53 protein-coding genes and 1 other RNA gene (1 of these 54 running past the window's edge) are annotated in these 57,671 nt (G+C 43.8%); 13 read left to right on the forward strand and 41 right to left on the reverse strand.

Features of this window, described 5'->3' with window-relative positions; genetic code table 11:
- Positions 1-338: 338 nt before the first annotated feature.
- The gene (locus CWC03_RS08235) at positions 339-1,226 is read right to left on the reverse strand and encodes a LysR family transcriptional regulator (RefSeq protein ID WP_138581341.1); all 888 of its coding nucleotides are present in this window, start codon (positions 1,224-1,226) and stop codon (positions 339-341) included.
- Between the two features lie 105 nt (positions 1,227-1,331).
- Between CWC03_RS08235 and CWC03_RS08240 the strand changes: the two genes are divergently transcribed.
- The gene (locus CWC03_RS08240) at positions 1,332-2,198 is read left to right on the forward strand and encodes an MBL fold metallo-hydrolase (RefSeq protein ID WP_138581342.1); all 867 of its coding nucleotides are present in this window, start codon (positions 1,332-1,334) and stop codon (positions 2,196-2,198) included.
- Positions 2,192-2,821 carry a DsbA family protein gene (locus CWC03_RS08245; RefSeq protein WP_138581344.1) on the forward strand — a complete coding sequence of 210 codons (630 nt, stop codon included), beginning with the start codon at positions 2,192-2,194 and terminating at the stop codon, positions 2,819-2,821. The genes CWC03_RS08240 and CWC03_RS08245 overlap by 7 nt, the downstream gene beginning before the upstream one ends.
- Positions 2,822-2,954: 133 nt before the next feature.
- Here the strand turns inward: CWC03_RS08245 and CWC03_RS08250 are convergent, their stop codons facing one another.
- Positions 2,955-4,430: a serine hydrolase domain-containing protein gene (locus CWC03_RS08250; protein ID WP_171040225.1), complete on the reverse strand. Its 1,476-nt coding sequence runs from the start codon at positions 4,428-4,430 to the stop codon at positions 2,955-2,957.
- Between the two features lie 163 nt (positions 4,431-4,593).
- Here CWC03_RS08250 and CWC03_RS08255 point away from each other — a divergent pair, with 163 nt between their 5' ends.
- Positions 4,594-4,815 carry a helix-turn-helix domain-containing protein gene (locus CWC03_RS08255; protein ID WP_138581348.1) on the forward strand — a complete coding sequence of 74 codons (222 nt, stop codon included), beginning with the start codon at positions 4,594-4,596 and terminating at the stop codon, positions 4,813-4,815.
- A 149-nt stretch (positions 4,816-4,964) separates the two neighbouring features.
- Here the strand turns inward: CWC03_RS08255 and ffs are convergent.
- Together ffs and CWC03_RS08265 are read right to left on the reverse strand one after the other, a co-directional pair.
- An RNA gene (gene ffs / locus CWC03_RS08260) (signal recognition particle sRNA small type) lies at positions 4,965-5,061 on the reverse strand.
- A gap of 146 nt (positions 5,062-5,207) precedes the next feature.
- Entirely contained in the window at positions 5,208-6,086 is an 879-nt protein-coding gene (locus CWC03_RS08265) for a DUF3014 domain-containing protein (protein WP_138581350.1), read from the reverse strand.
- Between the two features lie 554 nt (positions 6,087-6,640).
- Between CWC03_RS08265 and CWC03_RS08270 the strand changes: the two genes are divergently transcribed.
- Together CWC03_RS08270 and CWC03_RS08275 are read left to right on the forward strand one after the other, a co-directional pair.
- Positions 6,641-7,780 (forward strand): patatin-like phospholipase family protein, encoded by a 1,140-nt coding sequence (locus tag CWC03_RS08270; protein WP_138581352.1) that lies wholly within the window; start codon positions 6,641-6,643, stop codon positions 7,778-7,780.
- A 37-nt stretch (positions 7,781-7,817) separates the two neighbouring features.
- Complete coding sequence (locus tag CWC03_RS08275; RefSeq protein WP_138581353.1) at positions 7,818-8,399, forward strand: GNAT family N-acetyltransferase; 582 nt, start codon at positions 7,818-7,820, stop codon at positions 8,397-8,399.
- Between the two features lie 83 nt (positions 8,400-8,482).
- Here the strand turns inward: CWC03_RS08275 and CWC03_RS08280 are convergent, their stop codons facing one another.
- A complete protein-coding gene (locus tag CWC03_RS08280) occupies positions 8,483-9,694 on the reverse strand; it encodes an alpha/beta hydrolase-fold protein (RefSeq protein WP_138581355.1) in 1,212 nt (403 codons plus the stop codon).
- Between the two features lie 115 nt (positions 9,695-9,809).
- Here CWC03_RS08280 and CWC03_RS08285 point away from each other — a divergent pair, with 115 nt between their 5' ends.
- A complete protein-coding gene (locus CWC03_RS08285) occupies positions 9,810-11,900 on the forward strand; it encodes a winged helix-turn-helix domain-containing protein (RefSeq protein ID WP_138581357.1) in 2,091 nt (696 codons plus the stop codon).
- Between the two features lie 168 nt (positions 11,901-12,068).
- Here CWC03_RS08285 and CWC03_RS08290 read toward each other — a convergent pair whose 3' ends face one another.
- Positions 12,069-14,039 carry a monovalent cation:proton antiporter family protein gene (locus tag CWC03_RS08290; protein ID WP_138581359.1) on the reverse strand — a complete coding sequence of 657 codons (1,971 nt, stop codon included), beginning with the start codon at positions 14,037-14,039 and terminating at the stop codon, positions 12,069-12,071.
- Between the two features lie 152 nt (positions 14,040-14,191).
- Here CWC03_RS08290 and CWC03_RS08295 point away from each other — a divergent pair, with 152 nt between their 5' ends.
- Positions 14,192-15,088, forward strand: coding sequence for a GGDEF domain-containing protein (locus CWC03_RS08295; protein ID WP_138581361.1), 897 nt, complete (start codon positions 14,192-14,194; stop codon positions 15,086-15,088).
- A 33-nt stretch (positions 15,089-15,121) separates the two neighbouring features.
- Here CWC03_RS08295 and CWC03_RS08300 read toward each other — a convergent pair whose 3' ends face one another.
- The 19 genes from CWC03_RS08300 to rpsB all read right to left on the reverse strand — a co-directional run bounded on the left by CWC03_RS08300 (position 15,122) and on the right by rpsB (position 36,270).
- Positions 15,122-15,469 carry a hypothetical protein gene (locus CWC03_RS08300; RefSeq protein WP_138581363.1) on the reverse strand — a complete coding sequence of 116 codons (348 nt, stop codon included), beginning with the start codon at positions 15,467-15,469 and terminating at the stop codon, positions 15,122-15,124.
- The gene (gene tilS / locus CWC03_RS08305; RefSeq protein ID WP_138581365.1) at positions 15,462-16,769 is read right to left on the reverse strand and encodes a tRNA lysidine(34) synthetase TilS; all 1,308 of its coding nucleotides are present in this window, start codon (positions 16,767-16,769) and stop codon (positions 15,462-15,464) included. The genes CWC03_RS08300 and tilS overlap by 8 nt, the downstream gene beginning before the upstream one ends.
- An 85-nt stretch (positions 16,770-16,854) precedes the next feature.
- The gene (gene accA / locus CWC03_RS08310) at positions 16,855-17,811 is read right to left on the reverse strand and encodes an acetyl-CoA carboxylase carboxyl transferase subunit alpha (RefSeq protein ID WP_128726474.1); all 957 of its coding nucleotides are present in this window, start codon (positions 17,809-17,811) and stop codon (positions 16,855-16,857) included.
- Positions 17,812-17,827: 16 nt separating this feature from the next.
- Positions 17,828-21,319: a DNA polymerase III subunit alpha gene (gene dnaE / locus CWC03_RS08315; RefSeq protein WP_138581367.1), complete on the reverse strand. Its 3,492-nt coding sequence runs from the start codon at positions 21,317-21,319 to the stop codon at positions 17,828-17,830.
- 2 nt (positions 21,320-21,321) lie between these two features.
- Positions 21,322-21,915, reverse strand: coding sequence for a ribonuclease HII (gene rnhB / locus CWC03_RS08320; protein ID WP_138581369.1), 594 nt, complete (start codon positions 21,913-21,915; stop codon positions 21,322-21,324).
- Entirely contained in the window at positions 21,905-23,059 is a 1,155-nt protein-coding gene (gene lpxB / locus CWC03_RS08325) for a lipid-A-disaccharide synthase (RefSeq protein WP_138581370.1), read from the reverse strand. Before lpxB ends, rnhB begins: the two co-directional genes overlap by 11 nt.
- A gap of 72 nt (positions 23,060-23,131) precedes the next feature.
- Positions 23,132-23,905 (reverse strand): acyl-ACP--UDP-N-acetylglucosamine O-acyltransferase, encoded by a 774-nt coding sequence (lpxA, locus tag CWC03_RS08330; protein WP_017216085.1) that lies wholly within the window; start codon positions 23,903-23,905, stop codon positions 23,132-23,134.
- Entirely contained in the window at positions 23,905-24,357 is a 453-nt protein-coding gene (gene fabZ / locus CWC03_RS08335; RefSeq protein ID WP_010371351.1) for a 3-hydroxyacyl-ACP dehydratase FabZ, read from the reverse strand. Before fabZ ends, lpxA begins: the two co-directional genes overlap by 1 nt.
- Positions 24,358-24,367: 10 nt before the next feature.
- Positions 24,368-25,411 (reverse strand): UDP-3-O-(3-hydroxymyristoyl)glucosamine N-acyltransferase, encoded by a 1,044-nt coding sequence (lpxD, locus tag CWC03_RS08340; protein WP_138581372.1) that lies wholly within the window; start codon positions 25,409-25,411, stop codon positions 24,368-24,370.
- The gene (locus CWC03_RS08345; protein WP_010371344.1) at positions 25,411-25,929 is read right to left on the reverse strand and encodes an OmpH/Skp family outer membrane protein; all 519 of its coding nucleotides are present in this window, start codon (positions 25,927-25,929) and stop codon (positions 25,411-25,413) included. Before CWC03_RS08345 ends, lpxD begins: the two co-directional genes overlap by 1 nt.
- A gap of 11 nt (positions 25,930-25,940) precedes the next feature.
- On the reverse strand, positions 25,941-28,412 hold the full coding sequence (gene bamA, locus CWC03_RS08350) for an outer membrane protein assembly factor BamA (protein WP_138581374.1): 2,472 nt from the start codon (positions 28,410-28,412) through the stop codon (positions 25,941-25,943).
- Positions 28,413-28,578: 166 nt separating this feature from the next.
- Positions 28,579-29,931 carry a sigma E protease regulator RseP gene (gene rseP, locus CWC03_RS08355; protein ID WP_138581376.1) on the reverse strand — a complete coding sequence of 451 codons (1,353 nt, stop codon included), beginning with the start codon at positions 29,929-29,931 and terminating at the stop codon, positions 28,579-28,581.
- A 2-nt stretch (positions 29,932-29,933) separates the two neighbouring features.
- Positions 29,934-31,124 carry a 1-deoxy-D-xylulose-5-phosphate reductoisomerase gene (gene ispC, locus CWC03_RS08360; protein ID WP_138581377.1) on the reverse strand — a complete coding sequence of 397 codons (1,191 nt, stop codon included), beginning with the start codon at positions 31,122-31,124 and terminating at the stop codon, positions 29,934-29,936.
- Positions 31,121-31,987 carry a phosphatidate cytidylyltransferase gene (locus tag CWC03_RS08365; RefSeq protein WP_017216091.1) on the reverse strand — a complete coding sequence of 289 codons (867 nt, stop codon included), beginning with the start codon at positions 31,985-31,987 and terminating at the stop codon, positions 31,121-31,123. Before CWC03_RS08365 ends, ispC begins: the two co-directional genes overlap by 4 nt.
- A 10-nt stretch (positions 31,988-31,997) precedes the next feature.
- On the reverse strand, positions 31,998-32,771 hold the full coding sequence (gene uppS, locus CWC03_RS08370; RefSeq protein WP_138581379.1) for an undecaprenyl pyrophosphate synthase: 774 nt from the start codon (positions 32,769-32,771) through the stop codon (positions 31,998-32,000).
- Positions 32,772-32,942: 171 nt separating this feature from the next.
- Positions 32,943-33,500: a ribosome recycling factor gene (gene frr, locus CWC03_RS08375; RefSeq protein ID WP_010371327.1), complete on the reverse strand. Its 558-nt coding sequence runs from the start codon at positions 33,498-33,500 to the stop codon at positions 32,943-32,945.
- A 92-nt stretch (positions 33,501-33,592) separates the two neighbouring features.
- Positions 33,593-34,330, reverse strand: a complete 738-nt coding sequence (gene pyrH, locus CWC03_RS08380; protein ID WP_010371324.1) for a UMP kinase — start codon at positions 34,328-34,330, stop codon at positions 33,593-33,595.
- Positions 34,331-34,469: 139 nt separating this feature from the next.
- Positions 34,470-35,321: a translation elongation factor Ts gene (gene tsf / locus CWC03_RS08385; RefSeq protein ID WP_102057110.1), complete on the reverse strand. Its 852-nt coding sequence runs from the start codon at positions 35,319-35,321 to the stop codon at positions 34,470-34,472.
- 220 nt (positions 35,322-35,541) lie between these two features.
- Complete coding sequence (gene rpsB, locus CWC03_RS08390; RefSeq protein ID WP_138581381.1) at positions 35,542-36,270, reverse strand: 30S ribosomal protein S2; 729 nt, start codon at positions 36,268-36,270, stop codon at positions 35,542-35,544.
- A gap of 279 nt (positions 36,271-36,549) precedes the next feature.
- Between rpsB and map the strand changes: the two genes are divergently transcribed.
- Entirely contained in the window at positions 36,550-37,335 is a 786-nt protein-coding gene (map, locus tag CWC03_RS08395; RefSeq protein ID WP_138581383.1) for a type I methionyl aminopeptidase, read from the forward strand.
- A gap of 141 nt (positions 37,336-37,476) precedes the next feature.
- Here the strand turns inward: map and CWC03_RS08400 are convergent, their stop codons facing one another.
- Positions 37,477-37,857 carry a hypothetical protein gene (locus tag CWC03_RS08400; protein WP_138581385.1) on the reverse strand — a complete coding sequence of 127 codons (381 nt, stop codon included), beginning with the start codon at positions 37,855-37,857 and terminating at the stop codon, positions 37,477-37,479.
- A gap of 216 nt (positions 37,858-38,073) precedes the next feature.
- Between CWC03_RS08400 and glnD the strand changes: the two genes are divergently transcribed.
- Both glnD and dapD read left to right on the forward strand, forming a co-directional pair.
- Positions 38,074-40,692: a [protein-PII] uridylyltransferase gene (gene glnD / locus CWC03_RS08405; protein ID WP_138581387.1), complete on the forward strand. Its 2,619-nt coding sequence runs from the start codon at positions 38,074-38,076 to the stop codon at positions 40,690-40,692.
- A 10-nt stretch (positions 40,693-40,702) separates the two neighbouring features.
- A complete protein-coding gene (gene dapD / locus CWC03_RS08410) occupies positions 40,703-41,530 on the forward strand; it encodes a 2,3,4,5-tetrahydropyridine-2,6-dicarboxylate N-succinyltransferase (protein WP_010606766.1) in 828 nt (275 codons plus the stop codon).
- A gap of 49 nt (positions 41,531-41,579) precedes the next feature.
- Here the strand turns inward: dapD and CWC03_RS08415 are convergent, their stop codons facing one another.
- From CWC03_RS08415 to rpoE, 11 genes are all read right to left on the reverse strand, one after another.
- Complete coding sequence (locus CWC03_RS08415) at positions 41,580-43,634, reverse strand: TonB-dependent receptor (RefSeq protein ID WP_138581388.1); 2,055 nt, start codon at positions 43,632-43,634, stop codon at positions 41,580-41,582.
- Positions 43,635-43,715: 81 nt separating this feature from the next.
- Complete coding sequence (gene pdxJ, locus CWC03_RS08420) at positions 43,716-44,450, reverse strand: pyridoxine 5'-phosphate synthase (protein ID WP_138523147.1); 735 nt, start codon at positions 44,448-44,450, stop codon at positions 43,716-43,718.
- An 85-nt stretch (positions 44,451-44,535) separates the two neighbouring features.
- Positions 44,536-45,228 carry a DNA repair protein RecO gene (recO, locus tag CWC03_RS08425; RefSeq protein WP_138581390.1) on the reverse strand — a complete coding sequence of 231 codons (693 nt, stop codon included), beginning with the start codon at positions 45,226-45,228 and terminating at the stop codon, positions 44,536-44,538.
- Positions 45,229-46,128, reverse strand: coding sequence for a GTPase Era (era, locus tag CWC03_RS08430; protein WP_128726446.1), 900 nt, complete (start codon positions 46,126-46,128; stop codon positions 45,229-45,231). It lies immediately after the preceding gene.
- Positions 46,118-46,795, reverse strand: a complete 678-nt coding sequence (rnc, locus tag CWC03_RS08435) for a ribonuclease III (protein WP_010371291.1) — start codon at positions 46,793-46,795, stop codon at positions 46,118-46,120. Before rnc ends, era begins: the two co-directional genes overlap by 11 nt.
- Before the next feature lie 2 nt (positions 46,796-46,797).
- Positions 46,798-47,733: a signal peptidase I gene (gene lepB / locus CWC03_RS08440; protein ID WP_010371286.1), complete on the reverse strand. Its 936-nt coding sequence runs from the start codon at positions 47,731-47,733 to the stop codon at positions 46,798-46,800.
- 12 nt (positions 47,734-47,745) lie between these two features.
- Positions 47,746-49,533, reverse strand: coding sequence for a translation elongation factor 4 (gene lepA, locus CWC03_RS08445; RefSeq protein ID WP_128726445.1), 1,788 nt, complete (start codon positions 49,531-49,533; stop codon positions 47,746-47,748).
- A gap of 59 nt (positions 49,534-49,592) precedes the next feature.
- Positions 49,593-50,051, reverse strand: coding sequence for a SoxR reducing system RseC family protein (locus tag CWC03_RS08450; protein WP_138581392.1), 459 nt, complete (start codon positions 50,049-50,051; stop codon positions 49,593-49,595).
- Complete coding sequence (locus tag CWC03_RS08455; RefSeq protein WP_138581394.1) at positions 50,048-50,998, reverse strand: MucB/RseB C-terminal domain-containing protein; 951 nt, start codon at positions 50,996-50,998, stop codon at positions 50,048-50,050. The genes CWC03_RS08450 and CWC03_RS08455 overlap by 4 nt, the downstream gene beginning before the upstream one ends.
- Complete coding sequence (locus CWC03_RS08460; protein WP_138581396.1) at positions 50,999-51,610, reverse strand: sigma-E factor negative regulatory protein; 612 nt, start codon at positions 51,608-51,610, stop codon at positions 50,999-51,001.
- 1 nt (position 51,611) lies between these two features.
- A complete protein-coding gene (gene rpoE / locus CWC03_RS08465; protein ID WP_010371267.1) occupies positions 51,612-52,193 on the reverse strand; it encodes an RNA polymerase sigma factor RpoE in 582 nt (193 codons plus the stop codon).
- A gap of 296 nt (positions 52,194-52,489) precedes the next feature.
- Between rpoE and nadB the strand changes: the two genes are divergently transcribed.
- Positions 52,490-54,091: an L-aspartate oxidase gene (gene nadB, locus CWC03_RS08470; protein WP_138581398.1), complete on the forward strand. Its 1,602-nt coding sequence runs from the start codon at positions 52,490-52,492 to the stop codon at positions 54,089-54,091.
- Positions 54,092-54,139: 48 nt separating this feature from the next.
- On the opposite strand, the gene CWC03_RS08475 is transcribed toward nadB, so the two are convergent.
- Entirely contained in the window at positions 54,140-54,502 is a 363-nt protein-coding gene (locus tag CWC03_RS08475) for a protein YgfX (protein ID WP_349304208.1), read from the reverse strand.
- 40 nt (positions 54,503-54,542) lie between these two features.
- Positions 54,543-54,794 (reverse strand): FAD assembly factor SdhE, encoded by a 252-nt coding sequence (locus CWC03_RS08480; RefSeq protein WP_128726439.1) that lies wholly within the window; start codon positions 54,792-54,794, stop codon positions 54,543-54,545.
- A gap of 160 nt (positions 54,795-54,954) precedes the next feature.
- Here CWC03_RS08480 and ygfZ point away from each other — a divergent pair, with 160 nt between their 5' ends.
- Both ygfZ and CWC03_RS08490 read left to right on the forward strand, forming a co-directional pair.
- Complete coding sequence (gene ygfZ, locus CWC03_RS08485) at positions 54,955-55,866, forward strand: tRNA-modifying protein YgfZ (protein WP_138581400.1); 912 nt, start codon at positions 54,955-54,957, stop codon at positions 55,864-55,866.
- Between the two features lie 11 nt (positions 55,867-55,877).
- Entirely contained in the window at positions 55,878-56,363 is a 486-nt protein-coding gene (locus tag CWC03_RS08490; protein WP_010606755.1) for an FKBP-type peptidyl-prolyl cis-trans isomerase, read from the forward strand.
- A 32-nt stretch (positions 56,364-56,395) separates the two neighbouring features.
- On the opposite strand, the gene CWC03_RS08495 is transcribed toward CWC03_RS08490, so the two are convergent.
- Together CWC03_RS08495 and CWC03_RS08500 are read right to left on the reverse strand one after the other, a co-directional pair.
- Positions 56,396-56,845, reverse strand: a complete 450-nt coding sequence (locus CWC03_RS08495; protein ID WP_138581402.1) for a hypothetical protein — start codon at positions 56,843-56,845, stop codon at positions 56,396-56,398.
- 12 nt (positions 56,846-56,857) lie between these two features.
- Positions 56,858-57,671 carry the 3' portion of a DUF481 domain-containing protein gene (locus tag CWC03_RS08500; RefSeq protein WP_138581404.1) on the reverse strand. Its footprint extends 14 nt past the window's final position, so the window shows 814 of its 828 coding nt (coding positions 15-828); its start codon lies beyond the right edge, outside the window — the gene reads right to left on this strand; the stop codon is at positions 56,858-56,860.

A 57,671-nucleotide genomic window follows, 5' to 3' on the forward strand; every position in this document is an offset into this window, starting at 1 on the left:
ATTCCAATAGCCAGCTATTGGTGCGTAAATTCGCCTTGCCTCCAGGATGTAGGTACCTCAGCGAGAGCAGGACGCGGAAGCGGTGTTTTCCCTAAAACTCTCTGGCTAGAAAAGGAAAAAACTAAGCGGTTCTTTAGAAACAATGAGTTGGAACATTCCTTATCCAAACCTCAGGTTAAGTATGCCAAGCCCAGCAACTAGCTGGGCTTAGTTTTAAGTAAAAAATAATTGAGAAATATATAACGATTATAAAACACTCGTCGTGTTAGCTACTCTCCTGAACACACGAGCTAGTAACGTAACAAGATTAAGATGTAACTCTTAAGATACTTGCAGTTTCACCATGGCGTGCTGGCAAAATAGTGAGACAAATAGTCTATCAATGCCCTCACGGTTGGAGACATATACTTTCTCGAAGAATAGAGCACGTATATATTCATATCGTTTGGCTTCCAATCAGGTAGTACCTGCTTAAGCTCACCAGATTTGATGTAGCGGTTAACCAAATAAGTGGGTTGAATTGCCAGACCAGCACCACTTAACGCTGCATGCAATAAGGCGGTCGCTTCGTTCGCAGTTAAACGACAGTTCACCGCTACCGACTGCTGTGAGTTACCTTTGCGCAAATGCCAGATATGCTGCTGAAAGTTCTTATACCCAAGGCATAAGTGCTCAGCTAGGTCATCTGGCTTTTTGATTTCACTTGTACTCGTAAGGTACTGCGGCGACGCCACGATAACTGAGCTACATACTGCAATTGATTTACCAATCAAAGATGGGTCCGGTGCAGAGGCAATACGAATAGCAAGATCTATCTGACTCTCAGTGAGATCGGCCATAGAATCTTGCAAATCAATGTCAATATTTACGTCAGGATGTGCTGACATAAACTGTTGAATAGCGGGCACGAGTTGAGAAAAGCCAAAAGACATACTGGTTGCTAGTCGAACCGTACCAGACAGTTTGCCGCTGGTATCCGCCAAGCCGGTTATGGTGTCGGCTTGTCTCAGCCACTGTCTCACTTCTTCCAAGCAGGACTCCCCTGCTGTCGTTAAAGACACTCTTCTCGTGGTGCGGTGCAACAAACGAATGTTTAGCCAGCTTTCCATTGCTTCAATGTACCGAGTTACCATGGGGCGAGACATATCTAGCCTGTCAGCCGTCGCGGTAAAGCTACCTGTGATTGCAATGTCGGCAAATACCTTAGCAGCGATGAGTCTATCCATATATTTGCTCGATTTATGAAACAATGATGTTTAGTTTGGCATGTTTTTCTGAGCCTATCAATTTCATATCATCTGCTCCGTACTAAACCTATTGAGGCAAAAGATATGAAACACCTAACATTGATAGCAGCATCGATTTTATTCGCAAGCAATGCGATGGCAGCAAACACTGCCCCACTTACACTGGATGTTTATAACGCTGACAAAAACAGCTTCCACGTTAACTCAACACTGGTGATTGGCGAGAGTGAAGTAATGGTCGTAGATACGGGTTTTACCAAAGCGGATGCACTACGCATAGCTGCCAAAGTACTCGACAGCGGCAAAAGCTTAAAGACGATTTTTATCAGCCAAGCTGATCCGGATTATTATTTTGGCGCGGAAGTACTACACGCTTTGTTCCCAGAAGCTAAGATCCTAACCACAGCTGCCGTAAAAGCAGTGATTGAAGAAAAGCTTGCGGATAAACTAGCATTTTGGACACCAAAAATGGGGGAAAATGCACCTGTTAAGCCATACATCCCCACAGTTGTAGAGGGAAATACACTCTTTGTAGATGGACACAAAATAGAGATCCACGGCACGCAATCTGAGCTGGCACACCGCCCCTACTTATGGATCCCGTCAAGTAAAGCGGTTCTGGGCAATGTTGCAGTCTACGGTAATGTGCACTTATGGATGGCCGATGCACAATCCCAACGCAGTCAACAAGCGTGGAGTCGCCAATTAAAAGAGTTAAAAGCACTGAAGCCAGAGGTTGTAATACCTGGTCACATGAAAGCAGGCACCAAACTTGATGCAAGTACCATAAGCTACTCGCAGCAGTATTTAAGCAACTTTAGTCAGGTAAAAAGCAGCAGCAAAAATAGCGCTGAGCTGATTGATAGTATGTCTGCACGCTACCCTGATGCAGGATTACCTATGGCGTTGGGTATTGGTGCTAAGGTACATATGGGAGAGATGAAATGGTAAAAGTGCACTACTTCTTTGACCCCATGTGTGGCTGGTGTTACGGTGCGACTTCACTGTTGGATGCGATTGCAGCCAACAGTGACCTCAAGCTTGAATTGCACCCTGGAGGTATGATTGCCAACCAATCTATAGAGAAAGCGTTCCGCAATCACATTCTCACAAGTGATGCGCGTATAGCCAGCGTAACAGGCGCGCAGTTTGGCAAAGGTTACATTCAAAGGGTGAAGAGTAACGATCCGATGATCCTTGACTCATACATCACCGCTCGTGCCATCATAACCGCTGAGCAATTGGACATAGCGCCACTTAACATGCTTAAAACGATTCAGCACGCACACTATGTAGAGGGCAAACAGGTTAACCGAGCTGAGGCTATAGAGGAGCTAGCCGTTGAGCTTGGGCTAGATAAAAAACACTGGCAACGAGCTATGCTGGCAAATCAAGGTACTGAGCAAACAAAAATCGCGCACAGCCGCCTATTAATGCAAAAGCTTCAAGTTACTGGCTTCCCAACCCTTATCCTTGAAAAGCATGATACGTTCGTAAAGCTTCCGCATACTGCCTATTACGATAAGCCCGATGCTTGGCGCAAGCTAATTGATGACTATATAGTATTTCTATGACAAGCTTTGGGGTTGAAATTGGAGCTACTGTTACGCTAATGTGAGCCCCAAAAGGCCATCGGCATATCCGCTACACAACTTTGACGTTGTCACACCAATTTGCATTTAGATTGCAACTAACCTTGCCTCTGAATTATCTAACTTTTTGGAATTGCCAATCCTTTAATTCGATAACGGACATGCTTTTATCAGCGGTTAGTTCGTAGAACTTACCCGGTCTAAGTTCTACTATAAATTCATTATCTGCTTGTCCACTGTAAACCTTGCTCTGTAAATCCCCCCAAGCAAGATGTAAATCGCTGTCTCTCTGTTTAATAGTCAACCGTCCAACTTCCGTGTTTTCGTATACACCTTCAAGTAATGACTTAAGCGAAGGTGATATGCTCCCGCGTTTTGACAAATCTTCTCTTTTAGCGGCAAGTTCTGCCTTTGCTTTCTCGACATAAACAGCAAGATCAGTCATCTCCTCTTGATGGAATTCAATAAGCCTACTCACATCTTGATTAGTTAACATTTTATAAGCGATTTCAGTTATTCTGCCATTTAACTCATTTGCAATGAGCCCACTTTCGTTATGAACAACAACGACACCAAGATTTTTTTCGGGAGCGTAAGATACTTGAACAGAAGCGCCATCAAATCCCCCTGTGTGCATTAACACACTTTCACCAGCGACTTTTGAGTGCATCCATCCCCATCCATAGCCGGAAAAATAGCTATCAATATCACTGACTAGTAGTTGTTGAGACGCTCTTACAACCGACTTGGGAAACGCTGAGCGCTCTACATTTATTGGTAGCAAGTGGGTTATCAACTTACCCCAATCATTTGGTCTGGCAAAGATACCCACTGAATACAAAGTCGCATTGTTTTTATTCATATAAATCTCAGATTGACCACTTCGAAATTTATATGAATATGAGCTTGGAATAGGCCAATTTTGCAATCTCGCTTGGTCAACATCTGCTGTTGAATTTTTCATTCCAGCAGGTGAAAGCACAAGCTCTTTAATCGCATTTGTCCATCCCCCTTCATAGTTCTCATCAAACCATATTGCTAAAAGATTGTACCCAAGGTTTGTGTAACCAAACTCACCTTTTTTAATTTTCGGGTGCGGTTTTAGCGAGGAAACAAAATGAAGTCGTTGTTTTTTGTCATGGTTTCCAGTGTAAGAAAAAGTCCATGTCATCGCGTCATTTGTTAACCCAGAGCGATGAGACAATAAATCTTTGACTGAGTAGTTGTCAGGATTGATAAAAGAAAATTTAACGTTTGGAAATAGCTGCCTCAAGGTAGAGTCCTTAGAAAGCAAACCTTCTTTTTCAGCCTGTAATGTCGCCAGCCCCATTATCGCTTTAGTTGTCGAAGCGAAATAGTAAACCGAATTTGTATCGACAGGGATCTGCTTTTCAACATTCGCCATACCAACGTGAACTTCGTGAGTAATTTGACCATCCTTAATCAATACAACGGATGTGCCTGAAACCGACTTAGTCATGGATTTGGCTTTAACAATAAAGTTGTCTAAAGGCGTATATTCTGACGCTACACTGACCGAGCTGATGAAACAAAGTAAATAAACTAAGCAAACAAAAGTTTTACTAGCCATGTGGTTTCCCTTCCGAATAGATAAGTGCTGCATAGTGCTTTGTAGTACACAATATCACCGAACCACATAACGCACAACATAATGAAAGTTAAACAAAAATCCGTAAGGTTAGACTAAAGGCCATCAGAAAAGAGAGAGCCTCACCCTTGATAAATTGGCCTACATGACAGGTATCTCAAAAGCGATGTTTGAACAAATTGAAAGGTTTGAATCTAGTCCAACAGTTGAATTATTGTGGGAGTTGGCGCAGGGTATTGGCATAGAATACGCATTGTTACTAGATTCGAGCGACCCGCAGAATTCGAATAACTCTATCAACCAATTAACTTGCGCAAGAACTTTGACTAACACGGTAACTAAACCAATTAGTGCTGAAGAGTTTTAGTAGATTAGTATAAGAAGTGCTATTGATCTAATGAACTGAGATTTAGTTTTTAACTTTAAAAAGATAGGAATTAGTATGTTTTAGTATAGTTTTGAATACTATTAATAAGACTTACACTTCAAACAACACAATGGAGGTTTGGGTGGCAGTCTTACCAGCCACATCCCGGCACACAAGTCATACGCTGTGGCTGCTTCGTTCCCGACCTGACCAGATTCACGTACTATTGTTGCGAGAGGACCAATAAGACTACCATTGAGGGCCTTGTTTGGCGCGGGAAGAATTATCTCGAAGATTGCAGGGGGATGCAAGGGAAAAGTCAAAAAGCTTGGCTAACTGAGTGATGTTTAAACAGTTTGCCAAGCTTTTTTGGATTTTATGAGGCTGTGTGCTTATTTGTTCAACGCAATTTTAATTTCTTCTAGGCGCTTTTTCACTTTCTTCATGTTTTCAGGGCCCATTCTTAAAAACTGTTTTTGCGCTGGAGAAAGTTGCTCCCATTCTGCATAAGCATATTTATAGGTTACTGAGTCTTTTACCAAAGGCAATGCGGTGTCTGGAATGGGTGTTGCCAACAACTCGTCGATTGCGTCAGTTAACGTGCCGTTGAATGCATCTCCTTCGTAGCCTATTTCTTCGTATGCTTCTTCAAATAAAGGTTTGTATTGGTCGTATAGTCTAACCACTTGCGCGGTGCTCATGGTGTCGAACATGGCGACATAAGGTGTATAACGCTCGTAGCTGTTAGGATCAGTAATAATAATGTCGTCATCAATTACGCTAAAGCTATCTTGCGGCTTCACCACTGGTGCGTGATTTTCTGCCACTTTACCCTTTGCTAGGTTATCTACATAAACCACCGTACGGCGGATCACATCATCGTCTGCCAGCAATTTTACCGCTTGATTAGAAAGATAGTTCGATACCGCTTCTTTAATTTCTGTATCACTTTGTGAAAGCGGTGGTAGTGTTACTTCAGGTTCAACCGGCTCTACTTGCTCTGGCTCGATTTGCTCTCGTTGCGGTGGCAAGGTTACTTCAGGTTCAACCACTTGCTCAGGTGGTGTTTCTCTTGCGGTATTGACCAGTGGCGTTTCTGTTTGTTCAGGCACAACAATATCTTGTTTGACCTTTTGGTTTTCCGTCGATGGAGTGTCTTTTTGTGCTAGTACAAACACAGCCACAATAATCAACGCTAGTACAACTACCGCGGCAAATAACAACTGGCTGTTAGAAGGTCTTTTATTACCTTCTTGATGATTCTCTGACATGGGGACTCCCTCTTCGTCATTGTTGATACGCGTTAATGTAAAACTATCACCAAATACTTGACTAATAACTTAATGCGCGCTGAAACCCTAAAAAAATGCGTTGTGGTGCAAACTCTGGCTACACCTTGTTCAAACATTTGATCTTAATAAAAATACTTGAGCACCGAACTTAAGTTCAGTACATTGAAGTTAAGCTAAATTGCCATTTTATTAAATACAAAATCGCGCCAATTAGCGACTAAATTAAACCGCTAGTTTGTTAAAATTTGTTTGTGCCACCATAGCGCTTTAGTGCTTAAATTTCAAAATAATAGCCTAATATGTTGCGCGGGTATGTGCACTCAGACAACTTGGGTTTTAGCTAGGTTCAACTAGAATAAATAAAACAACCTATAAGCGGCTTAAGGTCAGAGTGGCACTTTACTACTAAAAATAACGCATTTACTGGAGTTATCAACTCTTTGCACCTAAAGCATTACAACATCAACAAAGATAAATAACGCATAAAAAGACCAAATTTAAATTAAGCAAATTTAACAGCAGGATGGCCTCTTTTGAGAAAGCACAGAACGAGTGATAAAAAAATTGCCTTACTACTGACTGGAGGTGGTGCAAGAGCCGCTTATCAAGTTGGGGTATTAAAGGCGCTTGCGCAAAGTATGCCTCGGACTTCTCCCCTCCCTTTTGAAATCATTACTGGTACCTCTGCCGGTGCAATTAACTCGGCGGGGATTGCCTGTTACGCATCTTGCTTTCACCTAGCGGTGAAAAAAGTGGAATATATTTGGAAGAACTTTAGCACCGACATGGTTTACAAAAGCTCGTTTACTGGTGCATACGGTCATTTATTTGCCAATATGATGCGCAGCTTTCAAGCACAATACCTTAATCAGCCACCAGCCAGCTTGTTAAATAACTCGCCGCTTCGAAAGCTGCTGGCCAATGTGCTTGATTTAAATCGCATCGATCACAATCTACACCGCCATTATCTTGATGCCATCGCGATTACGGTTTCGAGCTATTCTACTGGTAAATCAGTGGCGTTTTATCAGGCGAACAATGCTGAGCCTTGGCAGCGCTCAAAGCGCGAAGGTGTTCCGGGCACGATTTCGCTCGACTTACTCATGGCGAGTTCGGCCATACCTCTGGTGTTTCCAAGCGTGCGCGTTAAGCATCATTACTATGGTGATGGCTCTATCCACCAGCTCTCTCCGCTTAGCCCTGCCATTCATTTAGGTGCAGATAAAATCTTTGTGATTGGTGTTGAGCAGCCTAAACTACCACAGCCGCTCGGTTATGAGCCGCATTTTCCGGGAATGTCTGTGGTCGCTGGCCACTTACTAGACAGTGTGTTTAGCGATACCCTGAATTCAGACATCGAACGGCTCGACCGCGTCAACCGTACGGTAAGTTTGCTACCGGCCAGAGAAAAGCACAAAGAGCTTAGACGAGTAGATCATATGCTCATCAAGCCAACGGTTAATTTTAATGAAGTCGCAGATCATTATTACGAAGATATGCCATTGGCAATCAAGCTGTTGCTCAGAACCATGGGGGTTAAAAAGCATTCTCCGTCGAGTTTAACGAGTTACTTGCTGTTTGAGCGTACTTATACACAAAAACTCATTGAGCTTGGGTTTGAAGACGGCATGAACCGCTTGGACGAAATGAGAGCGTTTTTGGAACTTAAATAAGATTTAAACCATATTCAAAATAAGGAAGTAGTAACGCATGTGGCCAACTGATAAACCACTAATAGGACAGCATGTCACCCTTGAACCATTATCAACAACACATATTAATGCGCTACAACAGGCAGTAAAAGATGGTGAAGCTTGGAAGCTTTGGTATGCCAATGTACCCAACCCAGAGGATATGGAGCGCTATGTTAACACTGCGGTAAGCCAAGCATTTGAAGGCAATCTTGCCTATGCGGTAAGGCTAAATAGCAGCAACGAAATCGTGGGAACCACCCGCTATTACAATGCAGATATAGCCAACCGCCGTGCCATGCTAGGCTATACATGGTACAGCGATAAAGTGCGTCGAACAGCGGTTAACACGGAGTGTAAGTTTTTGCTGTTACAGCAACTTTTTGAAGATTTTGACGCCATTGCCGTAGAGTTTAGAACTCACTTTTTTAATCATGCCTCTCGAAGTGCCATAGAGCGGCTTGGCGCCAAACTCGATGGTATCTTGCGCAGCCACCAGATCGGTAGAAACGGCGAGCTGAGAGACACCGTTGTGTATTCGATTATCGCCTCGGAATGGCCCACCGTTAAGCAGCATTTATTGAGCAAGCTCGACAGGTAGGTAGAAAAAGCATAAAAGATCGTAGGGTGAACCTGCTCCTACTTTGTGTTGTAGGAGACGCTTTACGCGGCGATCTGTATAGCTTACTGCACGATTTTACTTTTTGCTTGAGCTATCATGCTTTCAAAATAATCATATACTGACGGATCGTCGACTTGCTGTGCTTTCGCAAGTTGCAAGGCGTGATTAAAGCTTTTCAGCGCCTTGTTATACACTTTATTCTCTAAATATCCATGTCCTAGGCTTGCATGGGCATAAGACGAGTCGGGATAACGCGTGACAAATGCATTTAAAGTCGCAAGTGCAGCGTCTACACGTTTATGGCTGATTTGCGCGTCAGCAAGTGCTCTGTATATAGACTCTGGCACTAACACATCAAACTCATAACGCTTAGAGAGCTTTAGATAATAATCTTCAATATCAGAAATATGCGCATATTTTCCTGCTTCTTCACTAAGCTCAAAATAAAAATCATCAAAAAGTTCCGTTAATCCTTCATAGAGACTTGGGTAAAACGTAGTTTGATGCGTTTCCAATTCTTTAAGGCTAAATTGCCAATTTACTTCTTTTGATCGAAGTGCTTTTAGGTTTGACGCAACTCGCATACCGTTGGTGTAAAAGTCGCCACCTTCCCCTGCGATGCTAATATACAGATTGCGACGTAAATCATGTGCTGAGTTGCTAAGTGCTTTAAACTGCTGATCGAGCTCTTCCTCACCCCACCAACCTGGCGGACTAATAAGCAGATAATTAGTAAATATCTCTGGCTTATTTAAAAAGGTGTGTAGTCCGTAGATCCCACCATTGGAATACCCTACTAACGTACGATTAGGTTTGAGTGAATATTGCGACTCAATGAAAGGAAATAACTCTTGAGTTAAGAAGGCTGTAAACTCGGTTGTCTTGCCGAATTGAGGGAACTTCTCTTTAATCCAGCGCTGTCTATCACTTTGAGCCTCACCGTTAATTGGCGGTAAGTAGTCTCTTGTTCTCACCGTGGTTTTCAACCCAACAACGATGGTAGCTGGTATTTTTCCAGTGCTAACCAAAGACTCTACAATGCCCACGGTTTGGGTAAAAAAGAATTCTGCATCGAGTAAGTACAACACTTGATATTGTTTCTTAGGGTCATAATCATTTGGCGTATAAACCATGACCTCCCTATTCTCACTTAATATCTTAGATGCAAAAGTTATTTTAGACCCAATCGTGATGGCTTGTTGTTCTAATGTTTGCCCATACACCTTGCCCAATGCTGCAAGTAGCATTAACAATAGCAAAATAATAAAACGCATGACTTTCCTTTTTAGTTTATTTTTATCAGTGTGTTACATTAGAAAAAAACAGGGCGATAAAACAGCAAAGTTTGCTGATTTTTCGCTGATAATTCGCTGAAAAAAGAATTTTAAAATGGAATTAAAGCAGTTTTTGATTGCAGATCACCTTGTGGATGTAAACCGCAATCATATTGTTATCGACCAACAGACATATGCGCTCCCCCCTAAAGCAATAGCGGTGCTTTGTGAATTGGCAAAACAGCCAGGAGAGGTGGTGAGTTTTGAGCAACTACTTAACACCGTTTGGCACGACAGAGTTGTTTCTCCCAATACATTGCAGCGCTGCATTTTCCAAATTCGCCAAGTATTCAAATATGCTGATAGTGAGTTAGAGTTTATAAAAACGCACAGTAAAAAAGGCTATAGTTTAGAGGCATCCGTTACGTCGACAAGCGATAAGCCGAGCGCGCATAAAGCGACTCAAAAATCTCGCCCACGCGCTGCAAAATTTGGGGTAGCGGCACTAGCCGTAGTTATCACGGCTTATCTCTTTACGGTTTTAATTCAACCAAAGGCCAACCCCAGAGTACCTATTCAACCTACTTTTACTCCAATGACCACAAGTGATGCATGGGATGCAAATGCCAGCTACTCACCTGATGGCCAATGGATTGTTTTTCAGCGCTTTAGCGATAATTGCCATAGTCAGCTTTGGGCAAAAAATCTAGCCTCGCACAAAACCTCTCGTTTAACCGCTCGCCAAGGCGTGTACGGTAAACCAAGTTGGTCACACGACGCAAAGCAGCTGACTTTTACCGAGCGGAGTCATTGCAAGGCTCAAGAGACATCTCCCTTTTGCTGGTCTTTAAACACACTAAATGTCGATACTGCAATCAACTCACCACAAAATCCACATGCCGTTATCGCTTGCCAAGAAAAGCCCATATGGCGTGCAAATTGGATGAAAAATGGCGAGATCAGTTACTTATCTCATTTGCGCCCTAAGCAAGTAGTGCCCTACCTTTTTGATTTAAATACAAAAAAAAGCCGCACTACAGAGTATATGCCAAGCTTTGAAAACTACACTCTTGACTATCTTGCAAATCAAAATGTTTTCGCAATGGTAAGCATTGATGAGTTCAACTCTCATCATCTGAATATTTACAATCCTGATAAGACACCAACGATCACGGCAAAGATACTACTACCGCGCGAATTGTCACCATTACAGCCAATTGAAGTCAGTTATCATCCAAGCGGCGAATATTTGCTCGCATCGACGACTAATGGACTTTATAAACTGCAAACCAACGGAAGAATGGTTGCACTTGATACTGGGGGTAGAAAGAATCTGAGAGAGGCTTCTTTTTCAGCTGATGGAAAACAGATTTTAGCGACACAGATAAATGCCGATACCGATATTTTTACCTTAAGTCTTGCTCAAATACGAAGTCACCAAACCGCTGCTACAGCAAAGATTGCCAGAACAACAATGAGAGAAGACAACCCACAGTTTCAGCCTCATGGTGATCATATTGCTTTTACATCTACACGTAACGGCTCAAGGCAAATATGGCTTTACAATGACCAAGGTGTTTCACAGCTTACCGATTCACAGCAAGACAATATCAGCAAACGAATTGTGTGGTCTCCTACGGGTAATGCGATAGCAGGCACAACACAACAAGGACTCATGTTGTGGTCTTTAGATGGTGAGAAAACTCTCATTGCTAATTCGCTTGCCATTGATTCTGTCCTACAGTGGCTAACGCCAACAACGTTATTGGTCACAGCGAGAGAGAATGGCAACGCGGGACTTTACATTATAAATAAAGATACCAAAGAAGCCTCGCTCATTGTTTCTGAAAATGTAATATGGGCCGCGCAAGTAGATAGTGAACATTTTCTTTATCAAGATATGAGACAGCGCTTTTGGCTTGTTAACACAAACACAGCTCCCGTACCGACTGAGATCCATGAATTACGCGCTCAGTTAGCGCAGCCATTTGCTGTTTATAAAGACGGAATATTGTACGGCGTAAACAACGACAACCAACTATGGTCTTATCATCTCAGTACAGGGATATATCAACGTCTTGCAGATGTACCCAATAACAGTCGCTACTTAGCAGATTTTAACGGTGAAACCTTTTTGTTTACTCAAATGCATTTGATGCAAAAGCATATCGTGTCATTTAATACACCTGATGATCAAGGCACATAGATAGAGCAAGAACACAGCTTCTGCTCCGTGTCGTAGAGGCGCTTTATACTTCAAGAAGTGATAACAAACACAACATTCAAGAGCGCAGGGTGAACCTGCTCCTACTCCGTGTTGTAGGAGGCACTATGCGGCGATCTGTTAAAAAAGGCACAGATTAAAGAAACATTATTACGGTAGGCCATCGAGTAAAAACTGCTCTGCACGTTCAACGCGGCGGGGCTTTCCCTTTAATAGCAAAACATCATTAACGCGTAAAACGGTTTGCTCATCTGGTTGTGCAATTTCTTCGCCGTCGCGTCTTAGTGCGCTAATATCAACGCGCTTGACCTTGAGTTCAAGCTCAGCAATTGACTTGTTAACAGCAAACGCATTGTCAGGTAAAGCAATGGCATGCAAATACTCTAATCGCTCGCCAGTGACTTCATGCAGATCACTGCTGTCTCCGGCAAAAAAACCATGTAAATACGGATAACGATTTTCTCGCTCTTTACTGACACGACGAAAAATCCTGCGCATTGGCACGCCAGACATGTACAACACATGAGAAACCAGCATCAAGCTTGCTTCTAAAGTTTCTGGCACAACTTCTGCGACGCCCATGGCTTTTAATTGCTCCATGTAGCTGTCATCTTTCATCCGTACCAAGATCTTCACTTCGTGGGTACGCCGACGAATGGCATCAACAACTACTTGCGTTTGTTCAAAGTCATCAAAGGTAATAATAACCAAGCGCGCTTTATCGATATTTGCTGACTTTAACAGCGTTTTTTGTGCCGCGTGACCAAACAACACGGGCTCACCCGCTATTTGTGCGTCTTGTACAATTTGCGGATTGCGCTCTACCGCAATATAAGGAATAGCCTCTGGACGTAAAAATCGTGCGATAGTTTGACCAACACGCGCGTAGCCAAAAATCACAACATGATTTTTTAAATCAGCCGCGTTATAACCGCTTGGAGCTTCAGGTTGCCAGTCTTTTTCTATTCCCAAAATATTGAGAATATGCGCGGTTTTACTAATAAGATAAGGCGTTAACGCCATAGACAACACGCCAAGCGTGATCAAGAAGGACACCGCATTTTGATCCAACAACTGATGCTTACTGGCAAGCGCGAGTAACACAAAGCCAAATTCCCCCATCTGCCAGATCAAAATACCAGCACCCCAAGCGTCTTTTTTACGCTCTCCCATTAACTGCGCAACGCCAACGATGATCAACACTTTGATCACAAGCACAGCGGCAAGTGCTGCAACAATATAAATAAACTGGTCGAGCACATATGGAATATTTAGCTGCATACCCACGGTGACAAAAAAGAGTCCCATTAAAATATCTCGAAATGGTCTAATTTCTGCCTCAAGCTGATGTCGATATTGGCTTTCCCCTAACATCATGCCCGCTAAAAATGCGCCGAGTGCCATTGAAAGCCCGAATGCATAAGTGAGCGAACCCGCACACAGGGCAACAACTAAGGTAGACAATACAAAGAGCTCGTCTGTTCTCACCAATGCAATTTCGTTAAATATTCTAGGTAGTAACCACTTACCTACTGCCCATAAAACCAGGCACACAACCGCCCCCTTGGCAAACGCAAAAAGTAGCGCTGATGCCAGCTCTGAATTACTCGCAGAGGAAATAAGCGGAAACGCGATGAGCAGCGGCACAACGGCAATATCTTGGAATAACAACATACCAATACCGAGCTGACCATGACGTGTATTGAGCATCCCCAGCTCTTTTAACAGCTTAACCACAACCGCCGTAGAAGAAAGTGCAATGAGGCTCGCAATCACAAATGCACCCACCCAATCATATTGCATAAAACGCAACACCAACATACCGATGATCGTGGTCACAATGACCTGCAAACTCCCTAAACCGAATACCACGTTTCGCATTGCCATTAATTTTGGCACGGAAAACTCAAGCCCTAGACTAAACAGTAAAAACACAATCCCAAGCTCGGCCATAAAGTGAATTTCTTGGCTATCACTCATCCACCCAATACCGTGGCTGCCCGCAATGACTCCAGTAAGCAAATAAGCCAGAATAGGCGGCAAGCCAATCCGCTTAAAGGACCAGACTAAAATCACAGCACATAATAGCAAGGCAAAAACCTGCGCGAAGATACTTTGCAATCTGCCTCCTGAGCGAAAAATTGACGGGGAATAAAGGTGGATTTCTTTTTCTTTCTATTAAATATAGCAAGCGTTTGTTTTTAAGCCAGTTTAAATTTTTGGCATAAAGTTCGCATACTAAACATGTATTGTTGTATTTAAGGGGAAGAAATATGGAAAATGTCCATATTTTGACACAGAGGTTGCCGACCAGAGGCGATTACTTGCCGTTCAGTTCTGAACAGTATAGTACGCAAGGCGGTGAACACTACGCGCGATTAGTCGATAAGCTTCAGACAACGCTCAACATTGATGAGCTGTTGACTATTTACGCGGAGCATGTGGCAAGAATTTCAAAAATTTCGGGACTTCAGTTCCATTGCAACCTTGGCGTCTTTCAAATGAAGGACTGCGATAGCCAATTTCCGGCCAGTACGTTCGATCTTGAGCTCGAAAAAGAACACTTAGGTCAGTTGGTGTATTTCAGTGAGTTTCCATTTAGTGAAGCGCTCAAGGCAAAATTGTCAAAATTACACGCCTGTTTAATTTACCCAATGCGTAATGCCTTGATGTACAACCGTGTATTGCAATTAGCAACTAAGGACTCTCTAACTGGACTTTATAATCGCAGTCAGTTTACTGACAATTTAGAAGAGAAACTCGAGCGCTGCCGTCGTCAACATCGTAATTTTAGCCTAATGCTCTTAGATTTAGACAACTTTAAGCAAGTAAATGATGTTCATGGTCATAAAGCTGGTGATGAAGTGTTGGTTGAATTCGCGCGTATCTTACAAACTTCGACGCGCGCAACTGATTCAGTATTTAGATTCGGTGGTGACGAGTTCGCCATTTTAATTGACGACCCTGCGTTTACCACCAACAAGGTAATTGCAGAAAGAATTATGGAAGCCGTAAGAAAGTCGAGCATGTTGGCTAAATATACGGTGACCACGAGCATTGGCTTTACGCTGGCATCGAGCCATGATACTGCCGACAATATATTTGCTCGTTCGGATAGCGGCTTATACCGCGCCAAAGCAGCCGGACGAAACTGCGCACGCGCAGTATAAAAAACCACTTCCCCTTTTGCTCAGTGTTATACGTTAACGCTGAGCACCTTTTCCTAAGTATAGGTAAGCCATCAGGGCAAGCGCCGCGCCGTTAAAAAATCCATTTATTACCCATGCAAGCGCAAGGAAATCGGGTAACTCTGAAAACATCACCGCAAGCATTGGCGCAAGTAAGCCAAGAATAAAATACATTCCGCCTTTACCATGCCAATACAATAGTAAAAACACGATACTGATAATGCCAGATGCAGAGGCAAATACTTGATTCAGCCACATCACTTCACTCGACATAAAGAGTACGATAAACACCACCACAGTGAACGCTACCGCATAAGGCGCCTTTTGCGCTAACTGTTGGCCAATCTTTTTATTTTCAGTCATCTATTACTACCCAAATGATGCCATTGTCTTCTGCGTGCTCGGCACTCACAAATAGCCCGTTCACCGCAACCGGAGTATCATTGTAATAGACAACCGCAATAGAATCACGCTCCCAGCTCGGAACGTGCAAATCCTTTAGCCAATGTTTCAAGGTATTAGAGCCTGGTTTGCCCTGTGGTTTGATTTTATCTTTAAGTCTGCCGTAGCGAATGCTAACGATTTCGTCCAAGAAAGGTTTACGGATCCCCTTGCCCGTTTGTATAGCAACAGGCGTACTTTGCCTGCTGAGTTCGTTGAGATTAACGGTCTCAATATCATGCTTTTGGCTAGTTTCCGTTACCCAATAAAGTGCATCACGATAACGCCTCACTGCACCTTGCTTAAAACGAATTTCAAGTTGACTGTCTTGGCGTGATGAAAATGCCTGCAGTACGATTTCATCCAACTGTTTTTGACTCGGCATCTCTATGCCCTGCTTTGAAAGCCACAGTCTGATGACATTATCTCTTCTCGCATGCGAAAGTTGCTGTAGTGCCGTAATATTCAACGCAGTCCGACAACAGCATTTTTTTAAGTCTTCTTCACTCACCTCATCAATTATGGCTTGTTGGCGCTGCAATATATCAATGCTGCGTAACGTATTACCTACAAAACCATTGAATCGAGATTTAAGTAAAGGGATCACCTGATTGCGCAAAAAGTTGCGATCAAACGCATCGTCTGCATTGGACTCATCTGTAATATGCTCAAGACCACACTGCTGTGCAAATGCTTCAATATCGCTGCGACTAACGGCAAGCAACGGACGAATACAATCACGCCCAGATGGCAGCTGAGTTGTCGCTCTCATCGCTCCAAGCCCGAGTAATCCAGAGCCGCGCTTTAATCTCAGTAAGAAAGTTTCTACTTGGTCATCGGCATGTTGTCCAAGCACGATAGCAAAACCTGCTTTGGCCGCGTCATCTAACGCTTGATAGCGAGCTTCGCGTGCTTGCGCTTCAAGGCTAGTACGGGTTTTCCGAGTAATCGCAACCTGTTTTGCAATAAAGGGAACATTAAGTGTTTCACAAAGTGATTGGCAAAATTGCTGCCACTGCGTAGCGTGCTGTGACAAGCCATGATTAACATAAACCGCCTGGAGTGCAACATTATGCTTATTTGCATATTCTCGACAAAGATGGAGCAACACAACCGAGTCCACACCGCCAGATAAAGCAATACACAACCCTTTGGCGTCAAGGCTGGAGCTTAATACCGTTAAACTTGACTCTACTTGTTGGTAAATCCGACTATTAATCATTTTTCTACAATCAATAAAAAAAGCCGCTCTATAGCGGCTTTTTAACTTAAATTAGCATTGATATCAATACGAGCAGAAACCCGTATTAACAGTAACCAAATGACATCAGGCGCTTATAACGCTGATCTAACATCTCTTCGGTGCCTAGCGCTTCAAGATCAGCCAAGTCACGTTTAAGTTGAACTTTCAGGTTTTTCGCCATCGCATCGTAGTTACGGTGCGCGCCACCTAGCGGCTCTTCGATGATGTTATTGATAAGGTCTAGCTCTTTTACGCGAGAAGCTGATACGCCCATAGCTTCTGCTGCAAGTGACGCTTTGTCTGCACTCTTCCAAAGAATCGAAGCACACCCTTCAGGTGAAATTACAGAATAGGTGCTGTATTGCAGCATGTTCACCCTGTCACCAACTCCAATAGCTAATGCCCCACCAGAGCCACCTTCACCAATTACGGTACAAATGGTTGGTACTTTGAGCGCTGCCATCACCTTAAGGTTACGTGCAATCGCTTCACTTTGACCACGCTCTTCTGCACCTACACCTGGATAGGCTCCCGGTGTGTCGATAAAGGTGATGATCGGCATCTTAAAGCGTTCAGCCATTTCCATTAAGCGTAATGCTTTACGGTAACCTTCTGGCTTTGGCATACCAAAGTTACGCTTGATTTTTTCAGCCGTATCACGACCTTTTTGCTGACCGATAATCATTACTGGCTTGTCATCAAGTCGTGCAACACCACCAAGAATAGCCGGATCGTTAGCAAAAGTACGGTCACCCGCGAACTCGTCAAACTCGGTAAAAATGCGTTCAATATAATCGCGAGTATATGGACGAAGCGGATGACGCGCTAATTGAGACACTTGCCAAGCGCCCAAATCGTCGAAAATCTTCTTGGTTAGCTCAACATTTTTGTCTTTTAAGCGGCTGATCTCTTCTTCAAGGCTAAGATCTAAATCGCCAGAGCGGCTAACGTTTTGTAATTCTTTGATCTTTGCTTCCAATTCAGCGATTGGAAGTTCAAATTCAAGATAATTGAGGCTCATGCTCTAAACTACCTGTTTAGTTAAATTCTAATTCTAATTCCTGCGCCGCCAACAGTGATAAACGAGTTAAAAGCTCATCACTCGGCGTCACACACCATTGTGTTCCTAATGTTAACTCTGCTAATGCATCAGGACGCTGATATTTAATTTTTACCGGACACGTTCCAAACTTATATGGTTCTAGCACTTTTTTGAAATTATCAAAGAAGTTCGCGTCAATTTGAGCCATATTTAGCGTCATTTTTATTGCACTAATACGCTTTTCTCGCGCCTGAGCAATGGTAGAGATTTCTCTTGCGGTCATTGTAATGCCACCAGAGAAGTTATCAAAGCTGACCTGTCCAGATATTACCAAGATTTGGTTAATTTGCAGCATTTCTTGGTACATTTCAAACTGTTCAGGAAATAAGCGTACATCAATCCGGGCACTTTTGTCATCTAAAGTGATAAGTCCCCAACGTGCTCCCTTTTTGTTTATCAAGGTACGAGCATTGATGACCAGTCCCGCCGCGGTTGCTACCGTATCACGATTACCGGGTTGTAAGTCAACTAACTTGCCAGAGGTATAATATTTTAATTCTTTGCGATATTGATTAATTGGGTGGCCAGTTAGGTAAAGACCTAAGGTTTCTTTTTCCCCATTTAACCATTCTTTATCGCTGAGCGGCGTGGCTTTGATAAAGGCTTGTTCAACCTCCTCGGGCTCAACCGCAAGCAAACCAAATAAGTCACTCTGTCCAAGCGATTCAGCTTTGTGATGCTGCTCTGCCGACTTCATGGCATCCTTTAGGCTTGCCAGTAAAGTCGCACGCCCAGGCTGATCTCCATCAGGGCCAAGCTTATCGAGCGCCCCTGCGTATATTAGCTTTTCAATCACGCGTTTATTTAAGCGCTTTAAATCAACTCGCGCACAGAAGTCGAATAAATCTTTAAATTCTCCTCCCTTAGCTCGCGCTTCCAGGATAGCTTCAACGGGGCCTTCGCCCACGCCTTTTATCGCCCCTATACCATAGACGATCTCACCTTGACGATTTACAGCAAATTTGTAGACACCGGCATTCACATCTGGTGGTAGCAGCGTCAACTTCATGTTTTCGCATTCATCGACCAAGGTTACGATTTTGTCGGTATTATCCATATCCGCTGACATTACCGCCGCCATAAACTCGGCGGGGAAATGGGTCTTCATCCATAGCGTTTGGTAAGACACCAACGCGTAAGCAGCAGAGTGTGATTTGTTAAAGCCGTAACCCGCGAATTTCTCTACCAAGTCGAAGATTTTCATGGCAAGTTCGCCTTCGACGCCATTGTTTTTGGCACCATCTTCGAACGTTGCACGTTGCTTTGCCATTTCTTCTGGCTTTTTCTTACCCATTGCACGACGAAGCAAGTCTGCGCCGCCTAGGCTATAACCTGCAAGCACCTGCGCTATCTGCATTACCTGTTCTTGGTAAAGGATGATCCCGTAGGTTGGCTCCAGTATAGGTTTCAGGCTTTCATGCTGATATTGCGCATCAGGATACGATACTTCCTCGCGACCATGCTTACGGTCGATAAAGTTATCTACCATGCCCGATTGCAGCGGGCCTGGACGGAATAGCGCAACCAGTGCGATCATGTCTTCGAAACAGTCTGGCTTCAAGCGACGGATCAAGTCTTTCATACCACGAGATTCCAACTGGAATACCGCAGTTGTTTGTGCGTCTAGTAACACTTTAAAACTTGCAGGGTCATCCAGTGGGATGGCAGCAATATCAATCGGTTCTCGACTTTCTCTGCCAAGGCGTTCGTTCGCCATGTCGAGCGCCCATTGCAAAATGGTTAGCGTTCTTAGACCGAGGAAGTCAAACTTAACCAGACCTGCAGTTTCTACGTCATTCTTATCAAACTGGGTAACTGGGAATTTACCTTCTTCGTCACAATACAGTGCTGCAAAGTCGGTAATAGTGGTAGGCGAGATAACAACACCACCGGCGTGTTTACCCGCGTTACGTGTACAGCCTTCAAGAATACGACATTTATCGATCAGTTCACGAACTTCTTCGTCACTGTCATAAGCTTCAGGCAAGCGAGGCTCAACATCAAATGCTTTGGCAAGTGTCATACCAGGGTCGCCAGGTACAAGCTTGGAGATCCTATCTACGAAGCCATAAGGGTGACCAAGCACACGACCGACGTCTCGAATTACCGCTTTTGCCGCCATCGTACCAAAAGTGATGATTTGAGATACGGCGTCTCGACCGTAGAGTTTAGCAACGTGGTCAATTACCTCGTCTCGTCTATCCATACAGAAATCGACGTCAAAGTCTGGCATCGAAACCCGCTCTGGGTTAAGGAATCGTTCGAATAGAAGATCGAATTCAAGTGGATCAAGATCTGTGATCTTAAGCGCATATGCCACCAAAGAACCGGCACCGGAACCGCGACCAGGACCTACAGGGATGCCGTTATCCTTACTCCACTGAATGAACTCCATTACGATTAAGAAGTAACCTGGAAATCCCATTTGGTTAATAACGTCAAGCTCAACCTGCAGACGGTCGTCATATTCACCACGCTTTTCTTTGCGGTCATTTTCGTCAGGAAATAAGAACTGCAAACGTTCTTCTAGACCATCTTTCGACACTTTTACCAAGAAATCTTCAATCGCCAGATCACCCGTTGGATAATCTGGTAGGAAATATGTGCCAAGCTGTACCGTCACGTTACATCGTTTGGCGATTTCTACGGTGTTTTCTAAAGCTTCTGGAATGTCACTAAAGAGTTCTTGCATTTGCTCAGAAGTCTTTAAATATTGCTCTTTAGAAAAGCGCTTTGGTCGATTTTTATCTTCTAATGTATAACCGTCATGAATAGCAACGCGAATTTCATGAGCATCAAAGTCTTTTTCATGTAAAAACACCACTTCATTCGTCGCCACAACGGGTATATTACGCGCCGCCGCCACCTCCACAGCACCGTGGAGATATTCTTCTTCTTGTGCACGTGAGGTGCGTTGCAACTCGATATAAAAATGGTCGCTAAAATGCTGTTCGTAAAACGCTAGAGTCTCTTCAATGAGCTTAGGGTTACCTTTTAAGATAGCTTTACCTAAGTCGCCATCTTTCGCGCCGGAAATAAGGATCAGCCCTTCTTTATATTTTGCCAGCCACTCTTTATCAATAACAGGACGATGGAATACATGGCCGCGAAGATAAGCATCGGAGATCAACAAAGTCAGGTTTTTATAACCCTGATTGTTCTTAGCGAGAACGAGAATTCGGCTTGGCTCATCAGGAAATTGATCTGACTTAAGCCAAAAGTCCGCTCCAATTATTGGCTTAATCCCTGCCCCGTGGGCGCCGCTATAGAAGCGCACCAAACCACATAAGTTCATTTGATCGGTGATGGCAAGAGCAGGCATTGCAAGCTCTTCTGCCCTTGCCACAATTGGTTTAGTCTTAGCTAGACCGTCCACCATTGAGAAGTCACTGTGTACACGCAAATGGACAAACTGCGGGGCTGGCATGCTTACTCCTTCTCGGCCAAAATTCGTTGCACAGGCTTAAAGCTTGTACGATGATGCGGAGTAACCCCGTGTGTTTCAAGTGCAGCAAAGTGAGCTTTGGTTGGATAACCCTTGTGGCCTGCAAAACCAAACTCTGGATATTCCGCATCGAGTGCTAACATCTCATTATCTCGAGTGACTTTCGCCAATATGGATGCCGCGCTTATCTCAGCAACTAGGCTATCTCCTTTTACAACTGCAGTTGCCGCAACACTTAGCTTAGGTAAACGATTTCCATCAACAAATACATGATTTGGTTGAATTTCCAACCCTTCAACTGCGCGTGTCATCGCCAACATCGTTGCGTGAAGAATATTCAGATCGTCAATTTCTGCAACTGACGCTCTTGCAATACAGTAACACAATGCTTTTTCTTTTATTTCTTCTGCCAATGCAATACGCTTTTTCTCTGACAGCTTTTTTGAGTCGGTTAAACCAATAATCGGTTTGCTTGGATCTAAAATGACGGCTGCGGTCACAACGTCACCCACCAACGGGCCACGTCCTACCTCGTCAACGCCTGCAATATACTGCACATCAGGACGTTCAATTTGCATCTATCAACTCCATTACAGCCTGAGCCGCTTGTTTGCTGGCATTTAGGCGAATGTTCTCATGTATCTCGTAAAACTTTCTAACAAGCTTACTATTATTGCCTTTTAACATCGGGAAAAGCGCATCAGCAAGTGCGTCAGGATTACACTCTGCCTGTAAAAACTCAGGTACAAGTGGTGCATCGGCCAATAAATTCGGCAAGGCAAAGTATTTGATGTTAAAGGTAAAAAAGGTATTAAAAATCCAATAACTCTTAGGGTTCAGCTTATACCCTACCACCATTGGTTTCTTATATAGCATTGCCTCAAGTGTGGCTGTACCCGAGGCCAGTAAAACGGTATCCGCAGCTTGCATTGCCAGTGCTGATTGGCCATCAAGCATAATCGGGTTCAATTCCGGCGCAACTTCTTTCAGGGCTTCCAAAAACTGCGCTCTGCGTTTTTCGTTTACCAAAGGCACGACGATTTTTAAGTCGGGAATTTTATCGATTAGTTTTTTTGCGGTAGCAAGATAAGTGCGGCTCAATAAACCAACTTCAGAGCCTCGGCTCCCAGGAAGCAGTGCTAAAACCGTATCATCTTGGCTTAAGTTCAGCTGTGCACGCGCACCTGCGGTATCCGGTTCAAGTGGAATTTCATCCGCCAGCGTATGACCCACAAATGTACAAGGCACTTCATGTTTATCATAAAAGGCTTTTTCGAATGGCAGCAAAGACAGCACTAGGTTAGTCGCTTCGGCAATCTTGTGAATACGTTTTTGACGCCACGCCCACACACTTGGACTTACATATTGTATAGTTTTGATTCCAGCTGCTTTCAATGGCTTTTCAACACGCAAATTAAAATCCGGCGCATCAATACCGATGAATACATCAGGTGGATTATCAATAAAGTAGTTCACTAACTGCTTTTTAATTTTTAGCAAGCGAGGCAAGCGACCAAGCACTTCGACTAATCCCATGACAGCCAGTTCATCCATGTCGAACAGGCTTTTACAACCAGCTTGTTGCATTTTAGGACCACCGATCCCGACAAAATTAGCATTGGGGTAATGAAGTTTTAGCGCGTTTATCAGGCCTGCACCGAGTATATCGCCCGATAACTCTCCTGCGACCACGCCAATGGTGATATTTTTTTCGTTAGCCATTGTTATTTTTCAGTATAAAAAAACGCCATACAAAATGTATGGCGTAAGTATAACCTGTATTGCGGTTCAAGTTTAGCGGATCAAACCACGATTAGAAGTCGCAATAAAATCAATCATTTGCTGAACTGCTGCGAACTCAGAAGCATCTTCTTTTAGTGCTTCTAACGCATCCTCTAAACGCAGTCCCTTACGGAACAACGTTTTGTATGCGCGTCTTGTTGCCATAATTTCATCAGACTCAAAGCCGCGACGCTTTAAGCCTTCGGTGTTAATTGCAACGGGTCTTGCTGGCGTGCCAGTCGTTGTAACAAAAGGCGGCACGTCTTGATTCACACCCGAGTACATACCAATAAAGGCATGAGAACCCACTTTACAAAATTGGTGTACACCTGAGTTACCTGCAAGGATAACCCAGTCACCAATATGTACATGTCCGGCTACACTCGCATTGTTAGCGAAAATCACATTGCTGCCAATGACTGCGTCGTGTGCCACATGGGTGTAAGCCATAAATAGGTTGTTGCTACCAATTCGAGTGATCCCTTCGTCTTGAATTGTGCCACGATGGATAGTCGCACACTCACGAATAACGTTGTTATCACCAATAATTAGCTTGGTTGGTTCATCCTTGTACTTTTTATCTTGGCAGGCTTCCCCTACTGACGCGAATTGGAAAATGTGATTGCCTGAACCAATCTCAGATGGGCCTTTGATCACTACATGTGATTCAATCTTACAGTTATCACCAATGACTACGTCATTGCCAATATAACTATAAGGGCCTACAGAAACATTCTCGCCTAGACGCGCGCCTGATTCGATAATTGCGGTAGGATGAATAGCCATTAAAACTCTCTTCTAGCACACATAATTTCAGCTGAACACACAGTTTTGCCTTCTACTTTAGCTTCAGCACTGAATTTCCAGATATTACGGCGTTCTTTTTCGAACTTAACGTGCAAATGCATCGTGTCACCCGGTAGAACAGGTTGTTTGAAACGTGCATTATCAATCGCTGCAAATAAGTATAGTTCATTCTCGCTGCGATTCTCGACCGTTTTAAAACCAAGTAAACCTGTTGCCTGAGCCATCGCTTCTAGGATCAACACACCTGGGAAAATAGGTTGCTCTGGAAAATGACCTGTGAAAATAGGCTCATTAATCGTCACGTTTTTAATCGCGTGAAGATATTCACCAGGCTTAAAATCTACCACTTTGTCAACAAGCAACATTGGGTAGCGGTGCGGAAGAAGTTTTAAAATCTCTTGGATATCAAAGCTGTTTAATTCGTTAGCCAAAATAGCTTCCTTATTCTACATCAGTATCTTTAAGCTGTGCTGTCAGCAGCTCAAGTGCCTTCAGGCGCGACTTAAAGTCAGATAAATTGCGTAAGTGTGCAATAGACTTACGCCACTCTTTATTCGTTTGGTGAGGTAAACCAGAAGAATAGATCCCTGGCTCAGTAATTCCTTTAGTAACCATGCTCATACCAGTAATGACAACCCCATCACAAATTTCGTTGTGACCATTGATTGCTGTCATGCCACCAATTTGGCAGTACTTGCCGATTTTAACACTGCCCGCCAGTACCGTGCAGCCTGCGATGGCTGTACCGTAACCAACTTCAACGTTATGGGCAATTTGGATCTGGTTATCTAAAATGACGTTGCTATGAATAATGGTGTCTTCTAGCGCACCTCTATCAATAGAAGTACTCGCGCCAACTTCGACACGGTCGCCAATAATTACGGTGCCAACTTGAGGGATTTTAACCCACTCGCCTTTCTCGTTGGCGTAGCCAAAACCATCACTTCCTATTACGGCACCAGACTGGAATAGACACTGTTCGCCTATCTGTACTTCATGATAGACGGTTACGTTTGCCCAGAGTTTAGTCTTTGCGCCTATTTTGGCATGTTTTCCAATGAAACAGCCTGGCCCTATCTCAACATCATCACCAATCACAGCGCCATCTTCAATTACAGCGTTCGCACCCACACTGATGTTTGCACCAAGTGTTGCGGTATCAGAGATAACTGCTGTACGATGAACTCCTGATGCTGCGCTAGGTGTTGAGTCTAGCTTCTGTGCAAGTTTTGCATAGGCTACATAAGGATCTGCGATAATGAGTTTATTACCGGCAAAGTAATCCGCGTCTTTTTCACTCAAGATCACGGCGCCAGCAGTCGTACTTTCAAGCTGACCACGGTATTTGCTGTTGGCTAAAAACGCGATTTGGTCGTCTTTTGCCTGTGCGAGAGTGGCGATATTTCGAATTGATTTATCGCCATCACCTTGCAGCTGAGCACCTAGATACTCAGCAAGTTGAGATAAGGTGTGAAGTTTTGTCATTACTTATTGCTAACCGCTTTTACCACTTCTTCAGAAAGGTCGGCTACTTTATCAGGATTGAAGTAAATTGTCGTATCTTTTACTTTAACTTCATCAAACTTACCTTTTTTAGCAACAGACTCAATCGCATCTACGATTAGCTTTTGTACTTTAGCAAGCTCTTGGTTTTGACGAACTTTAATTTCTTGCTCTAGTGGACGACCTTTTTCAGCCAGTGTCTTTTGCATGCCTTGGATCTTTTCACGAAGCGCTTCTTTTTGCTCTTCACTCATCGTTGTCGCTTCGCGCTTAAATTTTTCAGCTTCAAAACGAATGTCACCTTGAATTTTCTCAAGCTCTTGACGACGTTCAGCAAACTCAGCTTGGAGTGTCTGTTCAATTTTTGCCATTTGTGGGATTTGCTTATACACTTCCTGCATGTCTACGATGCCTACTTTGTGTGCAAATGCGCTACCTGAAGCACCCATCATTAGTGCAGCTGTCATGGCTAGTGTTGATGATTTAATAAATTTTTTCACAATAAAACTCCTTAGAATGTATTACTGATATTGAAGCTGATCGTCTTCGTATCGTCTTCTTCTTCTTTTTTGAGTGGGTAAGCGAAACTGATCAGCATAGGTCCCATAGGTGAGATCCACTGAATCGATAAACCCGTTGATACTCTGAACCTTGATGGATCCGAGAAATCAGAAAGTAGATTGTATTGATCTTCTGGCAAGTTGTTATAACGGTCTACATCAAACTCAGTATCCCAAACGTTTGCCGCATCGACGAAGAAGCTGGTTCTTACCGAACTCGTGTTTTCTTCGTCTAGGAATGGCGTTGGTACGATAAGCTCAAGACCTGCTAGCGCTTTTGCGTTACCACCGATACGACCACCTAGATTTAGCGTATCAAATTGCTGATCGCCGCCAATACAGCTACCTGATGAACCATCTGGTTTAGGTGTGCCCGGAATACACTTAGGCGCACGCTGTACCGCTCGAGGTAGAATCGTGTTTCGGTCAAAGCCACGTAGTTCTTGCTCTGAAATACGGAAGAACTCTTGGAATGGCAATACTTGCTCAAAACCATTCGTCTCGCCATAACCGTTACCATAGCCTAAACCCGCTCTCGCTGAGAATACCCAACGATGATCATTGCTGATTGGCCAGTAAAAGCGTGAATCATAATTGATCTTGAAGAAATTAAGATCTGAGTTTGGTGTAGTAATACTTAAGTTCAAGCTTTGACGAGAACCGGCTGTTGGGAACATACCACGGTTAACCGTTACACGTGACCAACCTGCGCTTAACTCATATTTAGTAAAGTCATAATCTGCATTTGGATCGCTTTCGTTTAAGAAGCTCTCACGAAGTACTCGTGTTTGCTCAAAGTCCGAAATTTGCGAAAGGCTTTCTTCAATCCAACGAATACCAAAGTTAACACGGTTAATCGCATTAATTGGGAAACCAAAGTTGGTACCGATGCCGTAGCTCGTCGATTTGTAATCTACAATCCCGAACTCACTAGCATCGAACTTACTGTAGAAGATACTGCTGCCTTGCGACACACCGTCAGGCGTAAAGTAAGGATCGGTATAAGACACACTATAACGCTCCGAACCACGCGAAGTGTTGATATTGAAAGCAACTTGGTTACCAGATCCTAGGAAGTTTGACTCACTGACACCAATGTTAAACTGAAGGCCCGCATAAGAACCATAAGCCACACCTGCTTGGAAACTACCTGCTGGCTGCTCTTTTACTTTAAAGTCAACATCAACCTGATCTTCAACACCAGGAATTGGCTTGACTTCAAACTCTACCGATTCCATATATGGCAAACGTTGAATTTGAAGCTTTGAACGCTCTAAGTTTTGGTTAGACAACCATGCACCTTCAAGCTGCGTCATTTCACGACGTAACACTTCATCCGCTGTATTCTGGTTACCGTTCACTACGATTCGACGCACATACACACGCTTACCAGGGTCTACCGATAGCGTTAGTTGTACTTCTTTGTTTTCGTCATCAATTTCTGGAACGGTTCGCACTTCAGCGTTAGCATATCCAAAGCGTGCCAAATAACTCTTAATAAAATCTTCCGTTGCCGTTACAACTGAGCCGTTGTAAAGCTCACCAGCGCGAAGCGGCACAATACCTTTAATTAAGTCTTCACGACCTAGTAAGTCCCCAATGAAATCAAATCCTTTAACGGTATATTTTTCACCTTCGGTGATGTTCGCCGTAACATAAACTGACTCACGTTCTGGGCTTACTGAAACCTGCGTTGAGTCGATGTTAAAACGTAAATAACCACGGTCTAGGTAAAAACTGCGGATCTTTTCTAAATCGCCTTCAATGGTTTGCTTTTGATAACGGTCATTAGAGAGGAAGCGCCACCAAGGCAAGTCCTGCTGAGATTCAATTAGGCTAAGCAATTCTTCGTCCGAGAACAGCTCATTACCGACAAGGTTAATTTGACGTACGGAAGCAGCATCACCCTCTTCAAACTTCAGCATCAGCTTCACACGGTTACGTGGCAGTTCAACAATGCTGACTTCAACCTTAGCGTTGTATTTACCAATACTGTGGAAGAATTCTGTTAAGCCTTTTTCGATACTATCTAGTACCGTTCTGTCTAACGGCTCACCTTGGCGAATATTTTGCTGCTCTAAACTCTCGTTTAACTGCTCGTCTTTGATGTCTTTGTTACCATCAAATTCTATTGAGCTGATAGTTGGACGTTCTTTAACCTTAAAAATAATCTGATTACCATCACGGAATACCGCAATGTTGTCAAAGTGGCCAGACTTATACAACGCCTTGATTGTGCGTGAAATAGTAAACTGATCGACATTGTCACCAACGTTGATCGGAATATGTGTCAATGCAGCACCTAGTGCAACGCGCTGCAGCCCTTCTACTTTTAAATCTTCTACGATAAAGGAGTTTTGCCCTAAGGCAGCAAAACTAGCGCCCAGTAAACTGGTTACTGCAATGTGTTTTTTTATAGGCATTTTATTATCTTTATCCTTTACAACAATTTTGGCGCGATACGCTAAGGCCCACTACATCACAACATTCAAACGTTACAGCTTTTGTATTATGTTATCCGTTGTATGCTTGAACAAAAATGCAAACATCTAAACTGCATATAATGTGCGCTTTTTAGCACCGCACGGCTTAAAGCCGAGAAACATCATTAAATAGTGCAAAAAACGTTAAGGCAAGAAGAAGCGCTGCTCCAATCTTAAACCCAAACTCTTGTGTCTTTTCAGAGACTGGTTTTCTGCGAATTAGTTCAATTAAGTAATACATTAAATGCCCACCATCTAGGACAGGGAGCGGTAATAAGTTAAAAACTCCTAAATTCACGCTGATAAGCGCTAAGAAGCCTAAAAATGCAACTAACCCGTAACTAACACTATTTCCGGCACTAACCGCGATCCCCACAGGCCCGCTTAAGTTTTTTACCGAGACTTGGCCCGTGATTAAATTGCCGATCATGTCGAAACTTAAGGCAATCAAGTCGTAAGTTTTACGAATGCCAAGCACAATACTATCTAGGATGCCGTATTGTCTAGTTTCAATATAACCATTTGGCCATTTTTCCATCACAGGCACAACGCCCAAATAGCCTTGCACGACACCTTCTGGTGAAGTTTTTGCCTGAGGTGTTACCGTTAGGGTTTGTGGCTGGCCATCGCGCAAAATATCAATGCTTATGGCTTGATTTGCAGATTTTTGAACTCGGCTCACCAGCTGTTGCCACGATGCCAATTTGTCACCATTTATCGCAATCAGCGTATCTTCTACTTGTAAGCCACCTTTGTCGGCAGCTGCACCTTCTTCGATATAACCGAGCTGCAACGTCAGTGGCGGCCTATAAGGCGTAATGCCAACTGAGGTCAGTGGCGCTTCATCTTGCTTTTCCAGTTTCCAATCGCTCAAACGTAGCGTGCGAATCGCCAAGCTACCCTTATCGTCTTGTACTTTGGCAACCAACGATGGCTCACCTAAATGCGCCATTAACTCAAATGTGACGTCCTGCCATGAGTGCACTAACTCATCATTCAACGCAATGATGTGGTCGCCTGATTGAAATCCAGCATCCGCCGCGATACTGGTTGGTGTCACACCACCAACGACGGGTTTTACTGATTGAACCCCTACCATATACATTGCCGCTAACGCGACAATGGCAAACAAAAAGTTTGCAATGGGGCCCGCAGCTACCACAGCGATACGAGAAAGCACTGGTTTATTATTGAAGGCAAGATGACGCTCATGCTCGGGTACATCGTCAACGCGTTCATCGAGCATTTTGACATAGCCGCCAAGTGGAATTGCGGCGATAACGTATTCGGTTTGATGTTTGTCATACCACTTAACTAAAGGCTTACCAAAACCAATAGAAAAACGTAAAACCTTAACTCCTGCTTTTCTGGCAACCCAAAAATGGCCATATTCATGAACGGTAACTAAAATCCCTAAAGCAAGAATAAATGAGCCTAAGTGCCAGAAAAATTCAAACATAGTTACCTCAATGTGGCGATAATTTGCTGCGCTCGGTGGCGTGCCGTTCGATCCGTTTCCATAATAGATTCAACGGATTCTAATACGGTTAGCTCACTGTGCTCAAGCGTTAAGGCATTGACTCGATAGATATCACAAAACCCTATCTTACCCTCTAAAAATGCCGCAACGGCGATCTCATTTGCAGCATTCACTGTTGTTGTTGCGGCCTGACCACTACGACATGCATCAATTGCTAATTTGAGGTTGGGATAACGGCTAAAATCTGGTTTAGTAAAAGTGAAATCGACAATCTGAGAAAAATCTAATGGCTCGACGCCCGCGTCAATTCTTTCAGGATAGGCAAGCCCATACGCAATCGGCGTTCGCATGTCTGGTTGCCCCATTTGTGCCAGCACCGAGCCATCGCGATACTGCACCATAGAGTGGATCATACTTTGTGGGTGGATCACCACTTCAATATCGTCAGCTGAGCAGTTAAATAACCACTTAGCTTCAATAAATTCTAGCCCTTTATTCATCATGGTCGCAGAGTCAACAGAGATTTTTCTGCCCATAGACCAATTTGGATGCGCAACTGCTTCTTCGACCGTGACTGAAGCTAAAGTAGCCAATGAGCGCTGCAAGAAAGGTCCACCAGAACCGGTTAATAAAATCTTACTAACACCGCTGTGACTTAGATTTGAAGATTGTCCCGTTTGTATGGTCGTTGGTAGGCACTGATAAATGGCATTATGTTCACTGTCGATAGGGAGTAAAGTCGCACCATGCGCTTTTACTTTATCCATAAACAGCTGGCCACTCATTACTAACGACTCTTTGTTCGCCAGCAGCACTTTTTTACCCGCTTCGACTGCTGCTAAAGTCGGCAACAATCCAGCTGCACCAACAATTGCAGACATCACGATATCCACATCCACGTGACGAGCCATCTCAGCCATTGCTTCAACACCATGGAGTACTTCCGTAGTGGTGCCCGTCAAACGTTGAGAAAGTTGCTGAGCTGCCTGCTCAGAGCTCATAACCGCGTACTTGGGTCTATGACGTGAACAAAGCTCGGCCATTTTTTCCGCGTTTTGCCCTGCTACTAGGGCAAAAACACGATATTGATCTGTATTGCGGCTGACGACGTCTAGCGTTGATAGTCCAATGGAGCCTGTCGCTCCTAGTACCACCAAGTTTTGCTCGCTCATAGCACAACCGTCCAAGCGTAGCAAAAAGCAAAAATGGGTGCTGCAGCCGTTAAGCTATCAATGCGATCTAGGATACCACCATGCCCCGGTAAACAACGGCCTGAATCTTTGAGACCTACTTCGCGCTTAAACATACTTTCAAGCAAATCACCAACGGCGGAAAATAGCGCGATAATAATGGTCATTGCGGCGTAAATTGGCCACATATTGAGATCAATCGCGGCGAAGTGACAAAATACTAATACAAAGACAACTGCGGTTATTACACCACCAACTAAACCTTCAATCGTTTTATTAGGGCTCACTTTAGGCATGAGCTTATGCTTACCTAAATTCTTGCCAGCGAAGTAAGCGCCAATATCTGCGCTCCACACTATGCCCAATACCACCATAATTAGGACTGAGCCTATGTGTTCGCCATCTTCGTATCCGGCACTACGCATCACGTTTAACGCAAGCCACAGCGGTACCAGCGTCAGTACACCGGCGATGGAGCGCATCATGATCCCTTCGTTCCAAGCACGCGCTGCTCGTGGATATTTAACTACCAAGAAAGTAGCAACCAGCCACCACGCAAAAGCGAGCGTAAATACATAATTAGCATCAGCGACTAAGCGCCCTTGTTGCCATAAATCCTGTATTGGCCAATGAGTGTTAAGCAATAGAATTAACACCGCCATAACGCCAACGAAAGTAAAACGCTGACGCTTTTGACAAAGGCCAGCAAGTGCCGACCACTCCCATGCACCAAGCAAAACGATTAGTGCGGCAATCGTACTAAACATTGCCAGCGGTGTATAAAACACCAAAAGTAGAGCCAGAGGCGCAAGCACCGCTGACGTTAGAATACGTTGTTTTAACAAATTTGAACCCTTAACTTGTTGCGCCTTTCTCTGCGAGGAGCTGCTTTATTTGCTCTCCTGTGCATCCGAAGCGTCGCTCTCTAGACACGTAACAAGCAATGGCTTCAGAGAATGCTTGCTCGTCAAAATCAGGCCAAAGCGTGTCGGTAAAATAGAGTTCGGCATACGCAGCTTGCCATAGCAAGAAGTTACTGATGCGGAAGTCGCCTCCCGTTCTGATCAGCAAGTCGAGATTCGCTTGATCGGCCATCGTCATCTGCTCTGTCAAGGCATCTTCGGTTATATCACTTGGTTGCAATTCACCCGCTGCAACTTGTTTTGCGAGGTGCTGTGCTGCCTGTGTGATATCCCAACGTCCACCGTAATTTGCTGCAATGTTTAAGTTAAGCCCTGTATTGTCCTGGGTCAATGTTTGAGCTTCACGAACACGCTGTTGGAGGCTGTCGGGAAAACGAGAAAGATCGCCAATAATGGTTAGCTTTACGTTGTTCTTATGTAATTTTTTAACTTCTTTAGACAACACATAAATAAATAATTCCATTAATGTGCTGACTTCATCTTCTGGTCTACGCCAGTTTTCACTACTAAAGGCAAATAGCGTCAAAGACTCTATGCCTAACTTGGAACAGAATTGCACAGCACTGCGAACCGAATCTACGCCCTTCTTGTGTCCGAAGGCGCGTGGGCGCCTACGAGCTTGAGCCCAACGACCGTTGCCATCCATTATTATCGCAACATGTTTTGGCAATGATTGCTGCGAAATAACCTCTGCTTTTAAAACCATAATTCCAATTTAAGTGAAAAAAAACGCCGCCTAGTATACCCTAGGCGGCGCTTCAAACCTAATAAATTTGTCATTGTACCTAGCCAAAAAAACGCTAACTGCTCAGAAACAAAGCAGAATTTTCTGCAATACGTAAACAGTGCGTAAACATAAACGCTAGGATATAGACATTTAGATTTCCATCAACTCTGCTTCTTTCGCGCTTAGTTGTGTATCCATTTCCTTGATGAACTTATCAGTCAATTTTTGGATATCATCTTCAGCTTGACGCGCTTCGTCTTCAGAAATTTCTTTGTCTTTTAGTAGTGATTTAATATCACCGTTTGCGTCACGGCGAATGTTACGTACTGCAACACGACCACCTTCAACCTCACCACGTACGATCTTGATTAGATCTTTACGACGCTCTTCAGTTAGTGGAGGAAGTGGAACACGGATCACGGTACCTGCTGACATTGGGTTTAGACCTAAGTCAGAAGACATAATTGCCTTTTCTACCGCTTGTGCAAGCGACTTATCGAATACGCTGATAGCCAGTGTACGAGAGTCTTCCGTCGTTACGTTTGCTACTTGGTTTAGCGGTGTATCTGCACCGTAGTAAGAAACAGAAATACCATCTAGTAGCGCTGGGTGTGCACGACCTGTGCGGATTTTAGAAAGCTGGCTTCCAAGTGCAGCCACACTTTTTTTCATGCGCTCTTGAGCGTCTTTTTTAATATCTTCGATCACAATACTTTCCTAGTCTGTTCTTGTTATGCCAGATTATACTCGCAATTTAGAGATTCGCTACTTAACTGCGAGTTGCTGAAATAGTCGTCAGATTATTCTGCTGCTTGAGAAGAGATAAGGGTACCTTCCTCTTCACCCATGATGACATTTTTCAATGCACCTGGTTTATTCATGTTGAATACGCTAATTGGCATATTGTGGTCACGTGCCAGTGTAAATGCAGCTAAATCCATCACTTTTAATTCTTTATCTATCACTTCGTTATAAGTCAACGTACGGTATAGCGTGGCATCTGGGTTTTTCACCGGATCGTCACTAAATACCCCTTCGACCTTAGTGGCTTTAATCACAGTATCCGCTTCAATCTCGATACCGCGCAAACATGCTGCTGAGTCCGTAGTAAAGAATGGGTTGCCCGTACCTGCAGAGAAGATAACAACACGGCCTGATTTTAACAGGCTAATTGCTTCTGCCCAATTGTACGCATCACACACACCATTTAGCGGGATAGCAGACATCAAACGTGCATTTACAAAAGCACGGTGCAGCGCATCACGCATCGCAAGACCATTCATGACGGTCGCCAGCATTCCCATGTGGTCGCCCACAACTCGGTTCATGCCCGCTTCTGCAAGTGAACCACCACGTAAGAAGTTACCGCCACCGATAACCAAACCCACTTCTACGTCGAGCTCTACTAACTCTTTGATTTCTTGTGCCATACGATCCAATACTTTTGGATCGATACCAAAGCCTTCATCTCCCATTAAAGCTTCACCACTAAGCTTTAAAAGAACGCGTCTAAAAACAGGTTTTTTATTGATAGTCATAATATCCGGGCCAATTAAAAGTGAGGTAAAAAATAACCGCGCTTATGCTAGACATAAATGCGCGGTTATTTTAGAGAATTTTCAGCAATGACGCAAAGCTAATGTCAGCTTTTACGTCATTAGGCATCACAATAAGTGATTACTGGCCTTTTGCTGCAGCGATTTGTGCTGCAACTTCTGCTGCGAAATCTTCTTCTTTCTTCTCGATACCTTCACCTACCTCTAGGCGAACGAATGAAGAAACAGATGCATTCTTCTCTTTAAGGTAGTCACCCACTGATTTCTTAGGTTCCATGATGAAAGCTTGACCAGTAAGAGAGATCTCACCAGTGAACTTCTTCATACGACCAACAACCATTTTCTCAGCGATTTCAGCTGGCTTACCTTCGTTCATTGCGATTTCAACTTGAACCGCTTTTTCTTTTTCAACTACTTCAGCAGGTACGTCTTCTGGGTTTAGGTAGTCTGGCTTAGAAGCAGCAACGTGCATTGCAACGTGCTTAAGTGTTTCTTCGTCAGCATCACCAGCTACAACAACACCGATACGCTCGCCGTGACGGTAAGCAACTAGCTTGTCACCTTGAATGTAAGAAACACGACGGATGTTCATGTTCTCACCGATTTTAGCTACTAGTGCAACACGAGTCTCTTCAAACTTAGCTTGTAAGTCTTCGATAGTTAGTTGCTCAGCTACAGCTGCGTCAGCAATTTCGTTAGCAAATGCAAGGAAGCTTGCATCTTTTGCTACGAAGTCAGTTTGACAGTTAACTTCTACTAGTGCAGCAAAACCTTCGCCTTGCTTGATGATGATTGTACCTTCAGCAGCGATGTTGCCTGCTTTTTTAGCAGCTTTAGCAGCACCACTTTTACGCATGTTTTCGATTGCTTGATCGATATCACCGCCAGTTTCTGTCAGTGCTTTTTTACAATCCATCATACCAGCGCCAGTGCGGTCACGAAGTTCTTTTACTAGGGCAGCAGTTACAGCCATTAGAATATCCTCAAATCTGAATTCAGTTCTTGATAAAACCAACCTTAGGTTGGCTGAATATCAAATCAAGTACAGCTCGCCTCAATTTGATAAAAATCCGTTATCTTTCAAGGTCTGCTTGGCAAACAACGGGATAAGCAGTTAATCGCTTATAAAGAATATCAAGTCTTCATCAATAATTTGATGAAGACTTGATGACAGCTAATACCTAATCAGGTAATTACTCAGCTTCAACGAAGTCGTCGTTTTCTGCTTGAGCAACGATGTTGCTTTCACGACCTTCAGTGATAGCATTCGCTACTGCACCAGTGTATAGCTGGATTGCGCGGATAGCGTCGTCGTTACCTGGGATGATGAAATCAACACCATCTGGGTTAGAGTTAGTATCAACAACAGATACTACTGGGATACCTAGGTTGTTAGCTTCACGGATAGCGATGTGCTCGTGGTCAGCGTCGATAACGAAGATAGCGTCAGGAAGACCGCCCATATCTTTGATACCGCCAAGGCCTTTTTCAAGCTTTTGCATTTCACGAGTAAGCATTAACGCTTCTTTCTTAGTAAGCTTCTCGAAAGTACCGTCTTGGCTTTGAGTCTCAAGCTCTTTAAGACGCTTGATTGATTGACGAACTGTTTTCCAGTTAGTCAACATACCACCTAACCAACGGTGATTTACGTAGAACTGCTCACTTTGGATAGCCGCTTCTTTAACTGCTTCGCTTGCAGCGCGCTTAGTACCTACGAAAAGGATTTTGCCTTTGTTAGATGCTACGTTCTGTAAGAACTTAAGTGCATCGTTGAACATAGGAACAGTTTTTTCTAGGTTGATGATATGAACGCGGTTACGTGCACCGAAGATGAAAGGCTTCATCTTAGGGTTCCAGTAACGTGCTTGGTGACCGAAGTGAACACCAGCTTGAAGCATATCGCGCATTGAAACGTTTGCCATTGTATATTTCCTCTAAAAGTTAGGGTTAGGCCTCCACATATCCCATAGCACCAACACGAAGTTTTTATAACTGCATGCACCCAAGTGTATGTGTCGATATGTGTGTGTGTTAATATTAATAAGTGTGTTGTCTTAACTACAAACATTCATTCTCATTGTGTGAGGAAGAATTATTTGTAAAAAGACGGCGCGCTTTATACCATATATAAAGAATTAACTCAATCTTATGCGTAAAATTTGTGCATAATAAATGTTCATCTAAATTGACTTGGAGTCTAAATGAGTGCAGTGATCAAAACCCCTGAAGAAATCGAAAAAATGCGTGTTGCCGGGCGTTTAGCCGCGGAAGTACTGGAAATGATCGAGCCGTACGTTAAGCCAGGGGTGACCACCGACGAATTAAACACCATTTGTCACAACTACATTGTTGATGAGCAAGGCGCTGTTCCTGCACCGCTAAATTATCACGGCTTTCCGAAGTCTATTTGTACCTCAGTTAACCACGTTATTTGTCACGGAATCCCGAACGATAAACCGCTAAAAGAAGGCGACATTATCAATATCGACATCACTGTGATAAAAGACGGTTACCATGGGGATACGTCAAAAATGTTTTATGTTGGTACACCAACGATCCAAGGTAAGCGCTTAAGCGAAATCACGCAAGAAAGCCTATACCTTGCGATAAAAATGGTAAAACCGGGCGTGCGTTTGGGTGATATTGGCGCTGCAATTCAAAAGTATGCAGAAGGCTTTAACTACTCTATCGTGCGTGAATATTGTGGTCACGGTATCGGTAAAGAGTTCCATGAAGAGCCGCAGGTAATGCACTATGGCAAACCGGGTACTGGCGAAGTGCTCAAAGCTGGCATGTGTTTGACTATCGAGCCTATGGTTAACGCCGGTAAGCGCCAATGTAAGCTACTAAAAGACGATTGGACTGTTGTTACCAAAGACCGCAGTCTTTCAGCACAGTGGGAACACACGCTGCTTGTCACCGATAATGGCGTTGAGATCTTAACGCTACGTAGTGATGAAACAATAGACAGAATCATCGAACATTAAACACAATTATTTGAAAAGAATGCCAAGTAATACTAACTGAATTCGTTTGAAGCGAACAAACGTGATACTTGGCATCTTTCAAGCTAAGGTTTCATATTTCAGTAGCTACTTTGAGTTGATCTAAGTAGCTTTGAAACTGGTTTATATTCGGCCCCAAGCAGTACATTGCCAACCTGGACCTACACCAATGTAATCACAGCTCACAGATGGAACTCTTGAAGATCCGGTTCTTGATTGCCATGCAGCAACCGCATTTGCTGCGCCATTCGTTTCTGAATACCCGTATGCGGACACCCTCACGATTGTACCGCCTGTAGAAAGAAGCCTGCCAGTACACTGCCATGGCGCTCCCATTTGTAACCTACTACAGGTGATCGAAGCAGCTCGACCATTAGCCCAATTAAGCACAGCTTGCCGAGCCTCAAGTTCCGTAGAGCCATAAGCGCTGTATGTTGTCGATGCGCTGGCCAAAGATGAAATCAGCAACGTGCTTGCTATTGCTATTCCGGTACTTATGTTCATTTTTCCGTCTCCTTGATTAAAGTAGTGTTTAATAATTACTCACACCATAGGGAGAAGTAAACTGCCGAGACTTGAATAATATTCACCTTTTAGTACCTTGATAGTGCTCGCTAAATGTTCGAGTGATGCGATGTTCAACGGCGTCACTCGCAATTCTTATTTATTTAGTGTAAAACAGGATTCTACTGTTTTTGCGCGCATGACACAGGATCCTAAGTGGCATTACCGAACAAAGTGAAGACGCTTCTCGACGAAGCACAAGAACTTACCGATTACCGTGATTGTCTTGCTTTTTTCTACAAATGGCTAAGCAATCAATTTGCCAAGCAACCCGTTAGAAATCTAATTAACTCTCGAGCCGAATTTATCGACCGATTGTTGATTAAATTGTTTAATGAAACCGGACTGGCGCACCAACCAGACTTATCGTTAATCGCCATTGGTGGTTATGGTCGTGGTGAACTACACCCGTTCTCTGATATCGATTTTTTGGTGCTGACTAAATCCGTTCCCTGTGAAGAAGTGACCAGCTGTTTAGAGCGTTTTGTCACTTATTTATGGGATTTAGGTCTAGATATAGGTCACAGCGTAAGAACCCATGAACAAGTCCTAGAACAAAAACAAAATGACGTTCACTTTGCCACAAGTCTGCTAGAAAGCCGCCTAATTTGTGGTAACCACATTGAGTATGAACACCTCAAACGACATATCGTTGAAACCCCAATTTGGCAATCTAGTGACTTTTTTATCGCCAAGGTCAACGAGCAGAATATTCGCCATAAAAAATGCCACGGTACCGCCTATAACCTTGAGCCTAATATTAAAGAAAACCCCGGTGGCCTTCGCGATCTGCAAACCATTTTTTGGGTCGCTAAAAAGCACTTTCGCGCTGAAACTTTGGAAGAGTTGATCAATCACGGTTATTTGACCCATGAAGAATATCAAGAGCTGTTAGAGTGCATCGAAAACCTGTGGAACATTCGCTTTGCGCTACACCTGGCTGCTGGTCGCAGTGAGAACCGTTTACTGTTTGACCATCAACCACATGCCGCTGAGCTCCTCGGTTTTGGCTCTGAGGGTAAAGCCTCAGTCGAGCGCATGATGAAACGCTTATTTAGGATCATGAGCCGAGTGCGCGAAATGAACCAGATGCTACTTTCCTATTTCGAACAAAGCATTCTTCCCGAGCAGTTGGAACAAGAAGCCGTGCCACTCGACAGAAACTTTGAGCGTATTGGCAATAAAATTCGCGTTAAAAATCCTTCGGTCTTTTTTCGTCGAGAGAATTTGTTTGTCCTCTTTGAGCATATTGCGGACAACCCTAAAATCACTCACATTGACCCAAGTACCATCCGTACCATGCGCCAAGTAAGACGCCGTTTATTAGGTGATCTACAAGATTACGCAGGCTGTCGTGATGCTTTTTTAAGGTTATTGAAACACCCCAACGGCATGGGTCGAGCGTTTACGCTGATGCACAAACACGGGATCATCGCCGCCTATTTACCGCAGTGGCGTAATATTTTTGGCCAAATGCAGTTCGACCTATTTCACGCTTATACAGTGGATGAACATACCCATAAGCTCATCAATAACATCTACCGCTATTTCGATAAAGAGCATATTAGCGAGTTCCCTATTTGTTCTGAGATTGTTGCCCGCATGGATAAGCCAGAACTACTTTACTTAGCTGGGATCTTTCACGATATTGCCAAAGGTCGAGGTGGCGACCATTCCGAGCTTGGCGCAGTTGACGCCATGGCATTTACCAAAATGCACGGCTTTACGTCGTCGGATGCGAAGCTTGTCGCATGGCTGGTGCAAAATCACCTCCTGATGTCTGTTACAGCCCAGCGTAAAGATATTAACGACCCCGATGTTATTGCTGAATTTGCACAAAAAGTGAAAAACGAACGTCAGCTAGATTATCTCTATTGCTTAACGGTTGCCGACATTCGTGCCACCAACGACAACCTTTGGAACGACTGGAAAAATACCCTCTTACGCGAGCTGTATCTGCATACTCAGCGGGCATTGCGCTTGGGTCTTGAAAACCCAATGGATATGCGCGATCAGATCCGTGATAAGAAACGCCAAGCCAAGCAACGGCTGATTAATTTGGGCTACTTCGAAGAGTGCATTGACCTTATTTGGTCACGCTTTAAGGCTAACTATTTTACCGCTTTTAGTGAACAGCAGATCTCTTGGCATACTGAGCATCTATTAAAGTCTGATGACTTAAGTCAGCCAAGCGTGATCGTCTCTGACAAGCCTATGCATGGCGGGACGCAAGTATTCGTATACAGTCCTTATGAATCGGCACTATTCGCCAAACTAGTCAGCGTAATTGGTTCTAAAAAAGCACAGATCCAGCATGCTCAGGTCATGACCACAAAAGATGGTTATGTTGTCTTTAGTTTTGTTATCCTAGAAGTGAATGGCGATCCGCTCAGCACCAGTCGTGCAGCGGGGATCAGAAGAGGTTTAGAGACGCTCCTAAAAGATCCTAAAAAGAAAATCAGAGTAAAAAAGAATCGCTCACAGAAGTTTAAAGATTTTAATATTAGGCCAAAAATTATCTTACGCCCTCATGCTAGAGCAAACCGTAGCCTTATTGAAATTCAGGCCATTGATATTCCGGGGTTGCTGACTAAAATTGCTGAGGTATTTCAGGCCTATTCACTACATATTCATGCCGCGCGCATTACAACCGTCGGCGAACGCGCAGAAGACTTTTTCGTCGTCTCAAACAAAGATTACAAGGCACTAGATGAAGTCCAAAAAGCCGAGCTTCACCGTGCCCTACTCAAGAAATTAAATGCTGAAACAGATTAACGAGGAATTTATGTCTGATTTAAAAACGACTATTGAAACCGCATGGGAAAATCGCGATACCATCACCCCAACCACGGTATCAGACGAAGTAAAACAAGCGATTGTCAACGCGTTAGAAATGCTAGATTCAGGTGCGGCGCGTGTTGCGGAAAAAATTAGCGGTGAGTGGGTTGTACATCAATGGTTGAAAAAGGCGGTGCTGCTGTCTTTTAGAATTCGTGACAACCAACCAATGAGCGATGGCGTTAACCAGTTTTATGACAAAGTACCATTAAAATTCTCAGACTACACACCAGAGCAATTCCAACAAGGTGGTATGCGCGTGGTACCAAACGCGGTAGCACGTCAGGGCAGCTTTGTCGGTAAGAACGTGGTACTTATGCCGTCTTACGTTAATATCGGTGCATATGTTGATGAAGGTACTATGGTAGACACTTGGGCAACCGTAGGCTCGTGTGCACAGATCGGTAAAAACGTACACCTATCTGGGGGGGTGGGCATTGGTGGCGTATTAGAGCCGTTACAAGCCAATCCAACGATTATTGAAGATAACTGTTTCATCGGCGCGCGTTCTGAAATTGTCGAAGGTGTGATTGTTGAAGAAGGTGCGGTCATCTCCATGGGTGTCTATATTTCACAAAGCACTCGTATTTATGACCGTGAAACTGGTGAAATCCATTATGGTCGTGTGCCAGCCGGTGCTGTGGTAGTGCCAGGTTCACTCCCAAGTAAAGATGGATCTCATAGCCTGTATGCAGCAATTATTGTGAAAAAAGTAGATCAGCAAACTCGCGAAAAAGTTGGGATCAATGCACTACTTCGCTCACTAGACGACTAATTGTCACGACGGTTTCGAAAAGGGAGCTTTCTGCTCCCTTTTTCATGTATTACCAGCGGTAGTCCAATGACACTAGAATGTTTCTTGGTCTTCCTGGAAAGTACCTTTCACCACTAAATGAAGTGTAATCGGCACGCTCAGCGTAGCGCTCGTCGGTTAGGTTTTTCACTCTCATCGTCAACGCCAAATGCGGATTTACCTGCCACTTTCCTCGTAAGCTCAGTACATCGTGACCAGAATAACGATGAAGATTTTCGGGGTCAGTAAAATACTCTCCTACATGATGCCAAGCTAAAGACCAACTGAGGTTATCTAGTGCTTGCCAGTGTAATTGGGCGTTAAAGACGTTCCTTGGTGCTGAATCTAGATCGTTGCCATTAATATTGATACCACTAAGAATATTATCTTGTTCATAGGTATGCTTAGCATGGGTTGCGGCGAGATCTAGTTGCCAATGTGCTGAGAATGAATAACTCAGCTCCAACTCCACACCTCGGTGCCTTGAGCGACCATCGTTGATATAGAAAAAGTCACTATCTCGGAAGATTAAGTTTTCTTTTTTCATATCATAAATCGCGATCTGATAACCAAGACTATCTGCTCTCCCCTTTAGTCCAAGCTCGATATTATCCGCCTTTTCCTCCTCTAGCGAGGCTTTTAACTGCTCTCGCTGCAATTGGTAAAGCTCAGCAGTTTGTGGCGCACGATAACCTTGAGACACGTTAGCATAGGCAATATGTCGCTCAGTGAACGCATAGCTTAGGCCAAATTTTGGTGAAAAATAAGCAAAGCTATCTTTGCCACTGGCTGGGCGACTATAACGGCATCCTCCCATTGCACACACCGAACCATCTTCTTTGGTACGCCCAGTAGGCAAAAAGTTGCGATAATCGTATTTCATTGACTCAAAACGACCGCCCAGTTCGACTAACCAGTTACCTTGTCGCCAACTGAGATTTGCAAAAGGCGCGAGTTGTATCGCATCTACTTCATAGTCGTAATGCTTTCCTGTGGGAATAGTTGAACGCAAAAATGCAGAGCCTTCAGTCGGCGTAGGCTGATACTGCAACATCTCGCCTTGGGTATACTCCGTATCCATTCCCCAATCTAGTTGTATTGAGTCACTGAATTCAGTGTGTATAAGCGTTTGCAGCCCCACACCAGTTTGACCATCTTCTTCAAACGGCTTACCCGGCAAGAAATGCTTAACAAATTCCATCTCTTGCCAGCGAACATAAGGTTTTATCAGCACGGTGTTGCTATCGTCAAAGTACCCGGTTATTTCTATCCAAGCTCTAAATGACTCCGCCTTTCTAAATGCTTCAGGGTTTTCGTTTTGCTTCGCCAATTGCTTATTTTTATAACTATCCACTCCTGTTACATAACCCGCAGTGTGCTGATCTAGGTGGGTGTATGTCATTCCAGATACGACATCAATCTTCTCACCTTCATATTGGTGTTTGACGCTCAACTTTTGTTGCTCAACGCTTTCATCGTCACGATAACCCGTATCTTTTGTAAGGGTTAACGCGGCGCCCAAGCCAAGGGCTTTATCGCCAGCTTGTATCCGAGTTCGACTATAACCATAGGAGCCGATATCTAGTGCAACCCTAGGTGCTTTTTGAATATTATTTGAAGTGATCACATTAACTACTCCGTGCACCGCATTAGAGCCATACAACACGCTATTTGGCCCTTTTAGCACTTCAATACGCTCTGCAGCTTCATAGTGCGATTCAAATAGTTCATTGATATTACAAAAACCTGCGGCTCTGAGTGCAATACCATCTTCAGCCATAAAAATGCCGCCACATGCGCCTGCACCAGATAGCACTTGTGAGCGCAATGCAGGTAGATACTCTTGACCATTACCATGTTGTATATTTGCACCAGCAACAAGCCTCAACGCTTTTTCGATATGCGTGACGCCTATGTCATCTAACTGAGCTTCTGTGAGCAAAGAGAGGCTTACAGGGCGCTCTCCTACCGTCTCAGCTAACCTGGATGCCGTAGTAGTGATGATTTCAAATTCGTTGTTCTCTGTCGCTTCGCTAAGTTGCGGTACAAGGGCACAACCTACAAAGACCAACACCATTTTTTTCATTTTGATACCAATTGTATTAACCTGATTACAAGGCAAAAAGAAAGGGCTACACAGCCCTTTCGTTCTCTTTACCACTAAGCGTTATGCCTGTCTTGCCTCTAACATCAAACGCTTCATATCTCGTACCGCCTTTTCAAGTCCATCAATTGCCGCTCGAGCAACAATAGCATGACCAATGTTAAGTTCGTAGATTTCTGGCATTTGTGCAATCGGTTTAACATTATGATAATGCAAACCATGGCCTGCATTGACAATAAGACCTAAGCCATGAGCATACTTAACGCCTTCACGAATGCGTTCAAGTTCAGCGCTCATTTCGGTGTCGCTCTCAGCATCCGCATAAGCACCAGTGTGGATCTCAATGTAAGGCGCACCGGTTTGCTTTGCAGCATCTAGCTGCTTTTTATCCGCATCGATGAACAAGCTTACTTTGATACCTGCATCAGCTAGACGCTGAGTTGCCGCTGTGATCCTATCTAGATTACCCGCAACGTCTAAGCCACCTTCCGTCGTTAACTCTTCGCGTTTTTCTGGCACTAGGCAAACATATTCTGGTTTTACTTCGCAAGCGATGTCGAGCATTTCATCAGTTACTGCGATTTCTAGATTCATACGTGTTTGGATGGTTTTTGCCATCACGTAAACATCGCGATCTTGAATGTGGCGACGGTCTTCACGCAAGTGAATCGTAATGCCATCAGCACCTGCGTGCTCAGCTACTGCTGCTGCATGTGCAGGATCTGGATAGCTAGTGCCACGCGCCTGACGAAGCGTTGCAATATGGTCTACGTTGACGCCGAGTAAAATATCTTTCATCGTTTATCCCTTGATAATATGACGTAGCAAGTGGATTACCCACTTATTACTGCGATACCGATTTATAATTTTGATTAAATTGATATTATTTCTTCGAAATAAATAGTTCTCTGCTTTTCAGCCCTTGCTTACCAACTAGCGGTGCCATTAACCTACGTGTTAATTGTTTAGCCGCCCTTCTCACGGCAAGGTCTTGGAAATCTTGATTGGCAATAGCCAACAACATGCTGCCCGGTATCGTATCAGGTTCACGACCGACTGCAATAAAACCATACTCAGATATATACTTATACGCGGTTTTTGGCTTCACTGGATTACCTTCTGCGTCAAACTCCAGTTCTACACCAAACCCAAGTTCACCCAATAATTGCAACTCAAAGCTGCGTAAGATAGGCTCGACATCTTCATCTTGGGCCAAACGCATTAAATGTAACTGATAGAGCGCAAAGATCTGCTCTAGCGGTTCGTTAGTTGGTACTACGCGTTGCGTCAGCTCATTGAGATACAAGCCACAATATAACTGCCGCCCAACGAGTTGGACTTGGTTGTCCGTGGGCTCAAAACGATTTACGTATTTAAAGTCGTATCTGCCTGCATATTGCAGTAAAAGTAATGAAAATGGCCGCAACTGGGCATTATGTTTGAGGGATTGCTTGCCCTTTACTCGGGCAAGCATTTTGAGTTGTCCAACGCCTTCGACCAGTACGTCAAGCAGTACCTGAGAATCGCTGTAAGGTCTGCGATGTAACAGATAGGCTCGTCGAAAGTCGCTATCCAATCAGTCCTCTCCGTACCCTAAGCTACGAAGAGCACGTTCGTCGTCTGCCCAACCAGATTTCACTTTAACCCAGCATTCGAGATAGACTTTGTTGTCTAGCATGTTTTCAAGATCTTTACGCGCTTCGCGGCCGATCACTTTAAGCTTTTCGCCTCTGTTGCCTATCACCATGCGTTTTTGCGATTCGCGCTCAACAAGGATCAACGCGTTTATCTGCCAAACACCGTTGTCTTGCCACTTAAACTGTTCGATCTCTACCGTCACCGAGTACGGTAGTTCATCGCCCATAAAGCGCATCAGTTTTTCACGCACGATCTCTGCCGCCATAAAACGCATTGAGCGATCGGTAACGTAATCTTCAGGGAAATAGAATTCACACGCAGGTAAACGCTTGTGCACTTCTTCTCTGATCATATCAACGTTCTTACCTTGCTTCGCAGAGATAGGTACGATCCCGATAAAATCCCCCTGTTCACTCAACCACTGAATATGTGGCATCAACAAGTCTTTATCTTTCACCTGATCGGTTTTATTCATCACCACCAAGATAGGACGACCGCTGTCTTTAACTTTAGCCAGTACCATTTCGTCATCAGGCGTCCAATGTGTCCCTTCTACAACGAAAATAACCAATTCAACGTCGCCGATTGAGCTTGAAGCTGCTCGGTTCATTAACCGGTTAATCGCACGCTTTTCTTCAATATGAAGTCCTGGCGTATCAACGTACACCGCTTGATAGTTACCCTCTGTATGGATCCCCATGATGCGGTGACGAGTAGTTTGTGGTTTACGCGAGGTAATACTTACCTTTTGCTCAACCAATTTATTTAATAGTGTCGATTTCCCTACGTTAGGTCTACCGACAATGGCAATCATGCCGCAATGTGTATCAAGCGTCATTCTTTAATATCTTAAGCGCTTTTTCGGCAGCTTTTTGCTCAGCTTTACGTCGCGAGCTGCCTACTGAAATTATACTTTCCATCCCTTCCACTATACATTCGACCGTGAATGTTTGGTTGTGAGCTTGCCCTTTGGTATCTATTACAGTGTAGCCCGGTAAAGGTAATTTTCGAGCTTGTAGATACTCCTGCAGCAGCGTCTTCGGGTCTTTTTGATTATGACCAGGTGAAATCGCAGTTAAGCGTGATTCGTACCAACTTAGTACCAAATCTCTGCACACGTCGATGTCAGAGTCTAAGAACACCGCACCAATTATGGCTTCTACTGCATCTGCGAGCGTTGACTCACGGCGAAAACCGCCGCTCTTTAGCTCACCTGGACCTAGGCGCAGATAATCACCCAGCGCGAATTCCACACCGAATTCCGCCAGCGTTTGACCACGCACTAACGTTGAGCGCATGCGGCTTAAATCACCTTCACGCGCTTTTGGAAACTTGTGATACAAAGCATTTGCAATCACAAAGCTTAAAATAGAGTCGCCCAAAAATTCGAGACGCTCGTTGTGCTGGCCTTTGTGACTGCGATGCGTCAAAGCCTGCTCAAGCAGCGCCTTATCAGAGAAGTTGTACCCTATTTTATTATAAAGTTCTTCTACGTTTCTTTTCATTTTTACTGAATACTACCTAGGCGTTCAAAACGAACACCAGTTGGAACCCACCCTGGCAAAATGCTGTCTGGGCCATTATCAAAATCAAAACTTAACCAAATAAATACCGCTCTTCCAACCAAATTTTCATCAGGTACAAAACCCCACATACGGCTATCTTGGCTGTTATTACGGTTATCACCCATCGCAAAATAACTTCCCTCTGGTACTACCCACTCATCGCGGCGAGTACCTGGTTGTTGATAGTAGCGATCTGTTAACTCTAACACTTCAGGATTAATTAAAATATCATGTTCTACATTTGGCAAATGCTCTGTTAGACGTACTAACTGCATTGGGCCTTGCGTAAACTCATCACGATTTACAATATCTACATCAATCTTGTTATATTCGCCACATGTCAACCCGTTTGCTTCACTCTGCCCGTCTTCACACTTAGGTTTAATGTAAAGCTGACGATTGCGATAAACAATATGGTCGCCCGGTAAACCAACAATACGTTTGATGAAATCAATACGCTCGTCTAGCGGAAACTTGAACACCGCAATATCACCGCGTTCTGGAGTGCCCGTTTCGACGATTTTGCTGCGCCACACAGGGTCTTTAATCCCGTAAGCATATTTTTCCACTAGAATAAAATCGCCATCCAATAAGGTTGGCATCATTGAGCCTGATGGAATTTGAAACGGTTCAAAAATAAACGAACGGAAAATCGTGATTGCGGCAATCATAGGAAAAATTGATTTCGCGTTTTCAACAATGGCAGGTTCAGGTGCTATTTCCGCAATGATGTCAGCATCTAACTGAGTGTCAGACGCACCTTGCGCAATAGCAAGCCTAGCTTGTCTTTTCGGTGCATACACCAAATGATCGATCAACCAAATAAGGCCAGAACCGACCGTGAGTAGCACCAATAAAATTGAAAAATAACCTGCCATTTGTATTTCCTGTTACTTACCTACTTTCAATATTGCTAAGAATGCGTCTTGTGGCACTTCAACGTTACCAAGTTGCTTCATACGCTTCTTACCTTCTTTTTGCTTTTGCAGTAGCTTTTTCTTACGGCTCACGTCACCACCATAACATTTTGCGATTACGTTTTTACGTAACTGCTTAACTGTACTACGCGCAATAACGTGATTACCAATTGCAGCTTGAATAGCAATATCAAACATTTGGCGAGGGATCAATTCTCGCAGCGCTTCAGCTAACTGACGGCCACGGGTTTGTGAACCATCGCGGTGAACAATTATTGCAAGCGCATCAACGCGATCGCCATTGATCAGAATATCAACACGCACCATGTCTGATGCTTCAAAACGCTTGAAGTTGTAGTCAAGTGATGCAAAACCTCGGCTGGTCGACTTCAGCTTATCAAAGAAATCCATCACTACTTCTGACATTGGCAATTCATAGGTTAACGCTACTTGCTTTCCGTGATAGGTCATCTTGGTTTGCACACCACGTTTTTCAACACACAGCGTAATAACGTTACCTAAATATTCTTGAGGAACGAGAATATTTGCTTCAACAATTGGTTCGCGAATTTCAATAATGTCGTTTACTGGAGGTAAATCCGATGGATTATCGATTTTCACCACACCGTGCTTAGTTTCTACTTCATAGATTACCGTTGGTGCCGTGGTAATAAGATCCATATCATATTCACGTTCAAGGCGTTCTTGAATGATCTCCATATGAAGCATACCAAGGAAGCCACAACGGAAACCAAAACCCAGTGCCGTCGAGTTTTCAGGCTCGAAGAATAATGATGCATCGTTTAGGCTTAATTTGTTTAGTGCATCGCGGAAGTTTTCATAATCATCAGATGAAATTGGGAACATTCCCGCATATACCTGAGGCTTTACCTTCTGGAAACCTGGCAAACGGTCTGTTGCGGAATCGCGAGCCATAGTAATGGTATCACCAACAGGTGCGCCATGAATATCTTTGATACCTGCGATAACAAAACCTACTTCACCCGTTTTCAACACTCCGGTATTGGTCTGCTTTGGTGTAAAGATACCAACCTTGTCTACTTGGTGAGCTTGCTCTGTAGACATAATCTTGATCTTCTCGCCCGCTCTCAATTCACCGTTTTTAATACGCACCAATGACACTACGCCTTGGTACGGGTCAAACCATGAATCGATAATCAGTGCTTGTAGTGGCGCATTTGGCTCACCTTCTGGCGGTGGAATATCACGTACGATCACTTCGAGCACTTCATCAATGCCGATCCCTGTTTTCGCACTACAACGCACCGCTTCTAATGCTTCAATACCGACGATATCTTCAATTTCTTCTGCTACGCGAAGCGGATCGGCCTGTGGTAAGTCAATTTTGTTCAAAACTGGAATAACTTCCAAGTCCATCTCAAGTGCGGTGTAACAGTTCGCTAGCGTTTGTGCTTCAACACCTTGACCTGCGTCAACTACTAATAGCGCACCTTCACAAGCGGCTAAAGAGCGCGAAACTTCATAAGTGAAGTCAACGTGTCCTGGAGTGTCGATAAAGTTTAGCTGGTAGGTTTCACCATCTTTTGCTTGATAGTTAAGCGTTACACTCTGTGCTTTGATGGTAATACCGCGCTCACGTTCGATGTCCATCGAATCCAGTACCTGCTGCTGCATTTCGCGGTCTGTTAAACCTCCACAAACTTGGATTAAGCGGTCTGATAGCGTCGATTTTCCATGGTCAATGTGGGCAATAATAGAAAAGTTACGGATATGCTTCATATACTGGATTCAATACTTCTGTTAGTCACAAATAGAGATTAAGGGCTCGATTTTACATTTTATTTAGTACAATCACCATCTATTTGCGTTATTGGTAGGCTAATTGGGTAAATTTTTATCACTTTTACCTGATGTTTGAGCTTATCCCCTTGAACTCTGGCGAAAAATAAACCTAATGCAGCACTCATAAATGCGAAGAGGATCTGTAAAGGTTCATTAAGACCCAGCACGAGGGCCGCGATAAACATGCCTGCAAAAGCAAAAAGTAATGGCATCATGTAAACATAAAACGCATGTTTCACCACATTAGAGTCGTCTAATGCCAACTTAATTTTTTGACCAATTTCGACAGGTTCCGTCAAATCTACAGGGAATTGTTTTTTGTGGGTGCCAAAGAGTTTGGCGAATACTTGGGAGCCGCATTTGCCGTTACAGCCTTCACAAGCGGGTTTTGGCTGTGCTTCTAAGTAGACAGTTGCGCCTTTTTTGGCGGCAACTGTCAGAGTTTGTTCTATCATAAAGGTCTTTTCACAGACTCAGCGATTGCTTTTGCGGTCATTGCTGGAATATTTCCAACTACAGATACATCAAATGCACCTGTGTTGTGTACGTACACTGTTGTCGCACCTGACGAGAGCGCGCCACTTGGGCGCTGACCCGGTAAAGGACGTTGTACAAATACCGAAATATCAACAAGGCCGTCGGAAAACAAGTAGTAGTCTGCCAGCTCATTGTTTAAATCTAACTTATGTCTGTCGGATTTTAGCAGCTCAAAGCCTTGAGGTAACCAACCAATTTGCCAGTTGTTTTTTGTGCCGTTCTCAAGGGTCTTTAATAACCCTGAAACAGCTTCAGGAAACTGCTTTTGTGACAGTTCTAACAATTGCTCAGCTGGGGCTTCTGTCACGCTGATATGGGTAAGCTGAAGCTGTTCTAGTAACTCGCCTTGTTGGTTTACGTAAGCGGATTTTAGCAACAGAGATGACTCTGTATCGATCCACAACCAATAATTGTATTTAGCGTCGTCCTTTGCTTCTAATCTGACAAGCTGAGCAGGTCGGTCAACGATCCGACCTTTACCCCCTAAGACAAAATCATAGCTTTCTTTGAGGCTGTCGATATTTTTGAATAAAACTTCGGGAATAGGACCTGCTATCGAATCTGTTTGGATGGTGTAAGGCTCAGACTTTGGTTCAAAATAAGTTACTTTGTCACCAATGCGGATCATTTCAAGTCCAGCACCATTGAGCAAACTTAAAAGCTCAAATTCAGTCCCATTTTGGTTACCATGAAGCCAACGGTACGGCTCCATAGATTTTCCTTTCACCACGACAAACGATGCATCAAAGTTTCTATGATGCACCGCTTCTGCCATGTCTTTTAGCAGTTGTTTGGCTGATACGCTTTCATTTGCCCACAGCCAACTAGAGAAAAATACACTTACTACAACTAACAGTGCTCTCATTTATTGCTCTTTTTCCTCTTGCTTTTCAGCGCTGTTGCTTTCACCAGATTGCTGCAGCGCGTACGCCATACGAGACTGTCTTTGATGCTCTAGCACCAACGCACCAATACGCTGCTGCTGTAACTCTCTAATACCTTTAGCCGCTGATTCAAGCGCAGGCTCAGTTGATAAGCTCACAGGAGAAACACCTCCGGCAAAAGGAGTTGATTGCAACTGTAACGTCTCACCTGCAGGCAAAGTCGCATCAGTGCTTAGCGTATTAACCCCAAGCACAGCAAACAATGACACACTTGCCGCGATAGCCACTTGTGCAAACGGCTTACGCCATGCACTTAGCTCAATCACATTGCTCTTCGGCGTCGTTTCTTTCACTTGCTCAACAGCCGGCTCACTATACGTTTGCTCTTGTTCAAGTGCCGCTGCAAAGCTGCTGGTGATATCAATGCAAGGTGTGTCTTGCTTTTGACTACGCATTACATCACCAATCAAGGCATACCGAGCAAACTTTTGTTCGTCCAAACGAACATCAGTTTCAGCGTTGAGTGACAGATCACCGTCAAAAATTTGCGATGTCGTTAAATCTTCTGTCACTTGTTTTTCAGCTTGTGCCATATTAAGACTCACCTATTAATGGGTTCAAATTGTTATCTATCGCTTCCCTTGCGCGAAAAATTCTCGAACGAACTGTACCTACCGGACAATCCATAATGACAGCTATCTCCTCGTAGCTCATGCCCTCGATTTCACGCAAAGTAATTGCGGTTTTTAAGTCATCAGGCAAACGCTCGATAGTTTTGAAGATAACTGCTTTCACTTCGTCGCTTAACAATAGATTTTCCGGTGAAGCGTTCGATCTTAATTGGTCTGCACCATCATAAAACTCAGCTTCTTCCGCATCTACGTCGTTTGCTGGCGGCTTTCGACCAAGCGCCACCAAGTAATTTTTTGAACAGTTAACCGCTATTCTATACAACCAAGTATAAAATGCGCTCTCGCCCCTAAAGTTAGGCAACGCTCGGTAAGCTTTAATGAACGTTTCCTGTGCCACATCTGCCACATCGCCTTGATTCGCTACATAACGAGAAATCAGCGCTGCGACTTTATTTTGATACTTGGCAACTAACAGGTTGAATGCGTTTTTATCTCCCTGTTGAACGCGTTTAACTATATCTAGATCTAAATCCTGCTCGCTCATTCGAGCCGGTACTCCTCTTTTTGCTTTTCTAAATCGTATCTAGTTGCCATCATTCACAGCTACTCTGACTTAGTACTGAATAAAAAGTTCTGTTTTTTTGTATTTTTTTTTAAAATAAACGAATTCATCCATCTTTGCGTACTAGTTCTTGGCTGCTTTTTAGCATTATTCCATTAGCAGTCACACAAAATGTTCTAAATGATTCTCATTAAACGGAACAAACTCTCTGCCTTCTATGATAGCAGATGTGGTATAAATAGCAGAATTAAACGCAAAAACAGTAAAGATCTTCGAATATGAAAAATACGACTCACCACAATACTGATGTAGTCATTATTGGCAGTGGCGCTGCAGGGCTCTCTCTTGCGCTCTCTTTGGCAAACCACTGTAAGGTTACTGTAATAAGCAAAGGAGCATTAAAAGAGGGTTCCACGCTTTATGCTCAAGGTGGCATTGCCGCAGTATTCGATAAGAAAAATGACAGTATTGAATCTCATGTCGAAGACACGCTTGCAGCAGGCGCTGGTTTATGTGACCGCGATGCGGTGCACTATACTGCCTCAAATGCAAAAAATTGCTTGAAGTGGCTGATTGAGCAAGGCGTACCATTTGATATGGAAGTAGATAGCAAAGGCAAAGAGCGCTTTCATTTAACGCGTGAAGGTGGGCATTCACATCGCCGTATATTGCACGCAGCTGATGCAACGGGTAAAGCCGTTCAAACCACATTAATTAGCCAAGTACAGTTACACCCAAAAATTAATATTCTTGAGCAATACAACGCTATCGATCTCATTAAAGACAAACATGGTGACTCAAGCGATATTAAAGGTGTTTATGTATACAACCGCAAAGCGGATAGAGTTGAGAGCATCTCAGCTAAGTTTGTCGCTTTAGCAACGGGTGGCGCCAGTAAAGTTTACTTATATACCTCAAATCCAGATGTTTCTTCGGGTGATGGCATCGCAATGGCGTGGCGTGCAGGTTGCCGTGTGGCCAACATGGAGTTTAATCAATTTCACCCGACCAGCCTATACCACCCTGAGCTACAAAACTTTTTAATAACCGAAGCCATGCGCGGTGAAGGCGCTCTGCTAAAACGTCCTGACGGCACACGCTTTATGCCTGACTTCGATGAGCGCGAAGAACTCGCCCCTCGCGATGTGGTCGCCCGTGCCATTGATTATGAGATGAAACGATTAGGTGCAAATTGCGTCTATCTGGATATCTCTCATAAAGATAAAGAATTTATCATTGAACACTTCCCGACGATTTATGCTAAGTGCTTAAGTGTTGGTTTAGATATCACTAAAGAGCCAATCCCTGTAGTGCCAGCAGCCCATTATACTTGCGGTGGTGTTATGACTGATTTTAACGGTCGTACTGACATCGACAATCTATATGCAATCGGCGAAGTGGCTTACACAGGTCTACACGGCGCAAACCGCATGGCGAGTAACTCATTATTAGAATGCATTGTGTTTGCCCACGCAGCCGCAAAAGATATTTTAGCTAAAATTGATAAACGCCCTGAGCCATCTAAGTTACCAGATTGGGACGAAAGCCGTGTCAGCAACTCGGATGAAGAAGTTGTGATCACCCACAACTGGCATGAACTTAGGTTATTTATGTGGGATTATGTTGGCATTGTTCGCTCAACTAAACGGTTAGAACGTGCGCTACGCCGTGTTGAGTTATTGCAGCAAGAGATCCACGATTATTATGCCAACTTTAGAGTGAGTAACAACCTGCTTGAATTACGTAACTTAGTACAAGTAGCTGAACTTATTATTCGAAGCGCGTTAGAACGTAAAGAAAGTCGCGGGCTTCACTACACCATTGACTTCCCAGACATGGCTGAAAACCCCACTCCTACCATATTGTCACCGACAAAATAATAATATGTGAATGTGGAGCATGAGCTGAATTTTAGCGCTATGCTCTCTTCACTCTTTCTTATTGGTTAGAAGCGCAGTGCGACAAAGTAAACGCCAGTCCGCTTCTGGTATTGCCTGTCGAGTCAAAAATATCTGCTGCTTAGCTTGGTTAACATCCATGATTTTTAGTGCTATTTGACTGTCAAACCATATGGTCGCACCAATAAGCTGCCCTTTGAAATTTATCGTTTGCGACTGTATTTCAACAAAGTTTTCCTTCGGGAGCATGAGTACAATACCCGCCTTTGGTGTACGAGACAGAACAGTTTGCCAACTGAAATAACCCGTAACAGCAAACACGATGGCGACTAACCACCACAGTGTTGGAAACAGCAGAAATAGGATAAAAGCGAGGCAAGAAAAAAGAACCACAAAGAAGGTGTGGTTCTGAAGATTGTGTTGAAAGTCGATTCTATACGCGGATCCGATCAAGGATTAACTTAACCATACGTTTTAGCTCTGGATCAGGACATTCTTCATGACCCATAAACCAAGCGAATAAATCTGGATCCTCACAGGTAACTAGACGCTGAAACACGTACTTACCTTCGTCAGAAAGCGCGTCATAAGCCTGCTCAACAAATGGCCCCAAAATAACGTCCAGCTCTAACATGCCACGACGGCAAGCCCATTTAACTCGAGCTTTAGGCAGTAACTCAACCATAAACTGATTAACCCCTCATAAACTATTGAGAAAATTATACCCACTGCGCAGGACATATGCCATAAAACTTATAGAAATGGCACATTGAAATCGTCCGTCCCTATCTCCACTTATGATTTTACGGTAACATTACGAAAACACTTTAATAGGGATCAACATTATGTCAATTGCTCGTGCTTATTCGCTTCCGTTCAAGGTTATTCGCATTTCAGGACAAGATAAACTTAGCTATTTGCACGGTCAGGTTACTCAAGACATTAACCTTATCAAAGAAGATAATTTTATGTGGTCTGGGCATTGTAGCCCTAAAGGCAAACTTTGGTCTGTGTCGCGCTTAACTCAATATCAAGGCGACTACTTGATGCTTGCAGGTGTAGCCGAAGCTGAAGCATCACTTCGTGAGCTAAAAAAGTACGGCGTTTTTGCCAAAGTTGACATTGATTTTGCTGACTGTGAAGTCTTTGGCTTAATCACTCAAGACAGTGAAGCGCTTACTACTGCTTTCGGCGTTGAGCTTCCGTCTGACGCAAGCGCTGTTGATGTTACCAACGGCAAACTGTTAAAACTCACAGACGAGCGCTTTGTTTTCATCGCGTTCGATGGTGCAAGTTTACCCGCGGACGTAGAACAACAAAGCAATCCAGCTCCCTTTATTGCGGCCAGCATTTTAGCAGGAGAGCCAAGTCTTGATGCTGATCACGTGGATGAATTTGTACCACAAATGGTTAACCTTCAAGCCCTCAACGGGATCAGCTTTAAGAAAGGTTGCTATACTGGTCAAGAAACCGTAGCTCGAATGCGCTATCTTGGTAAAAACAAGCGTGCCATGTACATAGTGACAGGCAACACCGCAGAGCGCATTGAAGAAGCTGACATTGAACTGCAGATTGAAGACAACTGGCGTCGTGGTGGCAAAGTTATTCAACAAACCTTTGATGCTAACAGCGGCCGTTATTACGCGCTGGCTGTGATGCCAAATGACACACCACAAAACGCGGTGCTAAGAGCAAAAAATTCACCAGAGGTGAGTCTTACTATTCAACCTCTACCTTATTCTTTAGAAGACAACTAACGGGATCTTATATGATTATTGGCCCTAACTCGGTAGTGACAATCCACTACTCAGTTCAAGACAAAGACAACAATACGATTGATAGCACATTTGATGATGAGCCAGTGATAGCGATGCTTGGCTCCGGCTATCTGATCCCAGGTCTTGATGATGCCCTACAAGGCAAACAAGCTGGTGACACTTTCAGCGTGACCATAGAGCCACAAGAAGGCTATGGTGAACGCTTTGACGAACTGACTCAGGCGGTTCCTAAATCAATGTTTGAAGGCATGGAAATCGAAGTGGGTATGCAATTTAGAGCTACCACCGATGAAGGCGACCAAATCGTTGTGATCATCGGTATCGAAGATGAAGAAGTCATTGTTGACGCGAACCACCCACTTTCTGGGATCACACTGAATTTTGACGTTGAAGTGCTTGAAGTACGTGAAGCGACAGCTGAAGAAGTTGCACACGGCCATGTTCATGGCGAAGGTGGTTGTGGCCACGACCACTAAGAATTAGTCGAACTACTAATAGAAAGCGCTGATCATTCAGCGCTTTTTTCTTGTTTAAGTTTACTTTCCATAGCCGAAACCAAATTTTCTTGGTCATTGGTGCCTAAACGATATTTAGTTCCGTCCTTCATCACCACTTCAAGCGCCTTGAACCCAGCAACTGTGTATACCCAACCATCTGTACTGATCCGCATACCAATGCCATGACGTAGAGAATTAGTCACGGGTTGAACATAATCGATATCGTCAAACTTTAAGGTCATTTTGGCAACTGAAGGTCCAAACCACCAGCTTAACGTTTGTTGCTCTTGGTTCACTTGAATGGTTAAGCCATAAAAGATAAAGGCGACAAGCGCGAGGATCACCAAAAAGCTAACAAAAGCGAGATTGCTACCAGTTAGAAAAATTGCCAATACGGTAAAACTGGCGATAAAGGCTAGAAACAACCATATCACCCATGCAAATTGTGTATTTTTATACATCGATAGTCTTCTTTAATCAAAGCTGTAAACTAATGTAGCACCAAGCTCGGTGTCTACTTTTTCTTTTTCATCTTCTGGCTGCGAGTTATAACGGTAAATAAACGCAAATTTCAACGCAATACCGCCTATCACTTGTGTCACTAGCGCTGATTCAGCAAACAACCGGGAGTTCAAACCTGACAGCGATTGCTCAAAACTGATATCTTGATTAAAGCGGGTGCGCTTTGAAACGTTTCTTTCCCATTGCAATGCCATCCGCAAAAGCTGGCCTTTTTCCGTTCTATCCTCTTCCGCTTCAAGCTCAATTTCGTTATCCACACGAGAGATCGACATACCGGGACCGATGTCAATGTCTACAGTATTCTTTCTCCCCTCGTACACACGGTTGCCATAACCTAGCGCAAATGTCGTGGTGTATTCCTTGCCATTAAACCTGTCACGCTCATAGTCGCCATACATAAAGAACGAGGCGTTGTCATCCCCTAGCTTATAGTTCCCTTGTGCTGAGCCAAAGTAGCGCGAGGCTGAGACATCTTCGACGTCCGTTTCTGTATTTTGCTCGCGGCGATAAAGGCCATTAAATTTAAATTGATTACGCCACTTAGGGAAATCTTGGTAGAGATTACTTTTAAACTTAAATGACGTATTTTGCGTATTACCTTTGTTGACGATAAAGCCAAACTCAACGTCACCGTATAGCATCTCGCCCTTGTGTTTTTGATGAATTTCATCATCGGGCATTTTGCCATATTCGTGAAAATCTTCGAATGGATCCGTAGCTAAGCTCGGTAGCGAAAATAAGCCAACCGCAAGTAAAGCGAAAGTT

Source organism: Pseudoalteromonas sp. S2755, assembly GCF_005886535.1.
Lineage (GTDB): Bacteria > Pseudomonadota > Gammaproteobacteria > Enterobacterales > Alteromonadaceae > Pseudoalteromonas.

Coding starts and splice junctions, on each gene's coding strand:
- CWC03_RS08235 (WP_138581341.1), bottom strand. CDS start 1,226: ATGGATAGACTCATCGCTGCTAAGGTATTTGCCGACATTGCAATCACA.
- CWC03_RS08240 (WP_138581342.1), top strand. CDS start 1,332: ATGAAACACCTAACATTGATAGCAGCATCGATTTTATTCGCAAGCAAT.
- CWC03_RS08245 (WP_138581344.1), top strand. CDS start 2,192: ATGGTAAAAGTGCACTACTTCTTTGACCCCATGTGTGGCTGGTGTTAC.
- CWC03_RS08250 (WP_171040225.1), bottom strand. CDS start 4,430: ATGGCTAGTAAAACTTTTGTTTGCTTAGTTTATTTACTTTGTTTCATC.
- CWC03_RS08255 (WP_138581348.1), top strand. CDS start 4,594: ATGACAGGTATCTCAAAAGCGATGTTTGAACAAATTGAAAGGTTTGAA.
- CWC03_RS08265 (WP_138581350.1), bottom strand. CDS start 6,086: ATGTCAGAGAATCATCAAGAAGGTAATAAAAGACCTTCTAACAGCCAG.
- CWC03_RS08275 (WP_138581353.1), top strand. CDS start 7,818: ATGTGGCCAACTGATAAACCACTAATAGGACAGCATGTCACCCTTGAA.
- CWC03_RS08280 (WP_138581355.1), bottom strand. CDS start 9,694: ATGCGTTTTATTATTTTGCTATTGTTAATGCTACTTGCAGCATTGGGC.
- CWC03_RS08285 (WP_138581357.1), top strand. CDS start 9,810: ATGGAATTAAAGCAGTTTTTGATTGCAGATCACCTTGTGGATGTAAAC.
- CWC03_RS08295 (WP_138581361.1), top strand. CDS start 14,192: ATGGAAAATGTCCATATTTTGACACAGAGGTTGCCGACCAGAGGCGAT.
- CWC03_RS08300 (WP_138581363.1), bottom strand. CDS start 15,469: ATGACTGAAAATAAAAAGATTGGCCAACAGTTAGCGCAAAAGGCGCCT.
- tilS (WP_138581365.1), bottom strand. CDS start 16,769: ATGATTAATAGTCGGATTTACCAACAAGTAGAGTCAAGTTTAACGGTA.
- accA (WP_128726474.1), bottom strand. CDS start 17,811: ATGAGCCTCAATTATCTTGAATTTGAACTTCCAATCGCTGAATTGGAA.
- dnaE (WP_138581367.1), bottom strand. CDS start 21,319: ATGCCAGCCCCGCAGTTTGTCCATTTGCGTGTACACAGTGACTTCTCA.
- rnhB (WP_138581369.1), bottom strand. CDS start 21,915: ATGCAAATTGAACGTCCTGATGTGCAGTATATTGCAGGCGTTGACGAG.
- lpxB (WP_138581370.1), bottom strand. CDS start 23,059: ATGGCTAACGAAAAAAATATCACCATTGGCGTGGTCGCAGGAGAGTTA.
- lpxA (WP_017216085.1), bottom strand. CDS start 23,905: ATGGCTATTCATCCTACCGCAATTATCGAATCAGGCGCGCGTCTAGGC.
- lpxD (WP_138581372.1), bottom strand. CDS start 25,411: ATGACAAAACTTCACACCTTATCTCAACTTGCTGAGTATCTAGGTGCT.
- bamA (WP_138581374.1), bottom strand. CDS start 28,412: ATGCCTATAAAAAAACACATTGCAGTAACCAGTTTACTGGGCGCTAGT.
- rseP (WP_138581376.1), bottom strand. CDS start 29,931: ATGTTTGAATTTTTCTGGCACTTAGGCTCATTTATTCTTGCTTTAGGG.
- ispC (WP_138581377.1), bottom strand. CDS start 31,124: ATGAGCGAGCAAAACTTGGTGGTACTAGGAGCGACAGGCTCCATTGGA.
- uppS (WP_138581379.1), bottom strand. CDS start 32,771: ATGGTTTTAAAAGCAGAGGTTATTTCGCAGCAATCATTGCCAAAACAT.
- pyrH (WP_010371324.1), bottom strand. CDS start 34,330: ATGACTATCAATAAAAAACCTGTTTTTAGACGCGTTCTTTTAAAGCTT.
- tsf (WP_102057110.1), bottom strand. CDS start 35,321: ATGGCTGTAACTGCTGCCCTAGTAAAAGAACTTCGTGACCGCACTGGC.
- rpsB (WP_138581381.1), bottom strand. CDS start 36,270: ATGGCAAACGTTTCAATGCGCGATATGCTTCAAGCTGGTGTTCACTTC.
- map (WP_138581383.1), top strand. CDS start 36,550: ATGAGTGCAGTGATCAAAACCCCTGAAGAAATCGAAAAAATGCGTGTT.
- CWC03_RS08400 (WP_138581385.1), bottom strand. CDS start 37,857: ATGAACATAAGTACCGGAATAGCAATAGCAAGCACGTTGCTGATTTCA.
- dapD (WP_010606766.1), top strand. CDS start 40,703: ATGTCTGATTTAAAAACGACTATTGAAACCGCATGGGAAAATCGCGAT.
- CWC03_RS08415 (WP_138581388.1), bottom strand. CDS start 43,634: ATGAAAAAAATGGTGTTGGTCTTTGTAGGTTGTGCCCTTGTACCGCAA.
- pdxJ (WP_138523147.1), bottom strand. CDS start 44,450: ATGAAAGATATTTTACTCGGCGTCAACGTAGACCATATTGCAACGCTT.
- era (WP_128726446.1), bottom strand. CDS start 46,128: ATGACGCTTGATACACATTGCGGCATGATTGCCATTGTCGGTAGACCT.
- rnc (WP_010371291.1), bottom strand. CDS start 46,795: ATGAAAAGAAACGTAGAAGAACTTTATAATAAAATAGGGTACAACTTC.
- lepB (WP_010371286.1), bottom strand. CDS start 47,733: ATGGCAGGTTATTTTTCAATTTTATTGGTGCTACTCACGGTCGGTTCT.
- lepA (WP_128726445.1), bottom strand. CDS start 49,533: ATGAAGCATATCCGTAACTTTTCTATTATTGCCCACATTGACCATGGA.
- CWC03_RS08450 (WP_138581392.1), bottom strand. CDS start 50,051: ATGATAGAACAAACTCTGACAGTTGCCGCCAAAAAAGGCGCAACTGTC.
- CWC03_RS08455 (WP_138581394.1), bottom strand. CDS start 50,998: ATGAGAGCACTGTTAGTTGTAGTAAGTGTATTTTTCTCTAGTTGGCTG.
- CWC03_RS08460 (WP_138581396.1), bottom strand. CDS start 51,610: ATGGCACAAGCTGAAAAACAAGTGACAGAAGATTTAACGACATCGCAA.
- rpoE (WP_010371267.1), bottom strand. CDS start 52,193: ATGAGCGAGCAGGATTTAGATCTAGATATAGTTAAACGCGTTCAACAG.
- nadB (WP_138581398.1), top strand. CDS start 52,490: ATGAAAAATACGACTCACCACAATACTGATGTAGTCATTATTGGCAGT.
- CWC03_RS08480 (WP_128726439.1), bottom strand. CDS start 54,794: ATGGTTGAGTTACTGCCTAAAGCTCGAGTTAAATGGGCTTGCCGTCGT.
- ygfZ (WP_138581400.1), top strand. CDS start 54,955: ATGTCAATTGCTCGTGCTTATTCGCTTCCGTTCAAGGTTATTCGCATT.
- CWC03_RS08490 (WP_010606755.1), top strand. CDS start 55,878: ATGATTATTGGCCCTAACTCGGTAGTGACAATCCACTACTCAGTTCAA.
- CWC03_RS08495 (WP_138581402.1), bottom strand. CDS start 56,845: ATGTATAAAAATACACAATTTGCATGGGTGATATGGTTGTTTCTAGCC.